Raw genomic sequence first — 57,671 nt, 5'->3', positions numbered from 1 at the left:
ACGCTCCATCGACTTCCGGAGCGCCTGACATGCGTAGAGCCTTGAGCAGACCCGACATGCGTAAGGTCGTGGCCGCCGTCAGGAGGGCCGATGTGCGCAGGGCCCTCTCCGCCGTCAAGAAGCCCGACATGCGTCACGCTCTAACCGCCGTGAGGAACTTCTACGGGGCCAACCCACTGCATCTGCTCGCCCTCATCGGCTGCTTCGCGCTCGCCGGATACGCAGCGTTGCAGGCCGGCGCTGATGGGAAGTGGCCCGTGATGCTCGCCTGGTTCGCCGCCGCCGTCATCGGCCACGACCTCCTCGCGTTCCCCCTCTACGCCCTGGCCGACCGTTCGCTCGCTGGGGCGCTCCACGCGCTGTGGCCGCGTCACGCCACGACCGCGCCGCTCGTGCCGGCGGTAAACCACATCCGGGTGCCGGCGCTGGGGACCGGCCTGCTGTTCCTGATCTTTTTCCCCGGGATCATCCAGCAGGGCCGGCAGAGCTACCAGGCCGCCACCGGCCGTACCCAGGAGCCCTACCTGGGCCGCTGGCTGCTGCTGGTCGCCGCCATGTTCGCCATCAGCGCCGTCATCTACGCCGTCCGACTCGGCCGCGCCCTGCATCACCGGCGCCGCATGGCCAGGCGTGACCTGGGATGATCCCCATCACGCGGCTCGACGCTCGGGAGGTGCCGCGATCGACGTCGGGAAGTGGCCGCCTGACTGGGTGGGTCGCGGTGGCGGTCTGGGCGTTGCTGATCGCGGGAGTCTTCGCGTGGGGAGAGGTCCTGCACCGGACGGGACGTTCGCCACAGGACAGCCTGCCACCCTTGCACGCCACCGCACGCCTGCTCACCTGGCAGCTTCTGCCCGCAGCCGGAACGGCCGTCTTGATCGTCACCGTGCTCCCCATGCTCGCCCGCCGGCTGCGATGGCCGCTCCTGGTGCTGCTCGCTTGGGCGGCCGCGGTCGCGTGGGCTTCGGCGCTGGCCATCTCCGACGGGGCAACAGGGTTCACCGGGCCGATCACCCAGCGCGGTGAATATTTCAACGGCCTTCCCTCGATCGGTGACCACCCACTGCGCTGGCTCGCCACCTTCACCCAAAAAGCCCAGCAGTACCCGATCCACGTCAAGGGACACCCGCCCGGCCCGACGCTGATCCTGTGGGGGCTGGATGCGGCCGGACTGCACGGACCCGGATGGGCGGCCGCCGTAGTGATCACCGCCGGCAGCTCGGCGGCCGCCGCCATCGCCGTCACGGTCAAAGCCCTGGCAGGTGAGGAACTCGCCCGCCGTGCCGTGCCGTTCCTGGCACTGGCACCGCTGGCCGTATGGATCGCGACCACCATGGACGCCCTGTTCCTCGGGGTCGGAGCCTGGGCGACCGCACTACTCGCGCTCGCCGCGACCTCACCCGCCCCCAACCGGCGGAGGGCGATGGCCTGCGCCGCCGCAGCGGGCCTGCTGCTCGGCGCTCTGCCCTATCTGAGCTACGGCCTGCTGCCGCTCTTCGCGATGCCGCTTGCCGTACTGGTCTTGGCCCGGCCGCGATGGCCGGTGGTCGCCGTAGTGCTCGCGGCAATGACGATCGTGCCGGCAATGTTCACCCTCGCCGGGTTCTGGTGGCCGGACGGCGTTGCCGCCACGCATCAGGCCTACCTGACCAACGGGGGGTCGAGCCGCCGTTCCTATCTCTACTTCCTTATCGGCGACTTCGCCGTCCTCGGCCTGCTCGTCGGCCCTGCGGTCGCCCACACCGTGCCGACGCTGGCCCGGTCGCTGCGCCATGGCATCAGAGGGTCGATGCCGCAGGCTGAATGCGCCTACGCTGGGATCGCGCTGCTTGTCGCCGCCGCGCTGGTCGGCGCGGTCACGCTCGACCTCGCCGGGCTCACCCGTGGGGAGGTAGAACGGATCTGGCTGCCATATGCGGCCTGGATGCTCATCGCCCCGGCCGCGCACGCTCCACCCGGACGCCGATGGCTCGCAGCCCAGGCCATGACCGGCATCTTGGTGCAGGCACTCATCCACTCGCCTTGGTGACACGCCGATTTAGGGGGTGGAGCGCGGTGATGACTTGGGGGGAAGTGGAAGGGTCCGGATGGTTAGACAGGTATGGACGGCCTGACATATGGACAAAGCGGGCCGTCGTGGTGCGCTCGTAGTGAGGAAAGGAGGTGGCGGGTATGGAGCTTCGCCAGCTCCGTTATTTCGTTACGCTGGCCGAGGAACTGCATTTCGGCCGGGCGGCCGCACGCGAGCACATCGTGCAGTCGGGGTTGAGTCAGCAGGTGCAGCGGCTGGAGCGCGAGCTGGGGGTCCAGCTGTTCGAGCGCAGCACTCACCATGTCGCACTGACCGCGGCGGGATCGGTGTTCCTGGTCGAGGCCCGGCAGATCATCGCCCAGGTGGACCGGGCGGCGAGAGTCGCTCGTAGCGCGGTCGGATCTTCACCCAGGTTGCGGGTCGGCATCATCGACGCCGGCTGCGAATCGATGCCGCAGATCCTGCAGGAGGTCCAGGCCGATTACCCGGACATGGTGATAAACCAGGTTGAGGTCAGCGTGCCCGAGCAGTACGCCCAGCTCCTCGACGGCCGCCTGGACGTCGGGATCGGCCGTGCGGCGCTCGCGCCGCCCGGGGTGGCCTCGCACCTGTTCCGCCAGGACCCGCTGGGAGTACTGGTGCCCGACGGCCATCGCTTCGCGTCCCTGGACGGTGTACCGGTCGCGACGCTCGCGCAGGAGCCGCTGCTGTTCTCCGAGGACGCCCAGGCGCCGGAGTTCAACCAGTTCGTGGTTGAGATGTGCCGGGCGGCCGGGTTCACCCCCGCCGTCTACGAGGGCACCGTGGAGAGCATCCGCGCCGCCGCCGCACTTGTCGCCGCAGGACGTTGCCTGTACTGCGTGCCCGCCTCCTGCGTCTCCGCCCTTCCAGGAACCATCTGGCGGCCGCTGATCGAACCGGTAACCCACTACCCGTGGTCGATCCTGTGGCGGGCAGGGGACACCACAGACCACGTGAACGCCTTGATCACCTGTGCGCGAGAGATGTCACAGCGACTGGACTGGCTGACGATCCCGGACCGAACGACCCGCTGAACACTGAGTCGGTGGGGCGGGGCCTGAGAGTGACTGTCCAATCCGTCCCGAAAGGTGACCCCGCCCTGCGACGACGATCAGGCCGAGTGATGAGGCTTGCTTGGGTTGCTTGTTTCCGCGCGAAGCGAGCGGAGGTTGAGTGAAGGGAGTTTAATCGGCCATTACCCGGCCACGATGGGGGAGGCCGTATGACTTCCGGTGAGTCCGGCACGGCCCGAAGCGCATGCCGGTATTTGGACAAAATCGCCAGCGAGACCCTCTGACGGGCCGTCGCGACCTGCGATCGGCGGACGGATGAGTTGAGAGCTGGCATACGGTGAGCGGATCATGACGGTGGACGCGGGACCCTGGCGTGGATGAGGGCCGGATGGACAGGATCTGGGAGCTGGTCACCAGATATGTCGCCGGGGGGACCTTGTCGGCGGGGAGCGTGTGCGCTGCCTGCGTACCGGCGTTGGGGCTGGATGGGGCCGCGTTGTGGTTGGCAAAGGATGTGAGTCGGCGTCTGTTGATCCATGCGACGGACAAGGTTTCGGGCGTTCTGCATGAGGCCCAGTTCACGTTGGGTGAGGGACCGTGCGTGCAGGCGTGGACGGAGCGGGTGATGGTGTTGACTCCCGACCTGGCCGCAGATGACGCCGCGGTCCGCTGGCCGATGTTCGTACCGGAGGCACTCCTGGCCGGAGCTGGAGCGGTTTTCGCATTTCCACTGCAGGTCGGGGCGATCCGGGTCGGTGTCTTGGATCTGTACCGAAAGCGGCCGGGGCCGTTGACGCCGGCGCAGCTCGCCGACGCGCTGGCCTTCGCCTCCGCCGCGCTCACACTCGTGCTGCGCCAGGCGCGTTCCGACACTGATCAGACGTCGAACCTCGAGCAGACGTTGCCCCCCGAAGGGCTGTCCGGAGGACAGGTGGAGGTCTATCAGGCCACCGGAATGATCGCCGGCCAGCTCAACGCCGGACTGGAGGAGGCACTGCTGCGGCTGCGCGCCTATGCCTTCGCCCACGGAATGAGCATCACCGAGACCGCTCGGCTGGTCGTCGACCGTCAGCTGCGGTTCGACGGCGAAGACGATGACTGACAGACCACGCTGGGCTCCCTCGACCTGGGGGACGGCGAAGAGGAGAATGTGGTGAACGGAGGAGTTGAAATGTCACGCGAACAGGAACTATCGCGCGTGTTCGTGGAACTGGCCGACACCTTGGTCGCCGACTTCGACGTCATCGAGTTCCTGCACACGCTCACCGAACGGTGTGCGGACCTGCTGGAGGTCGACGCCGCCGGGATCTTGCTCACCGACCAGCAGGACAGCCTGCAACTCGTCGCCGCATCCACCCTGCAAGCCAAACAGCTGGAGTTGTTCCAGCTGCAAAGTGAACAAGGCCCCTGTCTGGACTGTTTCACCACGGGGGAACCGGTGTCGTGCACCGACCTGACCGCGCAGCCGCAGCAATGGCCCCGCTTCGCCGCAGCGGCAGCCGAAGCGGGCTTCGTCGCGGTACACGCACTGCCGATGCGCCTGCGGGAACGCGTCATCGGCGCCCTGAACCTGTTCAGCGTCAACCCCACCGGCCTGAACCACACCACCCTCGCGCTGGGCCGGGCCTTTGCCGACGTCGCCACGATCGGCATCCTGTCCGAACGCGCCGCCCGCGAACAGAATCTGCTCTCCCAGCAACTCCAGACCGCGTTGAACACCCGGATCATCATCGAACAGGCCAAAGGCCTTCTCGCCGAACGCCGTGACCTGTCAATGGACCAGGCGTTCACCACCCTGCGCGGCTACGCCCGTGACAACGGCCGCAAACTCACCGAAGTCGCCTTGGCCCTCATCGACGGCGACAACAGCATCACCGACCTCACCCACCCACAACCCACCCGATAGAGCTGGCGGGGACTGTAAGAACAACGCTGGACGGACCCAGCTAGCGTGTCTAGGGCCCGGAATTGTCGGTGCCGGTTGGAATAGGTCGCGTATTCGGTGAGGACTGCGCAGGTGTGCGTCCAGGATGAGGATTCGGTCGAGGAGTTCCGCAGCGTATGCTGCCCGCCCAGGCCCTCCACCTGATTCCGCTCTGCCGTTCCCGATTACCCTGTGTGACTGATATCTGCGGTCTGTTATTAGCCTTGGGCGAGCGCTGAGCCCGCTGTTGTCGGGTGGTCATGGAAGCCGAGCGCATCGTTTACAGGTGGTATGGGAGCTTTTTGCGGAAATTCTGGTCGTGACCCATCCGGGGAAGGGACGGTGCCGAACACTCAGTAGAGCCCAGCCAGATGGCGGGCATGGATTTCCTGGCCCGGACCCCGTCAGGCGATCTCTCAGCGAGTGAAAGGGCTCGATTGATGAGAAAGCCATTGCGTGTTCTGGTTCCGCTGGCGGCTGCGTTGCCGTTGGCGTTTCCTGCGGTCGCGAACGCCCAGTCGGGCGCGTCGACGTATCAGGCGATGCTCAACCCGCTGAACCACTCCACGGGGTCCGGGCGCATCACCGTGGAGTTGCACGGCGACCAGGCCACGGTGACCGAGCACTTTTCCGGTCTGGCCTCAACATTCATGAAGAAGCCGTACCCGCACGTCCAGCACATCCACATCAACGGCAACGGCAAGTGCCCGACCACGTCGGCCGACACCAACAACGACGGTGTCGTCAACACCGCCGAGGGCCAGCCGGCCTATGGGCCGATCGGTACGTCACTGACGACCACCGGTGACACGAGCGCCAAGTCCGGGACGGCGCTGACCCGCTTCCCCGCCGGCGCAGATGGCACCTATCACCGCACGTTCACCCTCGACTCGGCGACGATGTCGTCGCTGACCTCCGGTAAGGGCGTCGTGGTCGTGCATGGCCTGGACCCGACGACGCTCAGCAAGAAAGCCCAAGGCGAGAAAAGCGAACTCGTTCCCACGCTGCCGCTCGCCGCTACGTCACCGGTCCTGTGCGGGCCCCTGACCGCGATGCCCAACAGCGGGGCTTCCACAGGCGGCGGATCCACCTCCGGTGTCCAGAACCTGGCCCTGTTCGGCCTGGGCGGCGGACTGCTGGCAGCGGCAGCGGGCGCCGTGGTGGTGCGCAGGCGCGCCGGCTCAGTCGGCTGACCCGAGGATTACGTCATGGCCACCCGCATGCGGGCGGTACTGACCCCAGGTGGCCGCCGGGGCACGATCGCCTTGGCGGCCGCCGCGGTCTTGACCGCCGGCGGTGCGACCGCGATCGGAATCGCGGTCGCTTCCCAGCAGCACGCCCCCCAACCACCGCCCGCGGCCGCAGGCACCAACACCCCGCAGGTCGTGTCGCCCACCCCAGCCCATGCGTCCGCCTCGCGAGCACCGGGGTTGGGGTACGCCGTGCCTGCCTCGATCACCGTCCCGGCGATCAGCGTGACATCGGCGATCTTCACCGTCGGCCTTCAGGCGGACGGCAGCCTCCAAGCACCCCGGCCCGGACCCGATTACAACAAGGCCGCCTGGTACACCGGGTCACCGGCACCCGGCCAACCCGGGACAGCGATCATCGAAGGCCACGTGGATTCCGCGAGGTCGGGACCATCAGTGTTCTTCCGGCTCGGCGCTCTGCGACCCGGCGACCGCATCAGCGTCACCCGCACCGACCACCGGGTCGCGGTATTCGGCGTCGAGGGGGTGCGCCGGTACGCCAAGAGCACGTTTCCCGCCGCCGCCGTCTACGGCGACACCGACAGCCCATCACTGCGGCTGATCACATGCGGCGGCCGGTTCGACGCCACCAGCGGCCACTACACCGACAACATCGTGGTGTTCGCATCCCTGATCAGCACCCATCCCGCCTCCTGAAGAAGACAGCCATGCGTGTCACCTGCCGGGGCGCAGGCAGACCGTGGCCAAGACGCAGATCGGAACATCATGACCAGCCACAAACTCCAACTCGGCCTAATCGCCGTAGTGCCGCTTCTCGTAGTGGGCTGCACGACGGCGCACCCCCCCGCACACCATCCGGTCAGCCACACGACACCGACCGCCACGCCCATGTCTCCCGGCATGTCCATGCCCCCAGGCATGTCCATGCCCGGCATGACCCCGGAGGCCGCCACCGGCCCGTCAGCCTCAGCCCGGATGGTGTGTTCCGCGGAGATCCGCACCGCCGTCACCAAGCTCCTCGCACTGCACAAATCCCCACCGACAACCAGCTCCTGGGCCGACCACCTCTACACCTGCACCTACCGACTCCCGACCGGAAAACTGGTGTTCTCAGTAAAGGAATCGCCCGACCCGACCTCCGCTCACCGCTACTTCAGTGCACAGGGCCAGCATCTCGGTGCCACCCGCCTGCTGGCCGGGATGTACAACCTCGGCATGCCCGCCTACCAGACCGACGGCAACGCCATCTTCCTCAAGGACAACAAAACACTCCAGGTGGACGCCACGGCCCTACCCCACCACCACACCGGCCCGGCCAACGACCCGCGCACCGACATCGCCTACACACTCGCGACCGATGTGCTGGCCTGCTGGAGCGGGAAATAGCCCCCCGACCAAGTGCACACCTGGCAGGCGGCCCTGATCCGTTACCTGCACACCAACACCGACCGGCCGTTACACCTCGGCCGCGCCCTGTCGGGTAGCGACCTGATCCTGCACAGCTGTGGCCGTTGGACATCACCCGCTTGAACCACCTCATCTTCACGTTGTTCTTCTCGCTGAGGCGCTTGTGATGCTGCTTCCCATCTGGTGTTTGGTCGTCTGGCTCGCCATCCGGTGACCAGAACCCGCACGGCTGGATCTGCCCCGCTGAAGAGCCCTCGGGGGCGCCGCAGGCTCGAGGCCGGCCGCACCTTCGGGCTCGCGGGCGGGCCCATCACCGGATTGCTTAGCTGGTGTTCACGGGCTGGCGGCCGGCGCGTCGGCTGATCTCTGCCTGGTCCGGTCTAGGTGCCGATCTCGTTGCCCGCGATGTGGTGGTCATCCGGGTGACGTGGCCGTACGACGGTCACCAAGCACAGCTACAGAGCGGCGCCGGGGAGTCAGAAGGGGGAGTCGTCGTCGAACCGGCGTGGCACCCGCCGGTAATCCTGATCCCTGACCTGCTCGAGGTCTTCGGCCCGCATCCACACGTCCACGCCCGACCACAGGACCTGCTCGCGGACGAGCCACGCGACGTGCCCACGCCACTTGCCGTGCTTGTCGCGTTTCCAGGCCAGCAGGAACGCGTACCTGCCGGACCGCTTGAGGCGGACGACCGGCGCGAACCATACCCCTTCTCGCACAATTCGAACATATTAGCGAGTGTGTACGTCGCGGGCGAGGTCGCGGAGCCGGCGCAGCCGGTCTCGTACCGCAGTGATCATCGGATCGTCGACAGGCAAATCCTCGGTGAACTCGGCAGCGATTTTGTCGAGCTGCTCGTCTGTCAGCTCAGCCCATGCGATGACCCGCTCATCGCTCATCGTCTGGAGCAGCGCGGCCCAGGAGTCTTCCCGGTCCATGCATTGACGCTACCCGCGTTTGCGCAGCTCACGGACGCTGGTTGGCGTGCGGATGGTCGAAAGGTACGGGTTAGGCCGTGGAGGTGCATCTCCTCGACCGCTGAGAAGGCCGCCAACGTGCAGATCGCTGGCCCTGTCGGCGGGCGGCCTGGTGTCGCGCGCTTGTAGGTCCAGCGCCGCCTCACTAGATCGGCATGCCAGCGCAGCAGCGTGCCGGGCGTGGAAACAGTCCGACCCGGCGTGGTTTCGAAAGCCGCGCCAGGGCGGAGATCAGAGCTCGATTGGCCCACGACGGTCTGGGTCGGGCGACCTGTCGGCGCAACACCGCCAGCCGGTGCCGCAGCACAAGAATCTCGGGCCTCCTTGGACATGTCCGAACGTAAGAGCAGAGCCAGCGCACCGAAAGCCTGATGAAGATCAGATAGGCCAGCCGCAAAGCCATGAACATGGATCCCGCAGCGTCCGGCTTGCGGTTGTACGCCAAAAGAGAAGTCCCAGGTCACAGGAGTGGCCGAATTCTGGGCACCCACAGGCCACCGACCATGCAGGGCTCGGTCGCGCGACATCTTTCATGCTGTTGGAAAAGTGGACAAGATGCTACGTGTGCTGGAGTTCATGCTCGTTCCACGAGGCACGGATGTTGTCGACGAGCTATCGACTGCAGGCGGCGGAGGATGGGTCCGAGTGAAGGATCTCGCTAAGCCCGACTCCCGGATGGCCATGTCACGGACCCGACGTTCGGTGGCCATGGCGCCATCGTGCTGGTGACGGTCGGTCAGGATAATGGTCGCTGACGAGATCCCCCGGGGAATGAGGATCATCGTGAGGGCCACGAGGGCGAGGCCAGCCCGGATCGGGTGTGAAATCGGGGTAGTCCCAGCGGACGACGACCGTGCGCCGTACGCCAGCGTCCAGCATCGCTTGGGCACGATGCTGGCCATTGATGTAGTCCAGGCCCGCCTCACCGTCTTCGAGCTGGATCGCCGTGCCGCTGCACACCAGGGTGCTCATTGCCTTCAGCTCCCACGGGCTGACCCCATGGCGTTGGCCTCGGCGATGATGTGGGTGTCCAGATCATCGGTGGCCACGCCGGCGCGCTCCGCTTGGCGCATCAAACGGATCGCTGTCTTGGAGACGGTGTGCCAGTCGCCCTGGTGATACCAACAGCACGCTGATCCGCCATGTCGAGGAACGATCTGTCGGCAGAGGCGTCGCCACCACGGTGTCCCGATGGTCATGCAGTCAGGCTGACGGAACGGAGACGGACGTGGCAGCCGCACCACGAACTGCGCGCAGTAGCGGATCTCCTCGGTCGGCTCGAGTGGTCGCGGAACGAAACCCCTCACCCCGTCCGGTACCAATTAAGCCGCCGACCAGCTCGCAGATCTCTTCCACGGTGATCGGCGTATGGCGAGAACGGCGAAGCTGGTCAGGCTCCTCGCCGCTTCGCAAGGTGATCAAGTTGAAGTCGTCGTACGGCGGCAACAGGAACCGTTCGATCCAAATCGGTGGCCGGTTCTCGTCTGGGCAGTGTTGCTGCCAGACCGCCTCGGCGTAGTGCTCCCCGGCGTTGGCCAGGCTGGGTCCTTCGTTGGTGGCCTGGATCGCCACGGCAACCGGACGGGCACCCGGGGTTGTGAATAACTGCAGGCGGAACGTCGCAGGATAGATCCCGCCCTGCCCATAGACGGCGAACATGTGGTCATCGACGACCCGCTCACGGGCAGCAGCTGCCTCACGCAGCAACTCCGCGATTACCCGACGCGTCACCAGTTCAGGGTGAGCGCGACGCAGATCTTCGTCAAGCGAACCGAGTCGCACACCGATGTCCTGACAACGGTCCGAGTGGGACAGGCGTCCCTCTACATGTGATGGGGATCGCTGGCTGACGAGGGGTGCCATGCGACATGTCGATCGTGCAAGGATCAGCGTTACGTAACGTGAGTGGCGTTGGACTCAGGGGAACACATGGCGGACGGCGGAGATGGGGCAGATCGGTTCGAGGCATCGGCGTCTGCGGTCGGCTACGTGTATCAGCTGCGGAGGGCGCTGTATTCGTGCGTTGAACGCCACGGTCGCGGGTTCGACTGGTGCATTGCGATTGAGGCCGGCGATGACGTCGAGGAGATCGTCGAAGGCGGCAGAATCCTGTACCAGCTCAAGCATCGCGCAGAGGGCGTCAGGATGACGGACTCCAGCACGGACCTGTGGAAGACACTGCGGATCTGGGCGGACGCCGTGACCAACAAGCGAGTCGATCTTGAGGAGACGGATCTGTTCCTCCTGACGACGGCTGACCTACCGGTCGATTCCGCCGGGTCTCTCCTGCAGCCTGCTGAATCTGGCGCCCGGGACGAGGACCGTGCGCTCGCGGCATTGGTGGCGGCCAGGCAGGCCTCTAAAAGCAAGGACAACAAGAAGGCGTACGAAGCCTTCGACAAGCTCTCAGGCGGCGAGAAGCGTCGCATGCTCACCCGCGTTCAGGTCATCGGAAACGCCCCCGACGTCGATGCAGTGGAGGGCCTGCTGCTCCGGAGAGTAGTTCTCGCTGTCGGTCATCAGTATGCGCGCCCCTTCCTGCAACGGCTCGAAGGCTGGTTCTATCAGCGCACCATCCGCCAGCTACGCACAGATGAGATGGACGCGATCACAGCCGAGGAGTTCGACCAGCAATTCACAGACCTGCGCAACCAGTTCCGCCCGGAAAACCTGCCGATCGACGAAGATATCGCGGTGCTGGAACCCGATCCGTCGGACTACGCGGACATGACGTTCGTCCGCCAGCTGGACTTGATCGACGTCAGCAGCAGACGAGTGGCCATCGCAGTTCGCGACTACATACGGGCGTTCACGCAGCGCTCGCGTTGGTCGGATGAGAACCTGCTCCGACCGGGGGAGATCAGCCAGTACGAACGCAGACTCATCGAAGAGTGGCAGGACCTGTTCGCCGAGATGGAAGATGACCTCGGCTCTGAGGCGACGGAAGCGGAGAAGGTTGCCGCGGCCAAGGAGATCTACCGCTGGGCGATGCGGGAGGTGCGGCGCCGGATCCGCATCGACTGCGATGAGCCGTTTGTCGCTAAAGGTTCGTTCCATATCCTCGCCGATGACTTGAGCGTCGGCTGGCATCTCGATTTCCTCGCACGGCTCATGGCCATCCTGGAGCCGGCCGGAGCATCGACGTGATCAGTCTCGCCGAACTCAGCCGCGAGGAACGTGCGCTCTACAACCCGGCGTTCGCCGCGCTCGTCGTCAGCCGGGCCGTTCAAGGCCACCAGTCTCAGTACGGCCAGCCATGCCCAATCACCATTGCCGTACTTTCCCCGGTCATGGCTTATCAACCTTCTGTACGCCAGCGCCTCCCGAAAACGACCGGCAGCGGGCTGACACGATGGCTGGAGGAAAACCAAACCCTCAAGATAGCGATGGCCCAAAACGCCACCGCGTTGGCCGCGGTGGTCCGACCCGGACTTCTTTTCGGCCTGCAGACACAAGTCCTGCAATACGACGATTCCGGGCGCCTTCAAGTAACTGCCGGGCGACTCACCAAAACGATCAACGGCGCCACGGATGAGATCATCGCTATCCAGAAGGCGTCCCGCATGCTCGGCCGCTGGCTCCCCAGCACGGGCAGCTTGAGTACCGTCATGACACTGTTGGGAGTCCGACCGTGACCTTCCAGATCAGCGCCATCTCGATCTACAACGAAGGTGGTCAGCTCCGTACCGTTCCCTTCAGGCTCGGCCGGCTCAACATCATCACCGGCGATTCACGGCGCGGAAAGAGCGCCCTTCTCAACATCGTCGATTACTGTCTCGCCAGCAGCGACTACGTGATCAAAGGCGCAGCACTGCGCAATTTCGTCCGCGTCTTCGCTATCACGTTGGTCAAAGACCAGCGCCAGCTCTTCGTCGCCCGCCCGGCACCAACAGAAAAGGCGGCCACAGCGACCACGATGTGCATCGTCGCCCAAGCTCTTGGCGCCGCACCGCTATCCAGCGCCGACATGACCTTCTCTACACCCCTCGATATCGCCAAGGACATCCTCTCCGAGTTCGCCGGGATCGACCGGACCGTACGAATACCGGCGGTGCGTAGCACCACTCCCATCTCGCCGTCTGTCCGCCACGCACTCTTCTTCTGCCTGCAAAAGCAGAACGAGGTAGCCAACCAGGACCTGCTGTTCCACTCACAAGGCGAAGAATTTCTCCCCGCGACCATCCGAGCGATGATCCCCTACTTCCTGGGCGCCGTGGATCCCGAGCAAGCACTGCTCGAAAACCGTCTGCGTCTCAAGCGCCAGGAACTCGCCGCTATGGAAACGGCCCTGGCCGCGGCCCGCAGTCTGTCACCTGCATCCGGCCAGGCCCTCGCCCTTTTGACCGAGGCAGTCGAAGCCGGCCTGCTGGATCCCCTGCCACGCGAGGAGATGACGGACGAGACAGCCCTCAATCACCTGCGCGAAGCAACAGCCGATGTCCTGCCAGCCCAGACACCGGACGCCGGAGACGACCCGGTCTCCGTCCTGGTAGAGGAACGGCGAGAACTCCGTGCGCGACACGGACGCCGCCGGGCACAGATAGCGAACCTAAAGCGAGCCGCCGAAGAAAATAACGACTTCCTCGGCCAAGCCGCCGAGCAACACGCCCGCCTTGCCACCCTCGACCTGATTACCGGCACCAGCACGGCCGAGCAGACGTCCCGCTGCCCCGTGTGCGACAGTCAAACCCCACAATCCGGTCAGGTCGCCGACGTGATCAGGCGCGACCTCGCCCGTCTCGACGGTGACATCACAGTCATCCGCAACGATACCCCTGAGATCAACTCCCTGATAGCTGCCGAGGAGAGCGCCCTCCAGGAACTCCGGGCCGCTCTCGCCCGAAACCAAGAAGAACTGGACACCCTCACAGCCGGTCGGCGCGCCGAACAAGACCACCTGGACTCCTACCGGCGGGCAGCGCTCGTCCAAGGCCGCATCAGCCTATTCCTGGAAACCACAGCGCGTCATGTCCAAACTCCTCAGGTCGTCGACCAGCGGTACGAGATCAGCGCTCAGATCGCGGAATTGGAAGAAGAGGTCGGCGTCGGCGCACGGGACGATCGGCTGAACAGTTTTGTGTCTTTGATCAATGCCAAGATCAAGGACAAGGCAGTCGCACTGGACCTGGAGCACAAAGAATCTCCTATCCGCCTCGATCCGCGAGGGCTGACCGTCGTCGCGGATACAACTCGGGGACCGGTCCGGCTTTCCGACATGGGCGGTGGCGAAAACTGGCTCGGCTACCACGTCGCGACGCTGCTCAGCATGCACGAGTGGTTCTCCGAGCAGGACAATCCGGTACCGCGTCTCCTCATCCTCGACCAACCTTCCCAGGTCTACTTCCCCGAGGACGCACCCGACGGCGGCCAGCTCGTAGGGCCTGATCGGACCGCCCTGCTGAACCTCTACAAGACGATCCAACAGACGATCGAGTCCCTGAACGGCGACTTCCAGGTCATTGTGATGGAACACGCCGACTTGGACGACGAGCCGTTCCGCAGCTCAGTCGAAGCCCGATGGAGGCGCAGCAACGGCCAGGCGCTCGTGCCACACGATTGGATCACCGAAGAGATCGAAGACCGCTGACCGACGGCAGGCTCACGGCCGGCGACGAGGTGGAAGCCGTCGATGAAGAGACTGACGCCAGGCTCGATCCAAGTCCTGGCTCTACGAGGACATCCAGCTTCGTTACAGGTTCAAAGTCAGGTATCTGTCTGCCCTAGCGCGGTTCGATTATCGAATTTGCCACGATTCGGCTGCCGGACGGCCGATCTGCCATCGGCCGTGATACACCTCGCGGAAGCAGCCGTGGTGGCGCAGCGTCGTCTGGACCGTGGCCGCGCTGGTGGACACGGGCAACCTTGGCAAGCTGGCCGCGAGCTCTGCCGCTGAACGGTCTGGCATCGGCGACCGGGCCAAGGTGTGCAGACAAGCTCTGGCGCGTACGACCTCAGCGGGAACGGTCTGGCCGAGATCGGCCTATACGGGGACGGGCGCCATTGGAGCGCGACGCGGCCGTGCGTTGGCTCGGCCCGTTGCGATCCTCACCGACCCCGGGCCGGTGCTGCCGCCCTGCGCCGACCCGCTCGCGGATTTGACGAGAGCTGGCTAGGCGATAGCGGCTCTCGCCATCCGCCCAATCAGCCGTCCCCTACGGCGACGTCCCCGACACCCTGCCTCGTACAGCACCGGCCCTCATGTGTCGGTGAGGATCGCAACGCGATCCTCCGTGAGTCGACTCGCGGAGCTACAGGCAGCACCGGTCCTCACGGTTCGGTGAGGATCGCAACTTGAGCGGGCTGTTGACGAACTGCGCGTAGTCTCGCTGCGGAGCTGAACCGGCTCGCCGATCAGGCTGAAACAGGGCCTGCGTCTCCCACGGGCGCTCGGCGTCGGCCAGGTCGGCTGCGTATGCAGCGACGTCAGCGGGCGAACGGCTGACATGCCCGACGGCCGGGCCGATCGTCTTGGCCACGTTGTAGTTCTTGGCTACGGCCCCGCCATCGCACACACGTCCAGTGCGCCACGGGGTTCGATGCATAGAAGAGATCGAGGCGAATCGACCCTAGCCGCCTGTCCCGCGGGCCGCATCGCTGGTGTGGGACTAGAGTCTTGAGGCACTCATAAACCCCTGCCGCGAGAGGTGCCGGAGTGGCTGATTCGTTCGCTCACCTGCATGTTCACACTGAGTATTCGATGCTAGACGGTGCGGCGAAGATCGCTCCATTGGTGCAGCGAGCCGCTGAGCTGGGGATGCCAGCGGTGGCGATGAGCGACCACGGCAACATGTTCGGTGCGTATGAGTTCTACGGTGCAGCGACGAAGGCCGGGATCACGCCCATCATCGGCATCGAGGGCTACGTGGCGCCGGTATCCAGGTTCCACAAGCAGCCCGTGCTGTGGGGAGATCCGTCACAGCGCAAGTCGAACGAGTCGACGGGTGAGGGCGGTGATGTCTCCGCTTCCGGTTCGTATCTGCACAAGACGATGTGGGCCGCGACGGCGCAGGGCTTGCGGAACCTGTTCAAGATCTCCTCGCTGGCTTCGCTGGAGGGGCACTACCGTAAGTGGCCCCGCATGGACGATGAACTTTTCGATCAGTACGGCGAGGGGATCATCGCTACCACGGGCTGTCCCTCGGGCGCGGTCCAGACTCGGCTGCGGCTGGGCCACTTCGAGGAGGCTCTGAAAGCGGCCGGGAAGTATCAGGAGATCTTCGGCAAGGAAAACTACTTCCTCGAGTTGATGGACCACGGCCTGCCGATCGAACGGCGGGTCCGTAAGGGCTTGCTGGAGATCGGCAAGCGGCTCGGTATCCCGCCGCTGGTCACCAACGACTCGCACTACGTCACCGAAAACCAGTCCGAAGCACACGACGCGCTGCTGTGTGTGGGAACGCAGAGTCAGATGTCGGATCCGACCCGGTTCCGGTTCGGAGGGTCGGGCTACTACCTCAAGACTGCTGATGAGATGCGCGCGGTCGACTCCTCCGATGCCTGGCTCGAAGGGTGCCGGAACACGCTGGCGATCGCCGAGCGCATCGAGGACTATGCGCCGGTTTTCGCACACCGAGACCTTGCCGCCAAATATCCGGTCCCCGAGGGTGAGACCGAGATGAGCTGGCTCCGTAAGGAGACCATCCGCGGTACCCACGACCGGTACGGCGAGGACGTGCCTGCTGAGGTGCTGGACCGGATCGAGTACGAGCTCGGCGTCATCGAGAGCATGGGCTTTCCGGGGTACTTCCTGGTCGTCGCCGACATCTGCCGGCATGCGCGAGAGTCTGGGATCTGGGTGGGGCCAGGCCGTGGCTCGGCCACGGGCAGCATGGTCTCTTATGTCACCGGGATCACCGAGCTCGATCCGATCGAGCACGGGTTGATCTTCGAGCGGTTCCTCAACCCCGAACGCATCTCCATGCCCGACGTTGACTTGGACTTCGACGAGCGTCGGCGCGGTGACATGATCCGCTACGTCACCGAGAAGTACGGCGAGGACAACGTCTCGCTGATCATCACCTACATGACGATCAAGTCCAAGGCCGCGGTCAAGGACGCCGGTCGGGTTCTGGGCTATCCGTTCGCGCTCGGGGAGAAGATCACCAAGGCGTTCCCGCCGGCGGTGATGGGCAAGGAGATCCCGCTTTCGGGCGTCTTCGACGAGAACCATCCGCGGTACAACGAGGCCACCGAGCTGCGTCGTCTGTATGACGAGGACCCTGACGTCAAGAAGGTCATCGACACCGGCCGTGGTATCGAGGGACTGACCCGCGGTACCGGCGTCCACGCAGCGGGCGTCATCTTGTCCAGTGAGCCGCTGCTCGAAGTGATGCCGATCCAACAGCGGCCGGACGACGGCGCTCGCATCACCGGCTTTGATGGCCCGAGCTGTGAGACGCTCGGCGCGCTGAAGATGGACTTCCTCGGTCTGCGGAACCTGACCGTGCTGGGTGATGCCGTCGCCAACGTCAAATCCAACCGCGGTATCGATCTGGACATGCTGTCGGTGCCGATGGATGACGCCAAGACCTATGAGCTGCTGGCGCAAGGCTGGACGCTGGGTGTCTTCCAGCTGGACTCCACCATGATGCGGGACCTGACCAAGCTGATGGCCCCGACCCGGTTCGAGGACGTTTCGGCTGTTCTGGCGCTGGGCCGTCCGGGGCCCATGGGCGCAAACGCCCATGTGAACTACGCACTGCGCAAAAGCGGGCAGCAGCAGACCGACCCGATCCACCCAGATTTGAAGGAAGTCCTGGAGCCGATCCTGGGCACCACCTACCACTTGGTGGTGTACCAGGAGCAGGTCATGGCCATCGCCCAGCAGCTCGCCGGCTACACGCTCGGCGGCGCGGATATCCTGCGCCGGGCGATGGGCAAGAAGAAAAAAGAGGAGATGGACAAACAATGGGCCATCTTCTCTGAGGGCATGGCCACGAACGGCTACTCAAAAGAAGCCACGCAGGCCGTCTGGGACGTGTTGGTGCCCTTCTCGGCATACGGGTTCAACAAGTCCCACACGGCCGGGTACGGGCTCGTCTCGTACTGGACCGCCTACCTGAAGGCCAACTTCCCGGCGGAGTACATGGCCGCGCTACTGACCTCGGTGGGTGTCAACAAGGACAAGATGGCGGTCTACCTCGCGGAAGCCCGCCGGATGAAGATCAAGGTCCTGCCCCCGGACGTGAATGAGTCCCAACTCCGGTTCGCCGCGGTCGGCACCGACATCCGCTTCGGACTCGGCGCGGTCCGCAACATCGGCGAGAACGTGGTCGATGGCATCGTCACCGGCCGCAAAGAGAGCCCCTACACCGATTTCAGCGACTTCCTCCGTAAGGTTCCGATCCCCGTCTGCAACAAACGCGCGATCGAATCGCTGATCAAAGCCGGGGCGTTCGACAGCCTTGAACACCATCGCAGGTCCTTGCTGCTCATCCATGAAAAAGCCGTAGAAGCGGTCATTGAGGACAAACGCAACTCGGCCATCGGGCAGGACTCGCTATTCGGCGAGATGGATCCGGAGACTTCTGGCGATGCCATCAGCGTCGCGATCCCGGATAGCCCGGAGTGGGACAAGACCACCCTGCTGACGTTCGAACGGGAGATGCTCGGCCTGTACGTCTCCAGTCATCCCCTCGACGGCGCCGAACGCATCTTGGAACGCAACTGCGACCACTCATTGGCCGAACTACTCGCCGGTTCCCGCACCGAAGGCAACGTCAAGATCGCCGGGATCATCGGCACGGTCGACCGAAAAGTGACCAAGAATGGCGACACGTGGGCGATCATCAAGCTCGAAGATCTCGACGCCGGCATCGAGTGCTTGTTCTTCCCCAAGGCGTACATGCTGTACGCGACTGAGCTCGTCGCCGACCGCGTCGTGTCGATAACGGGCCGGATCAACGAGCGGGATGGCGCTATCACCATCTACGGCGAGACCTTGGAAATCCTCGACGTGTCGATGGTGGGAAGCGGCATGGACTCCCCGGTGGTGATCTCGCTACCCGAGGTGCGGGTGAACCCCGCGCTCGTCCAGGACCTGAAACAGATTCTGGTCACCCATCCCGGCAAGGCGCCGGTCCACCTGCGACTACAGCCACAACGACCCGGCGCGAAAGGGATACTTATCAACCTGGAGAATTTCCAGGTCAGCGCTGATACCGCATTCTTCGGCGATGTGAAACACCTGCTGGGACCCAGCGCGATCGGGACATAATGTCAGGCTCGAACAGCCTTGCTCTGGTCACCGGGCCTGTCCGGGCGTGTCCGGTATGCGGCGGTGAGATCCTCGCCGCGCTGCAGGTCCCGAACGGTTGGACGACCGAGGGCGGCAAGCAGGTACGGGGCACCTCGGAGGTGCTCCTGTGCGAGCGTTGTGATCGTGATGATCCGGTCACCGGACCGATCGTGGTGTTCTTCACCGTGCATGAGCAGGCAACGGCCGACCAGGCCGACGAGCTGGCGGCACTGCTGCAACGCTGGGCCGACCACGCCGTTGCTCGCCGGCCTGATCTGCAAGCCCTCGACGCCGAGGTCGACGCCTGGTATCGCGGTGAGTTGTAACCGAGTGGCCTGCCAGGCACACGGCTCCTGGCAGGCCACCGTGATCACACCGGTGCGAGGCACCGGCAGGGGATGAGGGTCAGCTGGTCAGCGCGACGGTCGTCTCCGGCCGCAGCGCGAAGTTGTCCTGCATCCCCTTGTCGCAGGGCGTCTCCGGCACGATGAGCCCGGCCCGGGACAGGTCCATGAAGTCACTGACCTCGTCCGGGTTCAGGCCGAGGCCGAGGCCCGGCCCGGCGAGCCGCAGGCTCGTCGCGGCTTTCTCGTTGGGTTGTTCCATCGGGGATACCTCCTGGTGGGTAGGGATGGTCCGGCTGGATTACCGGACCGATTTCGCGATCGCGACGACCGCGTACTGGTCGTGTTCCACGGGCACGACCGAGCAGGTGAGCCAGCCAGGGACTGCCACGTGGGCTCCCGGTTGCGGCCGGATCATCACCTGCCGTCCCCAGGGCAGACCCGGCATCGCCGTCATAGCACTGCCGGCGCGGGGGTCCGCGAATGAGAGCGAACCGGATTCGGAATGCTGTGGGGCCGGGCTGGTCGCCAGATAGCACCAGCCGACGAATTCCTCTGCGTAGGCGGTTGCGGGCAGGTCATAGCCTTGCCGCCACACCTGGACCGTGATCTCGACATCGGTCACAGGCTTGGCTCCCTGGGCCTTGGCCAGGGAGTTCATCGAGGTGATGAACTCCTGCCGCAGGGCGTGTTCATCGGCGACGACGATGCTGGCTGGCACGTCTTCGTAGCTGTCCCCGGCGGGGCCGAAGGAGTCGGCCAGGCCGGGGCGGATGATGCCGGTGATGTCGATGTCGGCGATCACCACGCCGGTCCCCCAGCAGCGGGTGACGGTGCCGGGAACGGTCGTTGCGGTGGTCATGACATCCCCTGCCAGGTCTTGTCGTAGGCGACGTTCCAGGCGATGCAGATCCGCAGACCTGCGCCGGTGAGGGTCGCTTGGACCGAATGGGGGAGCCATCCGGGGAAGGCCACCATCCGGCCGGGCACCGGCTGGATCCGCTCGGGCCCTGCTGTCGCCTGGCGGGCGATCGCGGCGGGGCGCGGATCGAGGAGCTGTAGATAGCCGGCGTCTGTCGCGCCGTCGACCGAAGCGGCGTCCTCGTCGGTTCCGGAGGAGACGTAGTACACCCCGGACCAGGCGGAGTCGTGGTGGGTGTGGGGGCGCAGGCTGCCGCCGCTGCGGTACACCACGGCCCAACCCTCGGCTTCGATGCCCTGGGTGACCTCGTTCGCGGCCTCCCCGAGCGTGTCGCGTGTCAGCGCCGTCACCGCGTCGACGATCTGGCGTTTGAACCAGTCGATCGCCGGGTCATCCCAACGAAGGATCGTCTGGCTGGACTTGATGGCGTCGATGCCACCGAAGTTCGCGGCTTGGGTGTCGGTCTTTTCCGCCTCCAGGACCAGCTCGCGGAGCCGCGGGTTGTACTGGTCGGCGTCGGGGATATCGGCGGTGTAGATCGGCGTGCGCCACGCTCGCATCAGAGCCCGTGACCCGCCGGCGCGAGTCAGGGCAGTGCCTGCCATGGTCATAGTGCCTCCTTCAGCCGCCGGGCGATCTGCCGCCCGGCATCGGTTAGTTCCTCGTCCCGGTCGGCGAGCAGCGCCAGGCATCCAGCGCCGTACACACTGAGCCGACCAAGCCGTTCGGCGGGTTGCTGCCCGGGGCTGGCTCGATAAAGGCGAAGCAGCGTCGCAGCGACTAGCGCCGCGCCCAGAACCTCCGCAGGCTCCCGGCCGGTCGTACCGGAGGGCAGCGTGAAGGTGCCGGCGCCAGGGCTTTGGAGCGCCCACACCTCCTGGACCAGGTACAACCACTGATGGGTCAGCTCGTGCAGTACCTGCTCCCTTAGCTCGGCCGGGTTTGAGAACGCTTCATCGGCGAGAAGAATGTGTTGCGGCCATGCCCGCGAAGAGGCCGAGATCGCGCCGTTGGCCGTGTCGAGGAGCGCGTACCGTATCGGCAGTTCCAAGAGCAGCCTCCATGCGGGAACCACCGCGGCCAGCTCGGAGAGAACGTCCTTGATCATCCGTAGCCGCTGAGGCGCCAGCGGTTGAGCTGGGATCTGCCGCGTGCCGCGCAGCATGAACGCGCGGGCCGGAGCCAGCCACGCTTCTGCCTCGGCCTCGATGATTCCCGAGGCCAAACCAGCGTGCTCTCCCTCGACGTGACGGACCGCGGCAACGGCCGCGAGGAGCCGCCGGTCCACGAACCCGTCATCCAGGAATGGACAACCATCCAGCAAAGAAATGGGGAGGGCGAGAGCTGTTGTCATGACGCTGCCGTTTCCGTGCCCCGAAGGGCGCTCAGCGAGTGCCTAGTCAAATGCGGATTTTCATCGAGAGGACCGTGGTCCACGCCGATGGGCACGATTCCAACTCCAGCGCGACGTCCGACCTGCAAGCATGGGAGCGGATAATCGGCCGCGTCCGGCTCCGGAGTGAAGAACACATCCGGTATGTTAGATAGCTGTTTGAGAACGTCGGGGCCACAGCGGACACCGTCATATTCGTCGTGATCGAACCGCGGATGGCCAATGTCGAAATCATGAATAACAGCGACACCGTCATGAATCGCTGCGAGCTCGCGCGCGAGAGGCCATCCCTCACCCCAGTGCGCGTCCAGGAAGAGCAGTATCGGTGAGTGTCGCTCGCTTACTTCAGCGACGAGACTCGGTGAATCGCAATGCTTCACGACGACGTGGTCACTGCCGCTGAGCCTACTTGCGGTGAACTGGGCTGCACCTGCGTCGATATCGCACGTGAATATGGGAATTTCGGAATACGCACCCGCCAGGTATGCAGTCGTGTCGCCGAGGAAACAGCCGGTCTCAACGATCGCGGCTGGCCGGTAGGCAACGGCGATCTCCTCGAACAGAAGCGCAGTATGAACATCGAAGCCGAACGGACCTCCACCATCCGAGAGCCGAACCGCGCCTGCCCGCTCGACGCCATAGAAGCAGGAAAGGATTTCGGACATGCGCTTATCTAGCGAATTCGCTCCCATGGACTCCAGCCTTTCTGTTCAGTCATGGCTGATATTCCGCTCGCCTCCTCGGTTCTGTCAACCCCTCAATTTCGGCTTCTTTCTCTGCTGTTTTTCTGCATGCGAAAAACGGCTCTGTACTATGGTTCAATCGTGCCTGCAAAACTGTCTGTGAGGTAGTTAAGTTAGCTAGGGTGGGGGCCTCGCGCGGCAGACAATTTCCGCCTGTCCTGGATTGCTGGTTGGGCCACCACCAGTGCTGTGCCGGTGCCTGCCGTCTAGGCCTTTCACCAGGCGTGCCGGTTCTCGGCCAGACCGGTGCGGTCCTCGGACAGCGCGCTACCGGTGATTTGATCGAAGAGGCCGCGATATCGCTCGATGAGGGCAGGAGCAGTGATGAGAAGCTCTGCTCTCTCGGTCCGGACGCGGACGTAGGAGTCGCCGTAGTCATCGACGAGGGTGAAGGTTCGTACGGTGCCGGCCCCGGCACTGGCGGTGTGTACGACTTCGTTCAGCGCGAGAAGAACGCCCAGCTTGTCTCCTGCGCCAGCGGCTTTGACCCAAGCGGTGAGCTCATCGTTTGCTGGGGCCGCCTCACCGTTTTCGACCCGGGAGACGAACGACTGGCTGAGACTGGTCTTGCCGCACATCTCCCGCTGTGACAACCCGGCGAGGGTCCGGATGGCCATCAGCTCACGCCCGAGCTGGCGACGAAACCGCCGGGCAGTAGGGGTGAGTACCGATTCCTCAGAGGTCACAGCCTTGACCTTTTGAGGCCTTCGGTGATCGTGGCTGGCGCCCTCATCCGCTGAGCCGTTCGGTGCGCACTGCCTGCGGTGAGCCCACACTCATACAGAGCAGTTGCGCGCTTTGCCGCCGCTGGCGCGCGAGGCCAGGCTCGCCTCGAAGATCGGCAATGTCGGCGAGTTCGTCGAGCGCGCTGGCCTGGTCTGCCGGTGCGGCGATCTCCTGGGCAAGCTGGAGCATGATGGCCAGTTCCTGCTCGGCCGTGGCCAGCTGTCCGGCCCGGATGTCGGTGCGCGCAAGGAAGAACAGGATCCGGGCGCGGTGGTACGGATCCGGGTTGATGTCGGTGAAGTGTTCGAGGGACTCGGTGAGCAACGTGCGGGCCTGGTTGAGTTCACCGGCGGCGAGGGCGACTTCGCCGAGGTGGCGGGTCATCAACGCGGCGCCGCGTGGATTGTCGATGTCGGTGTGGATTTCGCGGGATTCGCCAAAGCGCGTCTCGGCCTCGGCCAGGTTTCCGGTGGCGAGCGCGACGGTGCCGCGGACTTCTAGAGCACTGGCTGCGGCCTGGCGATGCCCGGCTTCCGTCGCGAGTTTGTGGGCCGTGGCTGCTACCGCGCCGGCGGTGCGATAGATCTTCTGTCCGAGGTAGGCCTGGGCGATTCCGATGTACATGAGCGCCTGGGCGGGCAGGTCCCCGAGGGTCTCGGCGGCGGCCAGGCCGCGTTCGTGCATCGTCACCGAGAGCTGGTGTTTATTGGTCCGGTTGAACAGGCCACCGAGAGCTTCGGGGAACTCCCACGCTTCGCGGTACAGGCCCAGCTCGACGGCCAGGAGCTGGAGTTCGATGATCGTGTCGAGTTCGCCTTCCAGCAGTGCGACGGCGTCGGCCTGGCTGAGTTGCATGATGGGCGGGCGCTGGACGTAGCGGCCTAGGTACCAGCGGCCGGGGTTGATCGCGAGCTGCGCGGCGGAGACGACCCGCAGATACCAGTCGATCAGGCGGACGAGGGCGGCGTGCCGATCCTGGTCGGTGTCGTCTTGTTCGCTGATCCGGCCAGCGTGGACCGCAGCGTGGGCATGGAGGCTGTACCGGTGCCGGAGGAGGCCCGCATCGACCAGCGCATCAAGATGCCCCCGCACCTCGCGCCAGTCCCTCCCAGCCAACGCTGCCGCGCCTTCGACGTCGATGGCGATGCCGGGGTGCAGGCTGAGGCGTCCGTACAGCTGGCGCTGAGGGCCAACGAGTTCGTTGATCCGTTGGTCTGCGGTGGGTGTGTTCATTGGTTGTCCTCGGTTGTGGGGGTGAAGGGCAGGATGCGGGCGCCGTTCATGACCAGGCCGGCCAGGACGGCCCGGCTGGTGATGACGGTGATGCTCGGTCCGCTGGGGAGGAGGGGCCGGACTTGTGCGGCGCTGACGGCGCCGTCGATCAGGACGAGTGGGCCGTCTTGGGTGCGGCTGCGGTACCAGGCCGACCGCTCGGCGGTTTCGGTCGGCATCTGGTCGGCGGGGACGCCGAGGTCGTGTAGCCATTGGCCGAGGACCTGTCCGGGGTCGGCGGGTGGCTGGTCGACGGGGGTGTGGTGCAGGTCGGTGTAGAGCGCGGCGGGTTCGTGGTCGGCGGTGGCCGCGAGTTCGTGCAGGAAGGTGAGCGCTGCGGTGCTCATGCCGGCGCCGGCGGGGCCGGTGAGCACGAGCACCAGCGGCAGCGAAGGGTCCATCCGTTGGTGTTCTTTGAGCAGGGCGTGTAGTGCCTGGACGGCTGCCTTGGCCAGGGGACGGGTCAGGGGCCGGGGTGGGGGAAGCTGGCGGGGTGGTGGCGGTAGCTGGGGGACGTGGAGGTTGATATGGACGTCGCCGATAGCGCTCGCTTGGACGCTGAGCTCGGGCCCGATCTGCGCTCTTCGTCGGGTGTCGCCGAGTGTGATGAGACTGATCGTTTTCTCTCCGGCGGTCGCGGCATCGAGCATGATCAGCCGGGCGCGCAGGATGAGCACCGCGGCCAGGAATGCGACACTTTCGGGTTCGTGGTCGGCGGGCCGGTTCTGGAAGGACGTGGCTGTCACGGCGGAGGCGAGTGCGCGGGCCGCCAGTTCGAGGTATTCGAATGCGGCGGCGTCGTGTGCGGATGCCAGTTCCAATAGCGCGGCGGCGATGTTCAGGCCACCGAACGCGACCAGCTGCTCGGTCTGGATTGGCCCGGCGAGGCGGAGGCATCCGATGGCGGCGTTGACCATCTGCTCGCGGGTCGCGATCAACTCATCAGCGGCTTGCGCTGAGATCTGTCCTGCCGAAGCGTTGAACGGCACGAACGTGTCGACCCGCGGTCCCGGCACGGGCGCAGAGCTTCGCCCAGGCCAGCATGCGCGTGGCCGGTGATCGCCGGTGAGGCCGGTCATGTGCCGGCATCCTCTCGCGGTCCCCGGCCCCGAAGCTCCACGCGTTTGTAGAGGAGGACCTTGCGGATGGTGGAGTAGGAGTAGGGATACCTGTCCACACACGCACGGATGGAAATGCCGGACAGATAGTCCGCCACGACCTTTCGCATCTCGGGTTCGCTGACGTCGTTAGGCGGCCTCGGGTCGATCACGCCTTTGGCGACCAGGGCGTCGCGAATGACCAGCGGGTGTCGTCGGACCTGCCTGGCGACGTACTTGAAAGTCCGCCACTGCGCCTCGTCGATTCTTTGGGAATCGACCGCCGAGCGACGCTGCTTATACAGGTCGCAGATCTTGGTGCGTTCGGCCTCGGTGAGGCGAGCCATCCTCAACTCCTGCTATTCAAACCGGCAGCGGACACACCACCGGGCTATGGCGGACGCGGCCCCGCCCCCGCGCGGGACGGGGCCGCTCATCTATCGGGTTGATCACCGGGTCACCAGTAGAAGGAGACCGGCCAGGGCCACCAGCGGTTCATCGTGCGCACCTCCTTTTCGTTGGTCAGGCCGTCTGCGGGATGCGTTATCACGTCGCGATCGCGGCGAGGACGATGACTCCGAGCAGCACGCATATGAGTACGGGCGTGCTCGGCAGCTGGCGTTGGACGAATCGGACTCGGATGGTGCGGCGCCCGGTGCACACCCGGATCAGGTAGGGGATCCCGAGGGCCAGTGCCGCGAGTTCGATGAGTCCTTTCACGGTTAGGGGCGGGCTGCGGTGGCGAGGGCGTGGACGAATCGGCTGGCGTCCTCGACGGTGCCGATGCCGGAAGGCAGGTCGGTTCCGGGGCGGGCGCAGTAGCCCTGCACGGCGAAGGTGGTGTTGCAGCCCTCGGTGACGTCGGCGATGCCCGCGGCCGTGCGCGAGGCGGGCGTACGTCCGAGTTGGTACAGGGCGGCGTTGATCGGTCCGAGCGGGCGGCCGGCGACCTGGGCGGCGTCGGCGACGATGCCGGCGAACAGTGGTGAGGCTGCTGATGTGCCGGCGGTGCGGACCCAGCCGGGCTGCTGCCCGGATAGGACCTGGTACCGGGAGGTGTACATCCACACGCGGCTGGCGACCGAGCCGTCCATCGACACGTCGGCGTTACCGCGGTGGTCACCGACGATGTTGCGGATGGCGTCCTGGTAGTTCGGCCTGGTGAACGCCTCACTGAGGGCGCCGCCGGTCGCGAAACCATCGCCGTCGTGTTCGCCCCATACGGTGTCGGGGGTGGTGCGGTTGCCGCGGTCGTCGGCGTGCAGTTCGGTGCCGGCTACGGCGGTCACGAGCGGGCTGGTGGAGATGAACGCGGCGCTTTGCTTGGAGTACAGGGCATCACCGGCGAGGTCCGGTCCGGTGGCGCCCGTGTCGCCGTTCGCGGACAGCACGGTCATCCGATGGCGGGCGGCAGTGGCCAGCCCGGCGGCCTGGGAGCGGATCACGTCGGGGCCCTTGCCGGGGTAGGCCTCGTCGTAGTTGCCCTCAAACCATCCGTAGGACAGCGACACCGCGTCGACGTGGTGCTTCGACAGTGCCGCGATGGTGTCGATCGCGCCCTTGAAGCCGGAGAAGGTGTTCGCGACGTCTTTCTCCGTTTGGATGTCGAGGATCCGCGCGCCCGGTGCCATCGTGTGGATCATCTCGGCGTCGAGCTCCAGCTCCTCGGCCGTGATCGCCTGCACGTAGTCCGACGGATCAAGCTCTTTGGGGTGACCGACCTTGATCACCGTCAATTTCGGCTTGGGCAGGCCGGTCTTCTTGGAGTAGATCTCCAGGTCGTGACCTAAGACGGGGTTGACGCCGGGCTCGATGAGCGCGACCGTGCGGCCCGCTCCGGCGTCGGGACCGAGCTTGTCGGCTCCGTACAGGTGCCGGAGCTGGGCGGGCCCGTAGCAGGGCGACCCGTACCGGGCGATGCATTCGGAGGGCAGCAGCGGATGGTCGATGCTCTGTCCGGCCGCTTTCGTGGTGACGTGCGCGCCGGCGCGCTGCTGCGCGCGGGCGCCGGCGAGGCTCAGCACACCGGCGTCGGCGGCCGACCGGATCGGCGATGATGCCGCCGCGGGCGCGGCGGTGGTGGCGTTGGAGTTGCTCGTGAGGGCGGCGGTGGCTGCCGCCGCGCAGGTCAGGGCCGCGAGCGGAGCGGCGATGAGCAGGGACGTTCGTTTACGGGACAACAGGTTGGCTCTTTCTGTCTCGATGGGATCCCCCGAACCAGCACGGCTGGGGAGGTTCTTGGGGGCCGCACGACCGGCCGCGGGGGCTAAGCCGGCCGTGCGGAGCTTTTACCGACGGGGTTCAGCGGCGGTGTCGGCTGGCCAGGGCGAGGGCAGGCACGAGCCGCCGGGTATCCCCGGCGGTGCCGTTGCCGGAGACGATGTCCCAGCCGGTGCGGGCGCAGTAGCCGGGATTGCCCGCGACCGCGTTGCAGCCACTGGTCACATCCAGGAGACCGGCGGCCTTGGCGCGGGCAGGTTCGGCGGCCAGTGCGTACAGGGCGGGATTGATGTTGCCGAGCGGCTGTCCGGCGGCTTGGCGGACGAGGGCGAGCAGGCCGGCGGTCAGGGGCGCGGCTTCGGAGGTCCCGGCGATCCGGTACCAGCCGCCGGTGTTGGAGATGGTGCCGCCGAGCACGTTGTAGGTGCTGCGGACGATGATCCGAGAGTCGACGTCGGCGTTCATCGCGAAGTCGCTCGTCGCGCGGTGGTTACCGACCTGGCCCTTCACCTGGTCCTGGTACGTAGGCCGGCCGAAGATCGCGGACAGGCCACCGCCGGTCGCAACGCCCAGGCCGTGGGTATCGGACCAGACGGTGTCGGGGCTGAGGCGGTTCCCGTTGTCGTCCAGGTGGACGCCGGTGCCGGCGACGGCGGTCACGTGCGGGGAGGAGGCGGGCCAGGGCACCACCGGATCCGCGCTTTGGCCATCGGTGTCGCCGGTGTCGCCGTTGCTGACCACCATGGTCGCGCCCAGACGGCTGATCTGCGCGAGGCTGCGGTCAAGGGTGTTCCACACCGCGTTCGGTGTGCCGGTCTCCAGCGAGCCGTAGGAGTGACTGAAGATCACGCCGGGGTGGGCCTGGGTGTAGGACCGCATCGCGGCCAGGATCGCCGGGTAAGGGCCGTAGGTTTCGTCACCCTGTCCGTTGGTCGCGAGCACGACGATCCGGGCGTCCGGCGCGATCGAATGGATTGCCGTGGCATCCAGCGTCGTCTCCTCGGCGTACTCATACCGTGCCGGTGCCATCGGGTCATCCGGGGCCGGCATCGGCGGGATCTTGCCGTAGTGGTGGACCTCGATGTTCGGTGCGGGCAGGTGGTACTGGCGGCTGTAGAGCGCCAGGTCCTCGGCGAGCCGATCCGAGCCCCAGATCGTGGGGAGCACCACCGTCACGCCGCGCCCGGTTAACCCGGCCCGGTGCGCGGCATCCGCACGGTAGGCGTGCGCGAGCTGGAGGCCGGAAAAGCACGGCGCCTGGTAGGTCTTGCGGCACTCTGCCGTGGTCGGCGGAGACGTCGCCGGCGTGCCCGCAGCGGCGGCGTTGGGGCGCGCGGCCGTGACGTCGGCGCGGGTGAGGTGCCGCGGATGCCGCAGGTCCGGCATCGCCAAGATGCCCGCCTGCAACTGCCGGGCGAGATCGGTGCCGGGCCGGTCGGCGGCCGTGGACTGCGCCGATACCGACGCGGCGGTGGAGGTGCCAGTGGAGGTGGCCGCGACGACCGCTGTGCCGCTGCCAACAAGCACGGCAGCCGCCGCGATCAGGGATGGCCATTTCAATCGGGACAAGGAATTACTTTCTAAATAGATGGGATCCCCCGAACCCACACGGCATTGGTCACCGGTGGGAGATCTGTGTCCTACTCAGGACTCGTCGCCGCCGCGGGCCTTGGAGCGCAGCTCTAGGAGCTTGGCGGCGGCTTCGCGTGCCTCGGTGCGACTGCCGGCGGGGGTGAGTGGCTCGTTGTTGTGCCAGAACCACAGGTGGTGGGCGTCTGTCGGGTTGCTTCGGCAGGTGACATCGCCGGGCAGATCGGCGATCTGCAACGCGACGCCGCTTCTGCCGATCCCGTTCACATGTGCGATGACGTTCTGGCTCTCCAGGGCCTGCTTGAGTTGCTCAAGATGGCGGACGATCTGGCCGAGGAAGTTGGTTTCTGCCACCACGGTGGTGTCCTTTCCAGGAGTAGGGGGACTGGCGCGGTTCGTGGATTCCGCAGGTCAGCCCGATGCGCTGCCGAGGGCGGGAGCGTGCGGTGTGTAGGTGACGGGGAGCGCGGTTACGCCGGTGGCGACGATGGAGGGCATCGGTCGCAGATGGTCCGTCGCGAGGGTGAGGTCGAAGGTGGTGAAGAGGCGTTCCAGGGCGATCGCGCCTTCCATCCGGGCCAGTGGTGCGCCGAGGCAGAAATGGGTGCCATGTCCGAGCGATAGGTGCCGGGCGTGTTGGGTGCGGGCGATGTCGAATCGTTCGGCGGTGGGGCCGTGCGCGGCGGTGTCGCCTGCGGCGGCGGCGAAGCAGAGCAGGAGCGCTTGTCCTGCGGGGACCGTCACGTCGTCGAAGTGGACGTCGGTGGTGGTGTAGCGGAACGGCATTGCCGCGATCGGCGGGGCCCACCGCAAGGTTTCTTCTACGGCGGCGCTCCAGGGCAGGATCCCGCCGAGGAGCAGGGGGAGTTGCTCGTGGTGGGTGATGAGGGCGGCGGCCGCGTTGGTGATGAGGTTGACCGTGGTCTCATGGCCGGCGCCGAGCATGAGGATCAACGTCCAGACCAGCTCGGTCTCACTCAGCCGGTTGCCGGCGTCGCGGGCCTGGATCAGTCCGCTGGTCAGGTCATCACCGGGTGAGCGGCGTTTGGCTGCGATCAGGTCCGCGAAGAAGTCCTGCAGGGCCTGGTGGTTGGTGGCCGCTTGGGCGGGTGTGATGGTCTGGTCGAATACCGTGGCGCACAGCCGCTCCATGTCGGCGCGGTCGTCCTCGGGGATGCCGAACAGTTCGCTGATCACCGTTAATGGCAGTGGCAGTGCGTAGCTGGCCTTGAGGTCGACGGCACAGATGTCGAGCTGGCGCATCTGATCGATGAGCCGGTCGGCGATCGCGGTGACGCGCGGACGCAGCTGCTCGACCTGGCGGGCGGTGAACGCCTTGGATGTCAGGTCCCGCAGCCGCCGGTGCTGGGCATCGTCGGTGTTGAGCATGTTCGGCGCCGCGATCCAGGAGATAAGCTCCCAGTCCGACCGGATGTGTCCTTCACGCCATGCGGTCCAGTTGGCCGGGTCTTTCGCGTAGGTGACCGGGTCGTTCAGGACGGCGGTGAGTGCGGTGTGGTGGGTTACCGCCCACGCCGCAACATTGCCGGGAAGCTGAACCGGCGTGATGGGGCCGCGTGCGCGGAGTGCCGCGGCCTGCCCGTGGGGATCGGCCGGATCAAGGACGAGGGCATCGGGGCGCATGTGCTGCCGCTTTCGCTGGGGATGGCCTGAGGGTTGAACTCGACAGGAAGCGCGGAATAGGCGCTGGCGAAGACCGAGGGCCGAAGCGTCAGGTCGGCCGCCGGAACGGCAAGGCGCAGGCCGGTCAGCCGGACCAGCAGGGTTTCGATCGCGATGGTGGCAATGCGCAGCGATTGGTCCTTGGCCGGGCACTGGTGGTCGCCGACCCCGAACGCCAGATGCGCCCGGTTGTCGGCACCAGGACCGTTGAAGTGGGCGGCCATTGATCTGTTCGCCGCGGCGAGCCCCAGAGCGATCGGACTGCCGGCCGGAATTGCCACGTCTCCGAAGCTGACGTCTTCGGTCGGGTAGACGAACGGGTAGGCGGTGAACGGTGCCTTCAGCCAGAGCGCCCGGTGAATGGCTTGTTCCACGGTCAGGCGGTGCCCGCCGACAGCCCGACCGGTGTGCTCATCGGTCAACAAGATCTGCAGGGTGTTGCCGATCAGCGCAGAGGTGGGGGTGTTGCTCGCGCCGATGAGCAGGACCAGGTGCTCCAGCACCGCCTCATCACTCAGCCCCGCGCGGTGTTGAAGCAGGGACGTGGTCAGATCCGCGGCCGGCCGCTGACGTTTTTCGTTGATCAGATCGCCGAGCAGGCGGTGCAGCCGCCGTCCGGCGCGTTCGGCGTCGGTGCCGTCCCAGATACGGGCGAGGATGTCTAGGAGCCGATAGCCGTCCTCGTCGCGCAGGCCGAACAGGCGAGTGCAGACTAGGAGGGGCAGCATGTCGGTGAACTCACGAACCAGGTCCGCCTGGCCGCGTGAGATGAACGTGTCGATGAGCAGGTTGGCGGCGCGGCGGACGTCGTGCTCCAGGACGTGCAGGTCGATCCGGTCGAGGCTGTCGGTGATGGCCCGACGTAGCCGGGCGTGCTCTGGCCCGTCCGCGAAAAGCACGTTCGGCCGCCAGGTCATCATCTGCAGCAGCTCGGAAGTGTGGGTGATCCGGCCGCGTGCATAGTCACGCCACTGCCGTGAGTCACGAACGTAGGTCTGCGGGTCTCGGCAGATTGCGACGATGGTCTCGTAGTCAGTGGCCAAGAACGCATGTGCGCCGGGCTCGAGCTCGACCCGCACGACCGGCGCTAACGCGGCCAGAGCCTGCAGAGCGGCGGTCGGACTGCGTCGGAACTCATCGCCGTACAGCCGGACAGCGGGACGCTGTGTGGGGAAGTTGCCTGCGGTGTTTGAGGACGGATGGGTCATGGGGGGGTGCTCCAGCGGTCTTTCGGGAGGGAGACATCACGGGGCGCTGTTTAGTGCGGCGCGCGGCTGATTTCCGAGTGGGATTGACGCAGGGTGACACTCACGCCTGCGCGTCGCTCTTTGCGCTCCCGGTACATCTGCTCGCGTACCCGCGTCGCGACCGGCCCCGGAGTGTTCGCCAGACGCACGACATCGAGCCGCCGATAGCCGTAACCACTTGGGAACGGGAACAGGTGCTGACGCTCAAGGAGGCCGGCGGCATACCAGTCCGCCACCCGTCGCTCGCTCACGCCGAAGATCTCCGCGACCTGCGACTCGCGAAGGTATGCAGGTCCGAACAGCAGGAACACGTCTAATCCTTTGCAGAGTTTGGGCGGCCACTCCAAGCACGGAGATGGCCGCCGCAGCCGGGGCGCTCGTGCTGGGGCGGGCGCGCAGCCCGGTATTCCGATGCCGGGGAAGGCGGACGGCCATGCAGCGGTCCTGGGCTGCGCGCCCAGCTCTACGGCGCACCTGCTCGCGGGCAGCCAGCTCTTGGGGACCATGCCGGTGGCGAGCATCCGGTCGGCGCGTTCCTGGAGGTACAAGTCATCGATGACCAGCTGGTGAGACGTACGGGCAGGTAATGCGGCTATCTGCACGCCGCCGACCACAAGTCCACTGCCGCGCGGATTTGAAGGGTGATGGCGCGTCTCGGCCCTCAGCCAATTGGGGTAGATGTGACACGCGGCGTTTCTCTCGTGATCGGAGTTACTCACGGCGCCGGCTCCTCGGCTGCGGCGCGCAGTGATGACCGTGGTGTGCTCGTTCTTCGCCAGGACAGCACGGCCATGGCTCAGGACGATCGGGTCGTTGTCGACGTAGACCACGCGGGTTCCCGGCGAGATCTCCTGCGCGACCTCGTGCAGGTTGCCCACCGTGGGTAGGCCGGAGCCGATATCGACGAGCTGGCGGATTCCGCATTCGTCGACGAGGTACCTCACGGCTATTCGGAGGAAGGCCCGATTCTCCTGCGCGACGATCCGTATGTCCGGGATGAGGGCTTCCACCCGCTCCGCCGCGACCCGATCGACCTTGAAGTTGTCCTTGCCGCCGAGCCAGCAGTCGTACATTCGGGCGGGGCTTGCTGTGTTGACGTCAGCCGCGTCGTGTCCCGCCTGGATTTGGAGGCCTTCGGTGCTCATTGGCCAACGCTCCGGAGCACGTGCTGGACCTGATCGGCGGCTGGCTTGACGTCCGTCAGGAGGCCGACCGTTTGCCCGCCGGGCAAGCAGTACGCGAGACCGTCAGGTGTTTCGTCGCAGGTGATGGTCTCGGTCAGCGGACGTTCGCCAGGGCTGCCCGTCCCAGGGTTCGTTACCTCAAGGACCGGGCCGGTGCTACGCCGGCGCACATGGGCAACCCACTTGCGTCGGTTCAGCTCATCGGCAAGGTCCTGCAGGCCGGTTTCTTGTTCGCGCTCACCCATGCCTACGGAAGGTAGGTGCGCCCTTTTTCGTGATTTTCACGAGAGTGAAAAGACGGCAATCCGTTCCCAGATCGCGCCAATCGGCGGACCGATTCGCCTATTTCGGCCCGTTATGTACCATTTGCGGTCTTGGTTTGGTTCCCTAAATAGGCGGACTGCTTCCGTGTCTCCCTGGAGTTAGTGCGGCACGCCCATCCGTGCGGCCATCGCGCGCAGCTCCTGTCCTCCGGCGGTGCTTACCGCTCGGCTCAGTAGGGAGCCGACCGTTTCCCGTACGGCCGCGCTATTACGGATCTTGTGGGGGGCGACGTTCTCGGCCCGGCGCAGCCAACGCACGGCCTCGCCTCTCATGCGCGGTTCTCGGGCGAGCCCGCGGCCTACGTCGGAGAGGAACGCGGCCCGGCGCCCTCGGCGCCCGGCCAGCCGTTCCTCATCGACTCGGTTGGCGAGCTGCAACAGGTTGCCGCCGGTCTGGCCGCGCTCGACCGCCAGGGCGACCCGCCACACACCGACGTTGGTCGTAGAGAAGGCTCCCCAGTTGTCGGTGGGGGTATCGGGTATGCGGCCTGCGAGTTCCTCCGCCTGGTCAAGCCAATGCTCGGCGCGGTTGTAGTTGTAGATGACAGTCGCCGACAGCGACGCGGCGAGCGTGAGCATGCCGAGTACCTGCACCCCGGTGTTATCCGCGGCCTTGGACTCCAGGTCGTTGGCGGCCTGTTCCGCTGCAATGAGCGTCGCGTCCCGTGAACCGGCGGGCATCGTGTGGATGCGCAGCGACGCGGCTTTGCCACTGCTGATGGGGTCGTCGAGGATGCGGGCCACCTCGACCGCACGCATTGCGGCGATATGAGCCAGGTCGCTATATCCCAGATCCTTACTGGTGAACGTCGCGGTCTGGAATGCCTCGATCAGGGTCTCCAGCGCTACTCGATAGGCGGCTTCGTCGGCGGGTGCGCAGGCGTGAACGTGCAGTTCATCGATGAGTGAGGGCAGAGCGCTGCCGACCTGCGTGTGTTTGTATTCGCTGTGGTCGATGCGCTCCATCTCGGCGACCAAATCCACCAGCGGGCGGGCACGGTCGGTAGCCGGTGCCGTCAGGGTGTTGATCAGCAACGCCGCACGGATATCGGGGATCATGGCGTGGGGCTGTGACTGCACAGGATCCTTCGTCAGGTGCGGTCCGCCGACCAGTTCGGTCTCCGACACCCTCAGAGCGGCGGCCAGAGCGGATATGTGTGACCGCCGATCGAGCGCACGCAGGCCGCGTTCCGCCATGGACAGGAACGAGGGCGTCAGCCCTGCCTGGCCAGCAAGCTGCGCGAGGGTCATCCCGCGCCAACGCCGCAGTACCCGAAGACGTGCACCGATAGTGGTCGCGTCATGCATTGGTCCTGCACCTCCAGAAAGCCTCGACGACTTCAGAATAGGGCGGGGGACACGCGGTTTGAAGCGCGACCGTTTAGTGGGGGACAGTATCCGCGAGGCCACGTCCCGCAGCTCGCGCCCGCCTGCCTCTGCGACCGCACAGTTCACCATGCGGGTGACCGCTTCGCGGACGGGTAGAGAGTTACAGATCCACTAGGTGTGACCTCTTCTGCCGTTGAACCGGCTCACGGCTTCGCCGCGCGTCTCGGGTCGCGGGCGAGCCGTCGGTCGACGTCCGGAGATAATCGGCTTTGGGACCTTTCTTGTTGCTGATGTCCCCGATGCAAGCATCCATAACCAACTCAAGTACGGCGCCGTCGGCCGTGCAGTCGGCCACGGCCACGGACAGACATGACGTTGGTGCTGGGGAACGACATCCGGTTCTGCTCGGCGTGTCCGGGATTCGCCTGCCCGGCTCAGGGGGCGCGCTGCGGTGAGCAGGGGTCCAGCTCGTCTAGGTACTGAGGAGCGGGCCTCGCGACCGGGGCAGGGGCGGTCGTCATCTGCGTTGGCCTCGCAACAACCGTGTGGCTTTTGAGAATTGAGATTCCGTAACGTTACGGGCGCGTGCGGGGAGTCAGCCAATCTTGAAGTTGGCGGTGACGAAATTGGTAGGCAACTCCGGACACGCGCAGCACGTCGGCCCGATACGCCCATTCCAAGAACGCGCCGAACCGCAGCGGCGTCCGGCCGCGGGAAGCAGAGACCACGACACAGATGTGGTACCGCAACCACACATTCGACCCGAGTGCGAGCCAGCCCGTGAGTCCACCTGTGAGGCCGCCCACGAGTCCCCCCACGAGCCCGCTCGCGAATCCGACCGTGAGCCCGACGACGAGCCCGACCACGAGCCCGCTCGGGAGCCCGAATGTGAGCCCGAGCGTGAGCCCGAAGCGGCCATCTGCGTGAATGACGTCTTGGGGGCTGACAGGTTCGGGGGAAGGATCACTGAACGCGGCTGCGAGGCCGACCGCGAGCCCGCCGGCGAATCCACCCGCGAGGCCGATCGCGAGCCCGTCGGCTAGTCCATCGGCGAGTCCACCGGCGAGTCCACCCGTGATTCCGCCAGCCAGTCCGCCTGTGAGTCCCCACATAGGTCCCCACATGAGTCCCCGTATGAGCCCGGCTACGAGGCCGCCCACGAGCCCGGCCACCAGCCCGCCCACGAGTCCCCACGCGATCCCGCCCGCGAGTCCCCCCGCGAGCCCGCCCACAAGCCCGCTTACGAGCCCGAACGCCAGCCACGTGGTGAGCCTGCGCAGACCCCGGCGGGTAACCAGATGACCGACATTCAGGCGGCGTGGCACAAGCCGCCAAACCATCGAGACGGCCAAGATCCATTCAGGGACGGCGAGTGCCAGAAGGGGGTAGGTCCGGGTAATGACACCGGCGACGAGCGCCGCCATACCGGGAACGGCAGCTAGGGCGACGTGCGGGAGCCGCGTGGCGCGCTGGCCGGCCGGACGCCACCATTGGGCCATTTCGATATCGGTCGCCGATCGGCCGTGCCGGGCCTGCCAGTCCAGCCCGGCCGCCAAGGCGGTCAGCCAGCACTGAACCTTCTCTACCGGATAGCGGCCGTCGGGATCGTGCAATCGCACCGCCGCGGGCACATATCGACTCAGCAACAACCGCTCGACCCGGCGGCCATGCTCCTCCTCATCCTCCGGCACCGGATCGGACCGATCCTCCTGTCCCGACGCGGGATCGGGGAGCAGTTCGGCCGGGTCGCCGCCGTCGCGGAAGACCGTCAACGCCAGCGTCAACCGCCATGGCGTCGCCAACTGCCTGGCCACCAGCCCATCCGGGTGGTTCTCCAACTCCTCCAGCACCGGACCCCACCGGCTCAACTCGTCCTCGTCCCGTAACTGATCGAGCAGATACCCCGCGGCCTCACCACCGCCCAGCGGGACTATCTCCACGTGGGTCGCCCGGTCCACCTCTACTCCAAGCGCCGCGTGCTCCTCGCTGCGACACGTCACGACCATCGCGGCTCGCTCAAGTCCCGCCATGTAGGAGTTCAACGCCCGAACCGCTGTCCGTGCCCGCTCCGGCTGCCCGGACGGGTCCATCTCATCCAACCCGTCCACTACCGGAATAACGCGCCGGTCCCGCACCAGTCGGCCCGCCACCTTTACACCCATGCCGAACCGGGCCGCCAGATGACCCTCGAACCATTTCTCGAACCCGCGGCCGGTCTCCCACGCGGCGGCGCTGATCACCACTGGCACCGGTCCACCCCGCTCCCGCCGCCGTTGCTCCAACAGCCGAACCACCAATTCCAACACGAGGACCGTTTTGCCCGACCCCGCCGCACCCAGCACGACCAGCCGACCCGGAGACAGGGACCGGTAATAACCCAGCACAGACTCCAGATCTCCCTCGCCGGCTCCGCCCACCTCACGGAACCGGCCTGCCCCCTTGATAAATCGCACATTCGCGGCGCGATCCTCCACCTCACCGGTGCCGATCAACCGCGACCGCGCGACTGTGGCCTGGGCCAGCACCACCGCAGCCAGCTCCGTCTCCGCCTCCGCCACACCCAGCTCGGCGCGGCCCGAACCATCGACGAGCTTGTCGGCGACGACCAGCACCACGCCGAACGCGCTGACCCCCAACCCCCACACGTTCGCCCAGCCCACCCAGCGGTTGAACTCATCGGAACCGCCGGCGAGCCACGCACGGACCAGGATCGTGGCCGCCAGCAACACCACCGCCGCCGCCAGCAGCACCCAGCCCACGATCCGCAGACACCGCCGCACCCCGGCCCCCCATCCCGTCCTAGGCCACCCACCGTCGCCCAGACTCTACGAACCCCGCATACTCCCCGCAGTGATAACGCCGCCCGACGGCCGACCACGGCCATCACAAGACAGCCCAGATCAAGATGTCATCGGCGCAACAACCGCGCTGGACGGCCGTGGGCGAGCCCGGACTGGCTTCGTTCGCGAAAAGGGACACCGGGTGTTCGCGGCTACGGCACCACTTCGCCCAGCGCCGAATGATCAATTTTCGTGAGGAGCGGCTCCACTTGTGGTCCTCAGGCGTCCGTCCTTGGCGCCTTCTCGGTGACGACGACCTTCAGTGACGTAGCGGTCGCCGCGGATGCACCCGCCCATGCTCAGCTATACCTTCGTGACCCCGGCTCGCCCGTTGTCTGCGATTTACCCGCGATGGCGGCACGGACATGGCAACCTCTGAGCAGCAACGAAAGGACCAGACATGCCAATTCTCTTCTTCGCCGCCGCTGGTGCCCTATTTGCAGGCGGAACTGGCGGAGGGTGGTATCTGTGGAGGCGCGGCCAGCAGGAAGCAGCCAAGCGGATGCAGCATCAGGACGCCGAGGCTACGAAGCGGGCGCTTAGAGATGCCATCGACCTTGCTGACCTGCGTAACAAGGCACGAGAGGCAGGCTTGGACCCGGATGAGGTCGTTGCCGGATACGAGAAGTTGCGAGACTCACAGTTGTCCCCAGAGGACGTGCTCGAGAGGCTGAGCCGGGCGGTCATCACCGGCTGAACAGCTTTGCCCACGTACAGATCTGCCGCTAGCCCGCAACATGAATCACGCTCTCAGATTGCTTCGGAGACTCCTGGTCGACGATGACCGGCGCGTGATCGCTGCCGGCCGCGAGACCTTCGTCATAAAGATGCTGGATCTCCAGCACCCCTTGGTGGCGGCTGATCCAGACAGAGTCGAAACGCCGCGCTGTACCTGGGGAGTTCTTCCGGCGCCCGGTACGGTGGGTGATCGCCAGTGGACTGTGCGGGACGGTCTGCCGGAGTGCTGCGGTTGTTTCCGGCCTCTCGCTGAATCACCGACGCAGAGCATCATCGAGGGCGTGCGCCTTGGCGGGTTCCCACAGGCGAACGTCTCCCGGCTCGCCCTGCAGGTGCCGATCTCCCGTATTCCAATATGTCCGTGTGTCGGCGAAGTCGATTGCGTCGACCAGTAGCGTGCTAGCGTCCGCGCCGAACAGCATCGGTCCCGTTTGAGCCGCCAGCCACGAGGCGCAGGTGTAGTGCGTACACCTCTGATGGTCTACGGCTGGCCTAACACCCAGTTCAGCAGGGGCCGCATCGTGGGCTGGCCAACCGATCATCGCCTAAGCGGCACTAGGCATCGCGTTTGTCCACATCCTGCTTGTCGGCACGGTCACTGTGATCGCGGTCCCGAAAAAAGGACCGCTCCAGCACGTCGACAAGCGCTCCCTGACCTTCTCCGGATCTTGACCGATCAGGTCCAACCTCCGGCATGTGATCCTCCAGCAGCTCAGCCTGCGGCCCAGCCACCGGCTCAACAAGGAGGGGGCCGGCGCCGTGAGACCCGGCCGAGGTAGAGCCCCGCCCTGAAGCATCGCCCCCGGCATCGTCCGGGGGCTTCCGCATACCGGGAGAAGCTGAGTCAGTGGACCAATCCGTTCCACTACCATCGCTGCACATGACCGAGCCAGACGGCCTCAGCTTGGAGCGTCTCCAAGCTACGTTGGACGTGAGTCAGGATCATTGGGTCACCCTAAACTTCCGCCACCAGCCGACCAACCTCCCTCAGGTCCGACAGACGCTGGCTGCTCTCGAAACGATGTTGCAGTCTCTGGCGTTGGCCCACCTAGTGGCAAATCTCGAAACACGGACGGTTCAGGCCTCCTCCGTGGGCGAATCCGACGTTAAGCGCCTCAAGGAGCAGGTGCGTTTCGAGGTCGGCCGGATTTTCGTCGAGCACTTGAGCATTAACTCGCCGCTCCAGCTGGCCATGATGATTCCTGCGGGGGTCCTCACCGCGATTACCGGAGCGTTTGTATTCTTGCTCAAGAATCCGGAGAAGTTGGGCTCGTGGTGGCCGAGAGTCCAGACCGGGTACTACAAGGCTGAACGCGAGAAGCTAAAGGCACAGCGGGCGCTTGCACGACTCCAACGGGCGGCACCCGAGGGACACGTGGAGGTCGGTTCGGGTGAGGCTCGACCACCACTTGTACTGCCGGCGGATGGCCCTGAGCTTGGGGGAGACAGCCCCGCCTGACGTGTTGACGCGCCCGGCTAACAAGCGGGTTTCCCTCCACTTCCAAGGCCCGGCGGCTGGCTCCTAGCGTTGTGGTCCTCTCCGGAGGGATGCGTTCATTGTGCGCAGGCCAGCCTTAGTCCTGCACCGTGATTTCGAGCAGCTCCAGCCTTAACTGGATTAACGCAGCGTCCGATAGCTTCAAGTTCCGGACATCCGCTCATTCCGCCGAGCGTGCGCTGCCATACGCCCGATGGTGTAACTCTTCGTCAGCCTTCACGCTGCTCACATGCGCACGACCCAGCCGGGCGTGGCGCCACAGCGCGTGTGCCGAAACTCGCGAACATCGACCCGTGCCAGATTTGGGCGGTGCCCGAACTCCCGAACAACTGGTGCCGAGACTCGTTAAAGAAAGCCACCGGACTGTGTGGAAAGCGAACAGCAGGTCAAACGGTTGGGTGGAACGGTTGTGAATAAGCTTTTCCTTACTCGCGATAATTAGAGCGGTGTCGCGAGACTGGAGAGCCAGCGGAGGATTTCCTTGCGGGGCATGGACCATGCTTTGCCGTACCGCAGGCGGGTGGCGATGACTTGCCTGGTGAACTGCAGGTAGGGCAGAGCCAGAAGGTGCTGCTGACACGGGCAGGGCCAGTCTGGGGCACTGCTGCCCTGTCCAGGTGGGACCTCTGGCCGTGCTGGATGCAGCGGTTTCTTGCTGTGAGCTTGGGATAGGGCAACGCTAGGGCGCTGGTCACAGCCTGCGTATTCATTGAGGGCGTCGGTGAGGAGGCTTAGTGCGAGGTCGCGTGGCCCGTTGCCGTCGTAGCCCCAGTTGAAGCCGGAAGGTGAGTGCCGGACCAGGTGTGGCAGTGGCCGATAGGTGCGTAGAGGGGATTCGATCACCGCCGCGCCTAGACCGTCTGGTCGGGGCCATCCGTGGTAGATGACCTCGGCCTGCGATTCGCTGCCCAAATCAGAAGAGGATCTGCCATTGGTGGCGCGACCAGGTTCCGGCTGCATCGGAGCTGAGAAGGTCGCCATGTCTGCCAGGCGGTGTGTTAGAGGTGTCATGCCGGGTCCTGAGGGCGGAGCGGCCGGATGGTTGCTGTCGTGCGGTTTCCCCCGGACACAGGACGAGGGGCTTTGACCGGAGCTGTGCTGGGCGGTCTTTTTCCAGGACCTCTTGCTGGTGGAGGCTGCAGGAGGCGGAGTAGCAGCTTGTGGGTTTCCTCATCAGGTTCGGTGTCGAGGTCGGCGAGGCGGGTTTTCAGTTGTTGGTGGGTGCGGCGTACGGCGTCGGGGTGGCCGGATGCGGCTTGGATGCGCATGAGGTCGCGGTAGAGGGGTTCGGCGTAGGGGTCGTGGGCGAGGGCGTGTTCTAGTGCAGCCAAGGCCAGGTCCGGGTGATCGTTCTTGGCGAGTTGGGCCAGGCGGCTGAGTGCGTCGGTGGCTTGCCGTCGGAGGTTTTCGCGTTCGGTTTCGGCCCATTCGAAGGTGAGGTCTTCGGCGAGTTCTGCGGTGTACAGGTCGGGGACGAGCCGCAGCGCGTTCAGGCGGGTGGCGTCGGTGTCGGCGTTGTGGGCGCGGTTCAAAGTGCTTTGCAGCTGCCACAGGTCGACGGTGATGAGGTGGGGGTCGAGGCGGTAGCGGCCGGCCGCGTGGATGATGAACATCGGCTCGCGGAGTCCGGTGGCGTCGCGGAGGGTTTTGCGGGCGTTGCTGATGGCGGTGTGGAACATGGTAGTTCCGGCCTGAAGCTCGCGGTCGGGCATGAGCGCGTCAACGCCTTGCTCACGGGTGATCCCTGCGGGGTGCAGGGCAAGGTAGGCCATGAGGTCGCGGGTGATGCGCCGTAGCCCGGTGGTGATCGGTTCGCCGCCAGATTCGACGCGGACCTGTCCGAGCAGACGCAACCGGATCGGCCGCAGTGTGTCCTCCTCGACGGCGTCGGCCAGTCGCAGACGGCCTGCTGATGCGATGGGTTGGCCGGTGCGGTCCGATGCCGGGGCGGTTAAGGATGGTCTCGGTGAGGACATGCCGGTGCGGCTGGTGGCAGCGGGTGCACTGCTGGATGCCTTGCCGTTGGATGGTGAGACTGACCCGACAACCGATTCAGCGGGTGGGGCGGTTTCGGGTGCACCCCGCGCGGTGCGGACCACGTTGAGCATGTCGGCAGCGTCGGCTGCGGTGAGGTGGAACAGTCGGCCGCCTGCCCAGGTGCCGGCCGTGGGGCCGGTTGCGTCGGTGACGGTGCCGTCGCCGGAGACATGCAGAGTGGTTCCGACCGCCCAAGTGCCCAGCAGGAGGGCTCCGACGCAGTATGGCGCGCTCAGGGACAGGATGGCTTGCAGCGCTTCGCCGGATGCGGGCATGGTCGCGATCAAGATGATGGCGGGCAGGGGTTCGCCGGGTTCAGTGGTGCGGAGGGCGTGAACGTCGGCTTGGTCGGTGGTCTCCAGGAGCCGGGCCCGGTGGATGAACTCCGATTCCAGGTGGGTGATCGCCGCCTGCAGGGATCGGGAGACGATCAAGCCCGGGATGGTGGCTGCCAGGTCGGTGAGGTCGAGGCCGGAACCGGCGAGCAGGGCGGTGGCGTCGGGTTCGGGGATGATGAGCTCGACGCGGTAGCGGCTGGATTTGGCGAGGAGCTCGATCATCAGAGCCCTGACGGTGCCGGTGGCACCAGGGCCGGTGAAACTGAGGTTGAGCCCCGAAAGTTCGACGATCAGATGCTCTCCGTCGCGGGTGCCGGCGGTGACGTGGGTCGGCGCTGGTGTGGTGGCGTCGTGGGCGATGAGGTCAGCGTCGGTGGGGAGCGGTTCCCCTTGCTCGGTGTAAGTGTCGAGGTGGGCTTTGCGGACTTTGGCGACCGGTGCGGGCGTAGCCGGTTCGGTGGTGGGGTCGGGCCATTCGGTCGCGGGGGTGCGTCGGCGTCTGCGGTGCAGGCGGGTGGCGGCCAGGGCGACGCTGATCGCAGCGGCCAGGCCGATACCGAGGTAGGCGCCGGTCGGGAGCATCACGGTTACTGGTGTGTCGTGATGATGCCCGGGCGTTTCCGGTGTCACGGGTCCTGGTGAGCTAGGAGTCGGTGATTCCTTTGGCCGGGGGGTTTGCGGCGGGCGCGTTTCGGATGACGGCGTTGGTGTCTCCGATGCCGTGCCGGGGCGCGTGGGTGTTGCTGTCGGGCGGTCGTCCGGTGGGTCCGTTACGGGGCCGGGTTCGCGCGTGGGCGGCGCTGTCGGCGTCGTCCATGCTGGGGGGTCGGGGGCCTGGGAAGCCGCTGGCGGTGTGCGGTGAGTGGTCGGCGGTGGTGTGGCGCTGGGCGTGGGCGCATGTGGCGGCATTGGCGGCCGAGGATGCGGGCGCGCCGGAGTGTGGGCTGGTCGCCGGGCGGGGCGGTCGCTGGTGCTGCCCTTTGGCGGGGCCTTGATGTGCTGGCCGGGGTAGATGCGGTCGGGGTCGGTCAAGGGTGGCAGGCCGTGGGGTTGGTTGAGGTGCTTGCTGGCATTGAAGATCGATGGGTATTGCGCGCCTGAACCGGTCGTCTTGCGGGCGATCGCCCACAGGGTGTCCCCGCGTTTGATCACTCGGGTCTGCCACGGATGAGCTGATGTGGTGCGGGTCGGATGGTGTGCTGAGGGCAGGCGGGAGGGCTGCGCGTTTTCCGCGTCTGAGGCAGTCGGAGCGCTAACGGCGTTGGCTGCGAGCGAGGTGGTCGCGGCGGTTGTGGGCTGGGAGAGAGCGGCGGCGGTCGAGCCGACTGCGGGAGCGGTGGCGGTCACGATGAGGGCGGCCATGGCGACCAGGTCGCGGGCCAGGTGCTGCATCGGGCGGATCGCACCGGGCAGTCCCCGGGGCGGGCGCCCGCGGCGATATCCGGCTGTCTCGGCGAGCGTGATCACGGTGAACAGGCACCAGGCCGCCCAGCCGATCACCTTGATGACGGCGAGAAATAGGGCATTGCCGGTGTCGGGCCGGGTGAGTGTTGCGGTGATCTGATCCCAGGTCGGCAGGGCGTGGGGGATGGGGGAGCCCGCGAACGTGGCCAGACCGGCGGGAACGCCGGCCAGCAGAATCACCAAGACGGCTAAGGAACCGAGTCCCCGCATGATCTCAGCGCTGCGAGTGTGGGTTGGTGGATGGTTCATCGACCCTCTCCTTCCACACCAGTGATCAGGTCGGCGACCGCACCGGCCTGGACGTGCAGGGTGGTGATCCCGATCAGGGGCAGGAAGATCGCCCGGCGGGTGATCGTGACGTGCACGCTGATGCGGTGGTCATCGAGAGGGGCGGCTGTCCCGGTGTAGCCGCTAGTGCGCAGGTAGTGCTGGGCGGCGCGGATCGCGGCGGGCCGGTCGATGACGAAGGAGCCGCCGCGTGTGTAGGCGCGGTCGGCGTCGATCTGGCCGGCGCCGGCGCGGGCGGCTTCTTCGGCGGCGATGTTCGCGTCGTGGCGGGCGTCGAGTTGTCGGCCGAAGTCGACGATCGCGCCGAAGAAGACCACCACGACCAGGGTGATGATGACCGTGAAGATGCTCAGACCTCCCCGGTCACCCGAGCACGCGCGGGGCCGGCGAGGGAAGCGTGCCCAGGCGGGGTTCGACACGGCTTCAGCTCCTGCCTCGGTAGGGGTCCAGCGGCGAGCGGTGCGTCTGGGTCACGGTTCGAGAGCCGGGGATCCCGGGGGCGGCGATGTCGGCCAGCCGGACGGTGCAGGTCACGCTGGCGCTGATGAGCCCGGCCCGGCCCACGGGCTGGCTGAATGCGGCCAGGTCCAGGTGTACCTGTGGGGCGCAGTGCAGTCCTTTGTCTCGCAGTGTGGCCAGCGCGCTGGCGGTTGCGGCGACTCGTGCTTGGGCGGGGGTGCGGGCGATGGAGGCTTGGCGGGCGGCGTCGGCGGCGGCCTGGCTGACGGCCGCGGTGGCGCGTTGCAGTCGCGCTCCGGTGAGCAGCCCGGCAAGGAACAGGATGAACAAGGGGGCGAGGATGGCCGCTTCCACCACGGCGTTGCCGACCTCGCCGCGAAAGCTGACCAGTTTCGGGCCAGGCCGTGATCGGCGCCTCATCGCTGCCCCGAGGTGGTGAACCGTTCCCGTGGGCCCGCCACCGTGCCGGCGGTGGACAGGTGCACGCCGGGCAGCAGCGACGGTGCCCTGCCACGGACGGTGACCGTAATGGTCAAAGGGCCGGAGGCGGTGACGGTCGGGGAGAGCAGGACGGGTTCGTGGTGGGCGAAGGTGATCGCGGCGCTGCGTCCTTGGGCGAGGGTGTGGTTGTGGGCGCGGGCCACCCGCAGGCCTTCTTCGGCGGAGGACACGGCGACCTGGTGGGCGGCGGCGAGCATGACCGCCTGGGCCAGGGCGAGGAAGAGGACGGCGATGGCGGGGAAGACGATCGCGATCGCGATCGAGGCTGATCCTCGGTCTTTGCCGCGCCGCGGTCGATAGCCGGTCATGACGCTCAGGGCATTTTGGCGATCCAGGCTTGGACCTTGCCGGAGACTGCGGCGTAGATCCCGGCAGCCAAGATCGCGAAACCCGCGACGATGATGATGGTCTCGACCACGTTCGCGCCCCGGTCCGCACTGGGGCGGGCACGGTCGGGCAGTACCGCAAGCCGTGCGATGAGCCGCGTTGTGAGTCGTGCGGCGCGCTGGCGGTGGCGCTGGAGCAGGTTTTTCATCGGGAACCCCTTTGCTCATCCGGTGGTCAGGAGTCGGGAGAAGAACGGGTATCCGACCAGGACGACGAACCCGAGCATGAGCAGGGAGGTCGGTACCCACATGGCGGTCGTGCGGCTGTTGGCCTCAGCACGGGTGGCCGCGGATGCTTCGTGGCGCATCGCGGTGATCTTCGCGTCCAGGACGTCGCGGATCTTGGCGCCTTCGGTGCCGGCGATCTGGGCGGTGTGGGCAAGGCTGACCAGGTCTTCTACCCCGATCTGGTTCCCGAGTTCAGCCAAGGCCTGCCAGGGCGGGTACTGACCTTGGCGGGCTCGTTTCAGAGCGGCGGCGATGCGTCGGAACGGCCAGGCGTGCGCGATGGCGACCGGGCCTTCCAAAGCGGTGTTGAGAGCGGCGCCGGCTTCGCGTTCCAGTACGACGAGCTGCAGGTAGGCCGCGAAGGAATACCGGAAGTCCTTCCTGCGTTGGCGCGCCGCCGATCGCAGGTTCAGGTCGGGAATGAACGCCAACCCCACGGCCAGCACGAGACCGGCCGAGATCGGGACCGTCCACGGAAGCGCGGCTCCTACCAGCAAGAGCAGGGTCGCCGTGATGGGTGGGATGAGCAGCCCGGCGAGAAACAGCGCGAGTTTGTCGAGCATGAACCGCTCGACGCTGCGATTGAGCAACGCCAGGTCGGTTCGGGGCACTGCGAGCATCCCGGCGGGCCGGGCCAGATGGTCGGCGAGCCAGCCACCGACACGCTCGCCGATTCCCCGCCTTGAGACGGGTTCGGATGGGTGCAGGCGGACGGCCTGTAACCGGGCCAACGCCGCGTCAAGGCGGGGTGGAGCGGGCCGCAGCTCGCGGGCGATAGTGATGAGTCCGAGCGTGGCCAGGACGCCGGTCGTAGCGGCGAGGGCGATCACGGATGCGCCTCCTCATGGTCGTGTGCTGCTGCTGGTTGGTGGAGGAAGCGTGAGCCAGTGGTGATCACCGACAGGCGTTTCATCCACGCCAGGCCGCCCGCGTACAACGCCGCCACGCCCGCCAGGACCAGTTGGCCGACCGGCGTGCCGTACGGACTCGACAGGGTGGGAGAGGCGACCAGCAGCAGGCTGAGCCCTGATACGGCGATCACGATCACGAGCAGAGTGGTGCGCAGCGAGGCACGCTCGGCCTCGACCTCGCGACGGACGATGACCTCGGCGGCGACCGCGTCGGCGAGCGCGCTCAGAGCTTGGCGGGTGCCCGGACCGCGGCGTTTCGCCGCGAGGATCAACGCGGTGGCGATCAGGTCCCCGATCGGGTCATCGAGGTCATCGGCGAAGGCGCGCAGGGCATGTTTAGCGTTGGCGCGATTGTTCAGCCGTTCGGCCAGCACAGCGACAGGGGTGCGTATCGGGGCGGGGGTGACGTGCAGGCTGTCGGTGAGGGTCGCCTCCAGTCCGCGGCTGGCGCCCATCACCTCCGCGAGTCGGCGCGCCCACTGCTCCAGGGCTTCGAGGCGGATGATGCGGCGGCCGGGTTCGCGCCCGGACAGCATCGAGGGCAGCACATAGATTCCGGCCGCGACCGCGATGGCGGCGACCGGCCACCGGACCAGTAACAACACCACCAGTCCTACCGCGGTGGCGGCGGCGAGACGGCGACGCCGTCTCGGATCGGTGACCGCGTGCAGCGCCCGCCGGAGGTGTCTCGGTGGCCGTAGACCGTGTGTGGCGACCGGGCGGGTGAAACCGGCGACGGTCAGGGTCAAGCCGAGCGCGGCGGCGAGTCCGGCCACGGCGGCGAGTAACTCCATTACGACCAGCCTCCCGGCGCCTGGGCCAACAGATCGGGGTCCAAACCGGCGGCGGTCAGCTCATCGAGAAGATCGGCGCTGATGTGACCGCCTGCGGGGGTCGCACGGCCCTCGCGTCCGGGAACGAAGACGTGATTGCGGGTCGGCTCGACACCGTCGGCGGGCGGACCGACCTCCATCACCTCGGAGACGAACCGGGCGTTGGTGGCAGGGTCGCGTTCCAGGTAGATGATGAGGGGCTCGGCGAGCCCGAACATCAAGTGCAGATCCTGCGGCGTGTAGCCGAGGCCGGCGCGGCGGCCGAGCTGGATGACGCGATTGAAAATGTGAGCGGGCCGGTGGACGTGCAGGGTGCACATCGACCCTCGGGCCCCGCTGTACATCACTTCGAGCATCGGCGCGAGCTCACCCTGGCGGGCTTCTCCGACGATCACCCGGTCCGGGTTCATCCGCAGACTGGCCGGGACCAGATCCTGCAGCCGGATCTGCCCGGCGCCTTCGGAGTTGGCCTGGCGGGCCTCCCACGCCACGACATCGTGGTGACGGGATGCCAGCTGCGGATCGTCCAGAAACAGTTCGAAGTCCGACTCCAGCGTGATGATCCGCTCATCGGGATCAAGCTCGTTGGCCAAGGCACGGACCAAGGTGGTCTTGCCGGTGTTGACCTCCCCGCACACCACCAGGTTCCGGCGCGCCCGCAGCGCCGCCCGCAAAAACCAGGCCACCGGTTCGCTCAGCGTCCCCCGGTCGGTGAGGTCGGCGAGGGTGACATCGATCAGCCGGTGCACGCGCAGCGCCAGATGAGGACGGCGGGAGACCCAATGCACCACCGCGAGCCGCACGCCATCGGCAAGCGCCAGATCCAGCAGCGGGTTGGCGCGGGAGAACTCCCGGCCGGTGGTGCCGCGCCGGGCCAGCAGCTGCACCCATTCGATGAGTTCCTCATCGCTTCCCGCAACCGCGGGGCCTGCTTCTTTGGTGCCGTCGGTGTAGGTGACCCAGGTCTGAGCGTGACCGTTGACCACGATGTTCTCCACATCATCGCGCCGCAGGTACGGCTGCAACGCGCCCAGCCCATAGCGCCGGTCGAAGATGAGCCGGGCCAGCCCGCGTTGCATCGGCGCCGGCGGGAGCGGACGGCCGGCGCTGGCCTGGTCCTGCACCCAGTCGCTGAGAGCGGTCTCGATGAGCCGCCACGCTTGGGCACCATCGAGGTCATCACCCAAGACGTCGACCAGCTCACGACCGATCTGACGGACCGCCTCCCACAGCACCGCATCGCCGGCTCCGGCGGACTGCAGCTCCTCCCGGCTTCTCGCCGCCTTCTGCCCGTGGGCAAGACCACCGACGACGAGCGGCTGGATGGGCGTCCAGCGGTAGTGGCTCATCGGCGCGCACCCGGTGTCCTCGGTATGGCCTGCAGGGCGGAGCCGGGGTGGAAGGCGCGTTCTTCGACCTGCTTGCGTATCTGGTTACCCAAGATCGCCGCAGAGCGCATCAGCAGCGACGTACGGAACGCCAGATGCGCAGGTCGCCCATCGGACAACACCCCCGCGTCTGCGGGGGCATAAGGCAGCTGCGCGAAAACCGGAAGGCCGGACAGTGCCTTGCGTACGGCCCTGGTCGAGTAGGGGCCGGAATCGATCAGGCACAATCCCAGCCGTGCTGAGTCCGGCAGCGCCCGGCGAAGACCCTGCAGGCGCGGCTGGGCTGCGTTGACCTGCGTGAGGGTGCGCCGTAGCACCATCACGACCAGATCGGTGGCGGCCAGCAAACCGGCCGGGGTATCGGCGCCGCCGATACGACCCAGGTCGGCGATGACATCGGTTCCGGCTGAGGTCATCGCCGCCGCCAGCGGCGGCCACAATGGTGTGAGCTGTCGGGCGTGAGACGGATCGCAGATCCCCGGCAGCAAGACTGCTGGATGGCCGATGTGCGCTCGGTCGGTCAGCCGGATCGTGTAGTCCTCAATGCGTACCGGTTGAAAGCCGCGGGCCAAGTGCATGGCCAGGCCCAGTAGACCCGGGCCCGGCGGGCCAGGCAGCCGCTCGGCCATGAACCCCGCCAGCACGCTTCCCCCAGCCGGATCGCACTCGGCGAGCACGACCTGCCGCGGCCAGCTCAGCGCCAACGCCAGCGCCGTGGTCGTAGCGCCGGCCGACCCACCAGCGGACACCACGCCGTACAGGGCCATACTCAACCTCCCCGCGCCGTGACGACCACGGCGATACGCCCGGCCGCTGCCTCCCGAGCAAGGGTGGAGCTGTCGGCGTCCGCGACCAGGAGCGAAACCGTCATCGACCCGTCAGCGTCGGGGCCACCGACCGCATCCACGACAGCCGATACGTCCTTGCCCGCCGCCGCGTCGCTTGAAGGGGTTGTCCCGATCTGTGTCGCGGCGCCATCGTCGGCTCCGCTTTGGGCTCCCGTGACCCCCTGCTGATTGGTCAGGACCAGGCGTACCTTCGAACCCGGGGCCAGCCCTTGCGGCGGCAGCTGGTCGGCTTTGATCCCGGTGGTGACCAGGGCCTGGCCGGGCTGTGGAGACAACGCGGTCGTCACCTGCGAGACGGTCAGCAACGTGCCATGCCGAAGATCCACCGCGGCCCGGCGGCCGACCACCTGAAGGAGCTCGCTGCCCGAGATACTTCCCAAGCCGCTGTCCAGTGCCACGCTCGCGGTGCCCAGATCGGCACGGCCGATACGTGCACCGACCGGAACATCGCGCGCGATCTGGATTACCAAGCGGCGTTGGCCGACGTGCTGGAACAGGTACACGTTCGCCAGGACCGCCACCGCCGTCAACGCGGCACCGGCCGCGATCATCCCCGGGCGTCGCTGGCGCCCCAACCGTGTTCGCGACCCTGCCGCGAACGCGCGACCGGCACGCATCGCCGATGGATCCGGCGCCGGGCTGCTCACTGTCATGGTGCTTTCGCCTCCCTCCGGAAGGAACGCTGGCATGACCCCGCCGCATGGGCGTGAAGGCCACGGGACATCGCCCGACCGGTCCCTGGCTGGTCGACCTCACCTGCTCGCTCAAGGCCCGCATCCAGCGGAATGACTCCGGGCACCGCCGCTGTGCCCGACCGGTATGCGGTAACGGTGATCGTCACCGTGGGCATCCGGCACGTCCCGGACGAGAGCGGGTCGCCACACAGCGGAACCACGCACCTGCCCATGCCATCGGCATGACAGCCGACACCCAGTCCATCACTCGGCTCGTCCTGCCGGTCGCCGGTAGAGATCTGGCCGGCCGGTCCATCTAGGGGTGTGTTGCCCCAAGGGTTGTATCCATCGGCTCCGGACCGGACCGTCTCACCGCTGCTGAGGGGGCCCGCCCACGCACGAGTAGGCGACAGCAGCGACAGGGCCACCCCACCCGACGCCAGGGCGATCACAAGCGATGACAGGACGCCTTGTGCTGCACCAGATCGATCACCCTCCACTGCTGATCCCCTCCCAACCGCAGGTAGGCGACGAGATTGCGGTGCGCATCACCGCGCGATTGGGGAACCAGCCGGTGCGTACGCACATCGGCCAGACCTGCGCGTGAGGCGTCCTGGCAGTCATGCACCATCGCGCTCACCGGCCCAAGCTCGACGTCGGTGACGTGCACGACAGGCCGGCCCCAGGCCTCCAACCCCCGCGCCTGATGATCGATGACCTGCCGGATCTCAAAATCCAGATAACTGCCGGAGGCCAGGTCGGCAAGGATCCCGCGAACCCGCTCCGGGGGAGCCTGCAAGGCCCGGCCGACGCCAGCGAAGAAGCCGCTGTACGCCTCGACCACCGCGCTCTTCGAACGGACAGCAACCCGTTCCCGCGACGACGTCGCGCCCACCGAGACCCCTGCGGAGGAACCAGCATCCGGTCGGCCCTGGCCACAGCCCATCGACGCCAGCCCGAGCGCCAGGATCGAGGAAAAGACCTTCCGACCGAAGCCACCAGCGCCTAACCAGCGTTCTGCCCGGCCCCGCCCTACTGAGTGCGTCCGCGCAGAGAGTGGGCCTTGGATGCACCGCGCTGCCGCGTTCGTTCCGCAGGCGTATGGGATCAGCATGGTCTTCTCTTTCCGTTCATCCGTACAAGCCCTGGGCCTCGCCGACTCGTAGCGAGAATCCGGCCGACCGAGTGATCTCCGGCAGTGACCCGCCAGCTCCACCAGAACCGGTCCACGAACCGCTCCAGACCACGCTCACCCCCACCCGGTAAACCTTGCCCGGAAGCGACCCCGAAGCACGATCGAAAATGTAAGAACAATCGGTGCGCTGGACTGACACTGGCCGACGGGGGTCATACGCGACTCCCGGACCGGCGCATGTCTTATCGGGGAGTCCGCTACCCGGGCGAATAACTAATCGCTGAGGATTGGCCGTCACCCGAGCCCAGACACCGCCGGCGGCAGTCCGTTTCTCCAAAGGGCGCCATTGGCGGCGAGTAATCCATACCCATTCAGGCAGGCCTACCAGACCTCTCGCGCCTCGTGGAGGCGCAGTTTGAGCATTTGGTAGCGGGAGCCATAAGGTATTCCAGGCCTGCTGTGCCAGCATTTTTGGAGTGATCGTGGGGGCATCGTTGCCGCAAGTCACAGGGGTTCCGGCCATGGCTGCCAGAGGATCCGCGACGCGGGCGCCAATGGCAGCCTCCGTGCAGAAAGCTGAACTATGCGACTTATCGTTGCTCCGGATTTTTCCTTGTACCCTTGTTGTCTTACTCTGCCGCTCTTCCGGGCTCTTGGCGGCGATGTGATATCCGTATGGGTCTGCCCAGCCGTTCACGCTCCCACCATGGTCTCCATGTCCGCTGTTCGGCATCGCGCTAGCAGTCGGCTGGGCCGCGATGGCGGGAGCGACAATAAATGCGATCAAGGTACGTGGCATGCGCTCGGGTATTGTTTGAGGCCAGTTACTCGCCATCGTCCGTCATCTCCTCGTGTCATGTTGGCGACGAGGTTCCTGTTTGTTGTACCGCGCGTATTTGGAACCAGCTGGTGAGTTTTGGTATCGCTGAGGCCGGCGTTCGAGGCATCTTGACAGTCATGGATTCTTGCTTTATTTGACTGCAAATCGACTTGTGTCACGTGAACGATGGGTTTCCCCCAAGGCTCTTGATGATTGGCCTGATGCGTCATCACCTGGCGGATTTCCCAGTCAAGGTAGGCGCCAGCCGTGTATTCGCGCAAAATTAGCCGCGCCTGCTCTGGTGGCGAGGTGATGGCCTTCGCTGCCGCATCAAAGAAACTTTTGTACGCTGCGGTCGCCGCGTCTTTGGAATCTTGCGAAGCATCCTCAGTCGAGAATGATGATATGCGATGGGAAGGCGTGGTCGACGTCGAGCGTGGCAACAACCTACGCGTATCGTTACCACCGCAGCTCGCGATAAACAGGCATGCACTGGCCGCTGCGACAGCGGTCCGGAGCCGATAATTTCCGACACCTCCCATCGCTTCTTGTGTGCGGATGCGGAACTTGCCCATCGGCCCTATTGGGGGGTATGTGCTATTAGTAGATGTTTTGTCTTGGTTGGTGTCCATGCCTCGACGCCTCCTGAGTGATCGTGGTGTTTATGTAACCCTCACATCCTTGTCCTTTAGGTTTCACGGTAGTTAGGTTCCGGGCCCGTCTTATCCGCCATAGGGGACGGTTCGGTCGATCAAACATCGGTGGCTCTTTCGTCCGTTTGGTGTTCTGGTGCTGTGATCTCGCGTGCCATGTTCGTGTCGAGCCGGGCGAGGGTGCGTGACACGTAGGACAGGTCGACGTTGATGCCTCTTGCTGCGAGCCATTGCTGGATCCGGGTGGGCTCGGTGGAGCCGAGGATGGTGGCGGCGTGCTCGACGGCTCGGCGTTTGCCGCCTCGTCTGGTGGCCAGGACGGTGAGTTCTTCCCCATGTGGGCGGTCCGGGTTCGTTTCCCGTGAGGTGTTAGTCGCCGGTTGCTTGGCGAGGGCGAGGGCCTGTTCGGGGCTAGTGATGTTGTGCCGGACCGCGATCTTGAGCGCGGTGGAGGTCTCGGAGAATGCGATGAGCCAGCGAAGCAGGCGGAAGCGGGGGAGGGGCGCGTCGATCGCGCCGACTTCGTGTAGTCCGGTGCGCCGTATCCGGGTCAAGATGGCGTGCCACATGAGGTAGGCGATGGCGCTCGCGCCGGCCAGATATTCGGCGGCAAGTGTCGAGCGGCCCGCGTGCTGGGCGCCTTGATAACTCGCGTACACGCATGCGGCGATGAACGTGGCGGTGATCAGCCGGGGGAGGGCGGCCGAGTCGCCGGACAGTACGGCCCACAGGGTGAGCGTGGCTGCGACGAGTGTCCCGCCTTCCAAGGCGATCGGCGGGATGGCCAGCCAGGCGCCGTGGAGTTCCAGGACGTGGCGGCCGAAGTCGAGCTGACCGCGGAGCGCCATCGCTTCGATGGCGGTCAGCACGATGGTGAAGGATCCGAGGGTGATCCATGCCGCGAGGCGGACCTTCGAGGCAGAAGCCGGGTGGTGGGCGCCGGCGACCATGGCGGCCGATCTCGCCGCGGCCGTAGCCGGTTGCGGTTTCACCTTCCTCCGCCTCCTTGCGTTTTGGCTTCCCGGTGAGGTTCATCGGTGGAGTACGTGCATGAGCGTGTTGCAGGGCATTGACGATAAGTAGGCCGGATCAAATCGGCGTCAACGGAACGGCGACGCATAGTGATCGGCGGCGATAGCCGCCGGTCATTGCCGCAAATTTGTGAGCCGCGTGGCGAGGTCGTCAGCGAGTGATCTTCGTCTGATGTGTATTTGCAGGTCGGCATGGTTCTAGCTGAGGGGTGACTGCGTCTCGTGGCTTTTTCGGGCGGGTTTTGCTGTCGTTGATTCGAATCGTTTCGGGAGCTAGTGATCTGCTTCGCGAATGTTGTGGCACTCATATCGTGTTGCGGAGATATGCGGTTTTTATCCTCCGGCCGTGGCAGTGACAGTGCTTTTTGGTGGAGGTAGCGTGGCGCCGCGAAAGGGGCACGGAGGGGAATCAGGAAATGAGTAATGGAGTTCCGTATTCTGGGTGGTTTTGGCGTAGTGTCCGATGCTGGGGAGCCGGTCGCGGTCAACGGCCGGCTGGTCCGCGGGCTGATCTTCGCGTTGATCTGTTACCGGAATGAGTCGCTGTCGCCGGCGCGGTTGATCGACCTGTTGTGGGGCCCGGAGGCGGAGACGGATCGGACGCAGTCGTTGCGTAGCTGCCTGTGGGGGGCCCGCAAGGCGCTATCTCCTGAGCGCCTGGTCGGCGACGATCGTGGTCACCGGCTGTGGGTTGATCCGGGCCGCGATGCGGTCGATGTGGACCGGTTCCGCCTGCTGCACGGCCAGGGCCGTGCGGCACTGGAGGCCGGAGCGTATGGGACGGGTGCGCGGGCTCTGGATGAGGCGCTGGGTCTGTGGGGGGCTGGAGATCTGGCCCATCAGGTCTGCGGGACACCCGGAATGCTGTCGCTGGTCACCGGGCTGGAGGAGGAGTATCGCGACGCCCGGGACGGCCGGATTCAGGCGCGGCTGGTGCTAGGGCGTCATCGGGAGCTGCTTCCTGAATTGCGCATGCTGGTGACGGCTGAGCCGGCCAGCGAGCGGTTGTGGGGGCATTTGATGCTCGCCTTGCATCGGTGCGGTCTCAAAGCCGACGCGTTGCGGGTCTTCGCCGAGGCGGCCACCGCGCTGGAGGCCCATGCCGGTGCCGGGCCGGGGTCAGGGCTGCGGACCTTGCGCGGCCGGATCCAAGCCGATGATCCTGCTTTGAAACCGGCTCGTACGCCGGCTTCCCGGTCAGCTCAAGCCCGATGGCAGGTCGTGCCACGTCAACTACCGTCTGACCTTGGGGACTTCACCGGGCGCGCCGTCGAAGCTGCCGAGCTGATCGGGTTGTTGTCGCCGAGTGGCCGGGGCGCAGCGGTTCGAGTGGCGGGGATCAGCGGGCCTCCGGGGATCGGGAAGTCTGCCCTGGCCGTGCACGTCGGGCATGCTGTCGCGCACGACTATCCCGATGGGCAGCTGTACGTCCGTCTATCTGGCGCCTCACCTACCCCGCAGGCGCCAAGTACCGTTCTGGGTGTTCTGCTGCGCACGCTGGGCGTTGTGGCAGCGGAAATCCCGGAGACGACCTCCCAGCGTGCTGCGCTGTACCGGAGCAGGCTGGCGGGTCGCAGGATGCTGATCGTGGTGGATGACGCGGCATCACCGGAGCAGGTACGGCCGCTCATTCCGGGCGTCGCCGGCTGTGCGGTGATCCTCACCAGCCAGATCCAGCTGACCGGTCTCACCGCCGGTGCCCTGATCAACCTGGAACCGCTGGGCGAGCGCGACGCCTTGAGCATGCTGGCCCGGACCATCGGACAAAAGCGCCTGGACGCCGAACCCGGGGCCGCCGCCGACATCGTCAAGGCGTGCGGGGGGATACCACTGGCCGTGCGGCTCGCCGCCGAACGCCTCGCCTCCCGCCCCGCCTGGCCGATCGCCTACCTCTCCCGTGCCCTGGCCGACGAGCGGCACCGGCTCGACGAACTCGTCGTCGGCGATGTGGCCATGCGCGCCAGCATCGCGTCGAGCTACCAGATGCTCCCCACAGCGGCTGGACGGCTGTTCCGTCTGCTGACGGTCGTGAACACCCCGGAGATTCCCGGCTGGGTCGCCGACGTGGCGGCTGATGGACGGGCAGGGAACCTGCTCGCCGGGCTCGTCGACCACTGCCTGCTGGTGGCTGGCGGGGTGGACGCCCTAGGCCAGCCGCGCTACCGCTTCCACGATCTGCTGCGCGAGTACGCCACCGAGCTTCTCGACGCCGATTGCGAGGCCGCTGACGCTCGTGACCGTGTGCTCGCCGCGTGGGTGGAACTCGCCGACCGCGCCGACGCGGTGATCCCCCGCGCGCTGTACGTGCCGCTCACCGCCCGTCCCGCCGCTCCCACCAGCACCGCCGGCACGGCGACGCGGCAACGGGTCGCCGCCGCCCCGCTGGGATGGTTCGCGGCCGAACACGAGAACCTGCTCGCCGCTGTGGAGGCGGCCTGCGCCGCCGGGCTCTACGGCCAAGGCCGGGAGCTGGCACTGCGCACGGCGTCATACCTGCACATGCACAGCTACCACGAACAAGCCGAGCGGATGTGGACATGCGTGGCCGAGGCCGCCGAACGTGCCGGCGAGGACGCCCTCGCCGCACGAGCGCGGCTGCGGGCGGCGGTCGTGATCGCTGCCGACCGCGGCCACCACGCTCGAGCCATTCCGCTCATCGACCACTGCACCACCGTGTTCGAACGAGAAGGGGACCGACCGCGGACCGCCCGCGCCTACGGACTGCGCTGCTTTTGTTCCCAGTCCCAAGGGCAGCTATCCGCGGGACGGGCCGACGGCGAACACGGACTCACCCTCGCCCGCCAGGCCGGTGATGTACACGCCGAGTTCTTCTGCCTGCGGATGCTCACCACCACCTACGGCCAACTCGGACACCACCGCGAGGCCATCGCCTGCGCCGAACAAACCCTGACCATCGCCGGTGACCTGAACTCGGACACCTACCGCTGCGCCGCCCTGTACACGCTCATCAGAGCTCACTTGCTGGCCGGCCGGCCGCAGGCGGTGATCGACCTCAACGCTGAAGGCATGGCGCTGTGTACCCCGGCCGGACACGAACTGGCCCGCGCTCACTTCCGTCAGCAGACCGGCCTGGCGTACCAGCAACTCCACCGGCACGAAAACGCGATCGAGATGCTCAGCGCGGCCGCCGCCGACTTCACCGCACGCCGCGACCGCTACCAGACGGCACGTTGCCTGCGCGCACTCGCCGACAGCTACCAGGCAACCGGCCACCACGACCAAGCACGTCGCCATTTGAACGAGAGCATCGCCGCGTTTCGCGCACTCGACCTCACCGATGCAGAAAACGAAGCACGAGAAACACTCGGCCATTACCGCGCGCACAACGCCTGACCATCCCAGAAACGGGAAAGTAGAAAATCACGCAAGCGAAGTAGGAGGGCTTGCGAAGAATGCGACCCGAGAAGTGACGCTACGCGCGCCGTGACCTCTCGGGCTGTGATCTTCCCGGCTGAGCCGGCGATAAGACACAAGCCACAGCCGACTCGAGACAAACCGATATTGACCCACTGGCCACGGCGTCAATCCTCGATCAGTCGCTCCGCGTGAACGATCCGTGACTTGTGAATTCATTGAAGTGCGGTGATGGTAGCCGCCCAAATGAATCCACGCGACCGGTCGCCCCGTGCAAGAGAGGCCTGGTTGAGAAACGAGGTACCAATGAACGAGAGCAGTTCGAACATCA

At 66.2% G+C, this 57,671-nt stretch carries 53 protein-coding genes (1 of these 53 only partly in view); 17 read left to right on the top strand and 36 right to left on the bottom strand.

The window, feature by feature from the left end; all coding sequences use genetic code 11:
- From FB559_RS10690 to FB559_RS10650, 9 genes are all read left to right on the top strand, one after another.
- Positions 1–28: the final stretch of a molybdopterin-dependent oxidoreductase gene (locus FB559_RS10690; RefSeq protein ID WP_141955471.1), read on the top strand. 1,298 nt of this gene lie to the left of the window's left edge; only the last 28 of its 1,326 coding nucleotides appear in the window; its start codon lies beyond the left edge, outside the window; it ends in the stop codon at positions 26–28.
- A 100-nt stretch (positions 29–128) separates the two neighbouring features.
- A complete protein-coding gene (locus FB559_RS10685) occupies positions 129–644 on the top strand; it encodes a hypothetical protein (protein WP_141955470.1) in 516 nt (171 codons plus the stop codon).
- 77 nt (positions 645–721) lie between these two features.
- A complete protein-coding gene (locus FB559_RS10680; RefSeq protein ID WP_141955469.1) occupies positions 722–2,029 on the top strand; it encodes a hypothetical protein in 1,308 nt (435 codons plus the stop codon).
- A gap of 143 nt (positions 2,030–2,172) precedes the next feature.
- The gene (locus FB559_RS10675; protein WP_141955468.1) at positions 2,173–3,087 is read left to right on the top strand and encodes a LysR family transcriptional regulator; all 915 of its coding nucleotides are present in this window, start codon (positions 2,173–2,175) and stop codon (positions 3,085–3,087) included.
- Positions 3,088–3,454: 367 nt separating this feature from the next.
- On the top strand, positions 3,455–4,168 hold the full coding sequence (locus tag FB559_RS10670) for a GAF and ANTAR domain-containing protein (RefSeq protein WP_141955467.1): 714 nt from the start codon (positions 3,455–3,457) through the stop codon (positions 4,166–4,168).
- A gap of 69 nt (positions 4,169–4,237) precedes the next feature.
- Entirely contained in the window at positions 4,238–4,972 is a 735-nt protein-coding gene (locus FB559_RS10665; protein WP_141955466.1) for a GAF and ANTAR domain-containing protein, read from the top strand.
- A gap of 389 nt (positions 4,973–5,361) precedes the next feature.
- Positions 5,362–6,183 (top strand): hypothetical protein, encoded by an 822-nt coding sequence (locus FB559_RS10660; protein WP_221639959.1) that lies wholly within the window; start codon positions 5,362–5,364, stop codon positions 6,181–6,183.
- A 15-nt stretch (positions 6,184–6,198) separates the two neighbouring features.
- The gene (locus tag FB559_RS10655; protein ID WP_221639958.1) at positions 6,199–6,897 is read left to right on the top strand and encodes a class F sortase; all 699 of its coding nucleotides are present in this window, start codon (positions 6,199–6,201) and stop codon (positions 6,895–6,897) included.
- A gap of 279 nt (positions 6,898–7,176) precedes the next feature.
- Positions 7,177–7,587, top strand: a complete 411-nt coding sequence (locus FB559_RS10650; protein ID WP_221639956.1) for a hypothetical protein — start codon at positions 7,177–7,179, stop codon at positions 7,585–7,587.
- Between the two features lie 497 nt (positions 7,588–8,084).
- On the opposite strand, the gene FB559_RS10645 is transcribed toward FB559_RS10650, so the two are convergent.
- The 3 genes from FB559_RS10645 to FB559_RS10630 all read right to left on the bottom strand — a co-directional run bounded on the left by FB559_RS10645 (position 8,085) and on the right by FB559_RS10630 (position 10,367).
- On the bottom strand, positions 8,085–8,327 hold the full coding sequence (locus FB559_RS10645; protein WP_141955464.1) for a hypothetical protein: 243 nt from the start codon (positions 8,325–8,327) through the stop codon (positions 8,085–8,087).
- A gap of 12 nt (positions 8,328–8,339) precedes the next feature.
- Positions 8,340–8,546 carry a hypothetical protein gene (locus tag FB559_RS10640; protein WP_141955463.1) on the bottom strand — a complete coding sequence of 69 codons (207 nt, stop codon included), beginning with the start codon at positions 8,544–8,546 and terminating at the stop codon, positions 8,340–8,342.
- Between the two features lie 1,242 nt (positions 8,547–9,788).
- On the bottom strand, positions 9,789–10,367 hold the full coding sequence (locus FB559_RS10630) for a hypothetical protein (protein ID WP_141955462.1): 579 nt from the start codon (positions 10,365–10,367) through the stop codon (positions 9,789–9,791).
- Between the two features lie 147 nt (positions 10,368–10,514).
- Here FB559_RS10630 and FB559_RS10625 point away from each other — a divergent pair, with 147 nt between their 5' ends.
- The 5 genes from FB559_RS10625 (at position 10,515) to FB559_RS10605 (ending at position 19,148) form a co-directional block, all read left to right on the top strand.
- Positions 10,515–11,732 carry an ABC-three component system protein gene (locus tag FB559_RS10625; RefSeq protein WP_141955461.1) on the top strand — a complete coding sequence of 406 codons (1,218 nt, stop codon included), beginning with the start codon at positions 10,515–10,517 and terminating at the stop codon, positions 11,730–11,732.
- Entirely contained in the window at positions 11,729–12,220 is a 492-nt protein-coding gene (locus FB559_RS10620; protein WP_141955460.1) for a three component ABC system middle component, read from the top strand. Before FB559_RS10625 ends, FB559_RS10620 begins: the two co-directional genes overlap by 4 nt.
- On the top strand, positions 12,217–14,172 hold the full coding sequence (locus tag FB559_RS10615; RefSeq protein WP_141955459.1) for a DUF3732 domain-containing protein: 1,956 nt from the start codon (positions 12,217–12,219) through the stop codon (positions 14,170–14,172). The genes FB559_RS10620 and FB559_RS10615 overlap by 4 nt, the downstream gene beginning before the upstream one ends.
- Before the next feature lie 1,065 nt (positions 14,173–15,237).
- Positions 15,238–18,801, top strand: a complete 3,564-nt coding sequence (gene dnaE / locus FB559_RS10610; protein ID WP_141955458.1) for a DNA polymerase III subunit alpha — start codon at positions 15,238–15,240, stop codon at positions 18,799–18,801.
- On the top strand, positions 18,801–19,148 hold the full coding sequence (locus tag FB559_RS10605) for a DUF6300 family protein (RefSeq protein WP_141955457.1): 348 nt from the start codon (positions 18,801–18,803) through the stop codon (positions 19,146–19,148). Before dnaE ends, FB559_RS10605 begins: the two co-directional genes overlap by 1 nt.
- Before the next feature lie 79 nt (positions 19,149–19,227).
- On the opposite strand, the gene FB559_RS10600 is transcribed toward FB559_RS10605, so the two are convergent.
- From FB559_RS10600 to FB559_RS10520, 19 genes are all read right to left on the bottom strand, one after another.
- On the bottom strand, positions 19,228–19,428 hold the full coding sequence (locus FB559_RS10600) for a hypothetical protein (protein ID WP_141955456.1): 201 nt from the start codon (positions 19,426–19,428) through the stop codon (positions 19,228–19,230).
- 39 nt (positions 19,429–19,467) lie between these two features.
- Complete coding sequence (locus FB559_RS10595; RefSeq protein WP_141955455.1) at positions 19,468–20,028, bottom strand: hypothetical protein; 561 nt, start codon at positions 20,026–20,028, stop codon at positions 19,468–19,470.
- Positions 20,025–20,693 carry a TIGR02466 family protein gene (locus FB559_RS10590; protein ID WP_185792132.1) on the bottom strand — a complete coding sequence of 223 codons (669 nt, stop codon included), beginning with the start codon at positions 20,691–20,693 and terminating at the stop codon, positions 20,025–20,027. The genes FB559_RS10595 and FB559_RS10590 overlap by 4 nt, the downstream gene beginning before the upstream one ends.
- Before the next feature lie 2 nt (positions 20,694–20,695).
- Entirely contained in the window at positions 20,696–21,442 is a 747-nt protein-coding gene (locus FB559_RS10585) for an aKG-HExxH-type peptide beta-hydroxylase (RefSeq protein WP_141955453.1), read from the bottom strand.
- The gene (locus FB559_RS10580; RefSeq protein ID WP_141955452.1) at positions 21,439–22,146 is read right to left on the bottom strand and encodes a hypothetical protein; all 708 of its coding nucleotides are present in this window, start codon (positions 22,144–22,146) and stop codon (positions 21,439–21,441) included. Before FB559_RS10580 ends, FB559_RS10585 begins: the two co-directional genes overlap by 4 nt.
- A 293-nt stretch (positions 22,147–22,439) precedes the next feature.
- Positions 22,440–22,910: a helix-turn-helix domain-containing protein gene (locus FB559_RS10575; protein WP_141955451.1), complete on the bottom strand. Its 471-nt coding sequence runs from the start codon at positions 22,908–22,910 to the stop codon at positions 22,440–22,442.
- A gap of 43 nt (positions 22,911–22,953) precedes the next feature.
- Positions 22,954–24,183 carry a tetratricopeptide repeat protein gene (locus FB559_RS10570; RefSeq protein ID WP_141955450.1) on the bottom strand — a complete coding sequence of 410 codons (1,230 nt, stop codon included), beginning with the start codon at positions 24,181–24,183 and terminating at the stop codon, positions 22,954–22,956.
- Positions 24,180–25,238 carry a hypothetical protein gene (locus tag FB559_RS10565; protein ID WP_141955449.1) on the bottom strand — a complete coding sequence of 353 codons (1,059 nt, stop codon included), beginning with the start codon at positions 25,236–25,238 and terminating at the stop codon, positions 24,180–24,182. The genes FB559_RS10570 and FB559_RS10565 overlap by 4 nt, the downstream gene beginning before the upstream one ends.
- A 59-nt stretch (positions 25,239–25,297) precedes the next feature.
- Positions 25,298–25,666, bottom strand: coding sequence for a helix-turn-helix domain-containing protein (locus tag FB559_RS10560; RefSeq protein WP_141955448.1), 369 nt, complete (start codon positions 25,664–25,666; stop codon positions 25,298–25,300).
- A gap of 199 nt (positions 25,667–25,865) precedes the next feature.
- Positions 25,866–26,039: a hypothetical protein gene (locus FB559_RS43760; protein WP_185792131.1), complete on the bottom strand. Its 174-nt coding sequence runs from the start codon at positions 26,037–26,039 to the stop codon at positions 25,866–25,868.
- A gap of 2 nt (positions 26,040–26,041) precedes the next feature.
- Entirely contained in the window at positions 26,042–27,499 is a 1,458-nt protein-coding gene (locus tag FB559_RS10555; RefSeq protein ID WP_141955447.1) for a S53 family peptidase, read from the bottom strand.
- Between the two features lie 121 nt (positions 27,500–27,620).
- Positions 27,621–29,147, bottom strand: coding sequence for a S53 family peptidase (locus FB559_RS10550; RefSeq protein WP_141955446.1), 1,527 nt, complete (start codon positions 29,145–29,147; stop codon positions 27,621–27,623).
- 36 nt (positions 29,148–29,183) lie between these two features.
- The gene (locus FB559_RS10545) at positions 29,184–29,486 is read right to left on the bottom strand and encodes a hypothetical protein (protein WP_141955445.1); all 303 of its coding nucleotides are present in this window, start codon (positions 29,484–29,486) and stop codon (positions 29,184–29,186) included.
- A gap of 54 nt (positions 29,487–29,540) precedes the next feature.
- Positions 29,541–30,518, bottom strand: coding sequence for a cytochrome P450 (locus FB559_RS10540; protein ID WP_246121505.1), 978 nt, complete (start codon positions 30,516–30,518; stop codon positions 29,541–29,543).
- Positions 30,519–30,652: 134 nt separating this feature from the next.
- Positions 30,653–32,020: a cytochrome P450 gene (locus FB559_RS45405; RefSeq protein ID WP_246121503.1), complete on the bottom strand. Its 1,368-nt coding sequence runs from the start codon at positions 32,018–32,020 to the stop codon at positions 30,653–30,655.
- Between the two features lie 50 nt (positions 32,021–32,070).
- A complete protein-coding gene (locus FB559_RS10535; RefSeq protein ID WP_141955443.1) occupies positions 32,071–33,204 on the bottom strand; it encodes an SAM-dependent methyltransferase in 1,134 nt (377 codons plus the stop codon).
- Positions 33,201–33,488: a hypothetical protein gene (locus tag FB559_RS10530; protein WP_141955442.1), complete on the bottom strand. Its 288-nt coding sequence runs from the start codon at positions 33,486–33,488 to the stop codon at positions 33,201–33,203. Before FB559_RS10530 ends, FB559_RS10535 begins: the two co-directional genes overlap by 4 nt.
- Positions 33,489–33,665: 177 nt before the next feature.
- Complete coding sequence (locus FB559_RS10525; protein ID WP_185792130.1) at positions 33,666–34,874, bottom strand: helix-turn-helix domain-containing protein; 1,209 nt, start codon at positions 34,872–34,874, stop codon at positions 33,666–33,668.
- A 596-nt stretch (positions 34,875–35,470) separates the two neighbouring features.
- Positions 35,471–37,645 (bottom strand): NACHT domain-containing protein, encoded by a 2,175-nt coding sequence (locus FB559_RS10520; RefSeq protein ID WP_141955440.1) that lies wholly within the window; start codon positions 37,643–37,645, stop codon positions 35,471–35,473.
- Positions 37,646–38,135: 490 nt separating this feature from the next.
- Here FB559_RS10520 and FB559_RS10515 point away from each other — a divergent pair, with 490 nt between their 5' ends.
- Positions 38,136–38,432 (top strand): hypothetical protein, encoded by a 297-nt coding sequence (locus tag FB559_RS10515; protein ID WP_141955439.1) that lies wholly within the window; start codon positions 38,136–38,138, stop codon positions 38,430–38,432.
- A 921-nt stretch (positions 38,433–39,353) separates the two neighbouring features.
- Complete coding sequence (locus FB559_RS10510) at positions 39,354–39,932, top strand: hypothetical protein (RefSeq protein ID WP_141955438.1); 579 nt, start codon at positions 39,354–39,356, stop codon at positions 39,930–39,932.
- A gap of 477 nt (positions 39,933–40,409) precedes the next feature.
- Here the strand turns inward: FB559_RS10510 and FB559_RS46645 are convergent, their stop codons facing one another.
- The 14 genes from FB559_RS46645 to FB559_RS10440 all read right to left on the bottom strand — a co-directional run bounded on the left by FB559_RS46645 (position 40,410) and on the right by FB559_RS10440 (position 53,926).
- Positions 40,410–40,931: a DUF6166 domain-containing protein gene (locus FB559_RS46645; protein WP_425455110.1), complete on the bottom strand. Its 522-nt coding sequence runs from the start codon at positions 40,929–40,931 to the stop codon at positions 40,410–40,412.
- A gap of 47 nt (positions 40,932–40,978) precedes the next feature.
- On the bottom strand, positions 40,979–43,990 hold the full coding sequence (locus tag FB559_RS10500) for a BTAD domain-containing putative transcriptional regulator (RefSeq protein ID WP_246122420.1): 3,012 nt from the start codon (positions 43,988–43,990) through the stop codon (positions 40,979–40,981).
- A 65-nt stretch (positions 43,991–44,055) separates the two neighbouring features.
- The gene (locus FB559_RS10495) at positions 44,056–44,517 is read right to left on the bottom strand and encodes a pilus assembly protein TadG-related protein (RefSeq protein ID WP_141955435.1); all 462 of its coding nucleotides are present in this window, start codon (positions 44,515–44,517) and stop codon (positions 44,056–44,058) included.
- Positions 44,518–44,521: 4 nt separating this feature from the next.
- Entirely contained in the window at positions 44,522–44,977 is a 456-nt protein-coding gene (locus FB559_RS10490) for a TadE family protein (protein WP_141955434.1), read from the bottom strand.
- Positions 44,974–45,366, bottom strand: coding sequence for a pilus assembly protein (locus FB559_RS10485; protein ID WP_141955433.1), 393 nt, complete (start codon positions 45,364–45,366; stop codon positions 44,974–44,976). The genes FB559_RS10490 and FB559_RS10485 overlap by 4 nt, the downstream gene beginning before the upstream one ends.
- Positions 45,367–45,371: 5 nt before the next feature.
- Positions 45,372–45,593, bottom strand: coding sequence for a hypothetical protein (locus tag FB559_RS10480; RefSeq protein WP_141955432.1), 222 nt, complete (start codon positions 45,591–45,593; stop codon positions 45,372–45,374).
- Between the two features lie 15 nt (positions 45,594–45,608).
- Positions 45,609–46,502, bottom strand: coding sequence for a type II secretion system F family protein (locus FB559_RS10475; protein WP_141955431.1), 894 nt, complete (start codon positions 46,500–46,502; stop codon positions 45,609–45,611).
- Positions 46,499–47,377 (bottom strand): type II secretion system F family protein, encoded by an 879-nt coding sequence (locus FB559_RS10470; protein ID WP_141955430.1) that lies wholly within the window; start codon positions 47,375–47,377, stop codon positions 46,499–46,501. Before FB559_RS10470 ends, FB559_RS10475 begins: the two co-directional genes overlap by 4 nt.
- Positions 47,377–48,765: a TadA family conjugal transfer-associated ATPase gene (locus FB559_RS10465; protein WP_141955429.1), complete on the bottom strand. Its 1,389-nt coding sequence runs from the start codon at positions 48,763–48,765 to the stop codon at positions 47,377–47,379. The genes FB559_RS10470 and FB559_RS10465 overlap by 1 nt, the downstream gene beginning before the upstream one ends.
- On the bottom strand, positions 48,762–49,571 hold the full coding sequence (locus tag FB559_RS10460) for a hypothetical protein (protein ID WP_141955428.1): 810 nt from the start codon (positions 49,569–49,571) through the stop codon (positions 48,762–48,764). Before FB559_RS10460 ends, FB559_RS10465 begins: the two co-directional genes overlap by 4 nt.
- Positions 49,572–49,573: 2 nt before the next feature.
- A complete protein-coding gene (locus FB559_RS10455) occupies positions 49,574–50,203 on the bottom strand; it encodes an SAF domain-containing protein (RefSeq protein ID WP_141955427.1) in 630 nt (209 codons plus the stop codon).
- Positions 50,204–50,774: 571 nt separating this feature from the next.
- Complete coding sequence (locus FB559_RS10450; protein WP_141955426.1) at positions 50,775–51,221, bottom strand: hypothetical protein; 447 nt, start codon at positions 51,219–51,221, stop codon at positions 50,775–50,777.
- Between the two features lie 1,023 nt (positions 51,222–52,244).
- Entirely contained in the window at positions 52,245–52,856 is a 612-nt protein-coding gene (locus FB559_RS10445) for a hypothetical protein (RefSeq protein ID WP_141955425.1), read from the bottom strand.
- 176 nt (positions 52,857–53,032) lie between these two features.
- Positions 53,033–53,926 (bottom strand): hypothetical protein, encoded by an 894-nt coding sequence (locus FB559_RS10440; protein ID WP_141955424.1) that lies wholly within the window; start codon positions 53,924–53,926, stop codon positions 53,033–53,035.
- 462 nt (positions 53,927–54,388) lie between these two features.
- Here FB559_RS10440 and FB559_RS10435 point away from each other — a divergent pair, with 462 nt between their 5' ends.
- Positions 54,389–57,319: an AfsR/SARP family transcriptional regulator gene (locus FB559_RS10435; RefSeq protein WP_141955423.1), complete on the top strand. Its 2,931-nt coding sequence runs from the start codon at positions 54,389–54,391 to the stop codon at positions 57,317–57,319.
- The last annotated feature ends 352 nt before the right edge of the window (positions 57,320–57,671 follow it).

This window comes from Actinoallomurus bryophytorum (assembly GCF_006716425.1).
Classification (GTDB): domain Bacteria; phylum Actinomycetota; class Actinomycetes; order Streptosporangiales; family Streptosporangiaceae; genus Actinoallomurus; species Actinoallomurus bryophytorum.
The sequence above is the reverse complement of the archived record's forward strand: the minus strand, read 5'-3'. Positions and strand labels throughout refer to the sequence as shown.

What these genes read in the sequence shown, in the direction of transcription:
- FB559_RS10585 (WP_141955453.1), bottom strand. Translation starts at nt 21,442, where the DNA reads ATGACAACAGCTCTCGCCCTCCCCATTTCTTTGCTGGATGGTTGTCCA.
- FB559_RS10670 (WP_141955467.1), top strand. Translation starts at nt 3,455, where the DNA reads ATGGACAGGATCTGGGAGCTGGTCACCAGATATGTCGCCGGGGGGACC.
- FB559_RS10640 (WP_141955463.1), bottom strand. Translation starts at nt 8,546, where the DNA reads ATGGACCGGGAAGACTCCTGGGCCGCGCTGCTCCAGACGATGAGCGAT.
- FB559_RS10480 (WP_141955432.1), bottom strand. Translation starts at nt 45,593, where the DNA reads ATGAAAAACCTGCTCCAGCGCCACCGCCAGCGCGCCGCACGACTCACA.
- FB559_RS10455 (WP_141955427.1), bottom strand. Translation starts at nt 50,203, where the DNA reads ATGATCGCGGCCGGTGCCGCGTTGACGGCGGTGGCGGTCCTGGCGAAC.
- FB559_RS10665 (WP_141955466.1), top strand. Translation starts at nt 4,238, where the DNA reads ATGTCACGCGAACAGGAACTATCGCGCGTGTTCGTGGAACTGGCCGAC.
- FB559_RS10590 (WP_185792132.1), bottom strand. Translation starts at nt 20,693, where the DNA reads ATGGCAGGCACTGCCCTGACTCGCGCCGGCGGGTCACGGGCTCTGATG.
- FB559_RS10600 (WP_141955456.1), bottom strand. Translation starts at nt 19,428, where the DNA reads ATGGAACAACCCAACGAGAAAGCCGCGACGAGCCTGCGGCTCGCCGGG.
- FB559_RS10445 (WP_141955425.1), bottom strand. Translation starts at nt 52,856, where the DNA reads ATGGGCAAGTTCCGCATCCGCACACAAGAAGCGATGGGAGGTGTCGGA.
- FB559_RS10485 (WP_141955433.1), bottom strand. Translation starts at nt 45,366, where the DNA reads ATGACCGGCTATCGACCGCGGCGCGGCAAAGACCGAGGATCAGCCTCG.
- FB559_RS10435 (WP_141955423.1), top strand. Translation starts at nt 54,389, where the DNA reads ATGGAGTTCCGTATTCTGGGTGGTTTTGGCGTAGTGTCCGATGCTGGG.
- FB559_RS10510 (WP_141955438.1), top strand. Translation starts at nt 39,354, where the DNA reads ATGACCGAGCCAGACGGCCTCAGCTTGGAGCGTCTCCAAGCTACGTTG.
- FB559_RS10650 (WP_221639956.1), top strand. Translation starts at nt 7,177, where the DNA reads ATGGTGTGTTCCGCGGAGATCCGCACCGCCGTCACCAAGCTCCTCGCA.
- FB559_RS10530 (WP_141955442.1), bottom strand. Translation starts at nt 33,488, where the DNA reads ATGGGTGAGCGCGAACAAGAAACCGGCCTGCAGGACCTTGCCGATGAG.
- FB559_RS10655 (WP_221639958.1), top strand. Translation starts at nt 6,199, where the DNA reads ATGGCCACCCGCATGCGGGCGGTACTGACCCCAGGTGGCCGCCGGGGC.
- FB559_RS45405 (WP_246121503.1), bottom strand. Translation starts at nt 32,020, where the DNA reads ATGACCCATCCGTCCTCAAACACCGCAGGCAACTTCCCCACACAGCGT.
- FB559_RS10580 (WP_141955452.1), bottom strand. Translation starts at nt 22,146, where the DNA reads ATGTCCGAAATCCTTTCCTGCTTCTATGGCGTCGAGCGGGCAGGCGCG.
- FB559_RS10560 (WP_141955448.1), bottom strand. Translation starts at nt 25,666, where the DNA reads ATGGCTCGCCTCACCGAGGCCGAACGCACCAAGATCTGCGACCTGTAT.
- FB559_RS10465 (WP_141955429.1), bottom strand. Translation starts at nt 48,765, where the DNA reads ATGAGCCACTACCGCTGGACGCCCATCCAGCCGCTCGTCGTCGGTGGT.
- FB559_RS10535 (WP_141955443.1), bottom strand. Translation starts at nt 33,204, where the DNA reads ATGAGCACCGAAGGCCTCCAAATCCAGGCGGGACACGACGCGGCTGAC.
- FB559_RS10490 (WP_141955434.1), bottom strand. Translation starts at nt 44,977, where the DNA reads ATGAGGCGCCGATCACGGCCTGGCCCGAAACTGGTCAGCTTTCGCGGC.
- FB559_RS10570 (WP_141955450.1), bottom strand. Translation starts at nt 24,183, where the DNA reads ATGAACACACCCACCGCAGACCAACGGATCAACGAACTCGTTGGCCCT.
- FB559_RS10660 (WP_221639959.1), top strand. Translation starts at nt 5,362, where the DNA reads ATGGCGGGCATGGATTTCCTGGCCCGGACCCCGTCAGGCGATCTCTCA.
- FB559_RS10625 (WP_141955461.1), top strand. Translation starts at nt 10,515, where the DNA reads ATGGCGGACGGCGGAGATGGGGCAGATCGGTTCGAGGCATCGGCGTCT.
- FB559_RS10460 (WP_141955428.1), bottom strand. Translation starts at nt 49,571, where the DNA reads ATGGCCCTGTACGGCGTGGTGTCCGCTGGTGGGTCGGCCGGCGCTACG.
- FB559_RS10675 (WP_141955468.1), top strand. Translation starts at nt 2,173, where the DNA reads ATGGAGCTTCGCCAGCTCCGTTATTTCGTTACGCTGGCCGAGGAACTG.
- FB559_RS10525 (WP_185792130.1), bottom strand. Translation starts at nt 34,874, where the DNA reads ATGCATGACGCGACCACTATCGGTGCACGTCTTCGGGTACTGCGGCGT.
- FB559_RS10540 (WP_246121505.1), bottom strand. Translation starts at nt 30,518, where the DNA reads ATGCTCAACACCGACGATGCCCAGCACCGGCGGCTGCGGGACCTGACA.
- FB559_RS10515 (WP_141955439.1), top strand. Translation starts at nt 38,136, where the DNA reads ATGCCAATTCTCTTCTTCGCCGCCGCTGGTGCCCTATTTGCAGGCGGA.
- FB559_RS10685 (WP_141955470.1), top strand. Translation starts at nt 129, where the DNA reads ATGCGTCACGCTCTAACCGCCGTGAGGAACTTCTACGGGGCCAACCCA.
- FB559_RS10605 (WP_141955457.1), top strand. Translation starts at nt 18,801, where the DNA reads ATGTCAGGCTCGAACAGCCTTGCTCTGGTCACCGGGCCTGTCCGGGCG.
- FB559_RS46645 (WP_425455110.1), bottom strand. Translation starts at nt 40,931, where the DNA reads ATGCAGCCGGAACCTGGTCGCGCCACCAATGGCAGATCCTCTTCTGAT.
- FB559_RS10595 (WP_141955455.1), bottom strand. Translation starts at nt 20,028, where the DNA reads ATGACCACCGCAACGACCGTTCCCGGCACCGTCACCCGCTGCTGGGGG.
- FB559_RS10470 (WP_141955430.1), bottom strand. Translation starts at nt 47,377, where the DNA reads ATGGAGTTACTCGCCGCCGTGGCCGGACTCGCCGCCGCGCTCGGCTTG.